The following is a 56,175-nucleotide window of genomic DNA, read 5'->3' as shown; positions in this document are numbered from 1 at the left end:
AGGATTGGACGCTGGTGCGCCGGGGGCAGCGCGGTATTCTGCGCGACTGGGGGCTGCATGCGCTGGGCACGGCGCTGGTCCTGTGGATCGTGTCGCTGTCGGCGCTGCCGGTGCTGGCCTATCTCTGCGCGGCCTACCTCGGCCTCTCGGTGCTGAAGATCCGCACCTATCTGGAGCACCGCGCCCATGAGGACATGCATGGCCGCACGGCAATTGTTGAGTCCCGTGGCCTGATGGGCGCAGTGCTGGGGTTTCTGTTCCTCAACAACAACCTGCACATTGTGCATCACCTCTACCCCGGCGTAGCCTGGCACCAGCTGCCGGCGCTCTACAAACGCCATCAGGCGCGATTTCAGGCGCGCAATGACGGCTATGTGCTGGCCAGCTATGCCAGCGTGTTCCGCCAGTTCGCCGTCCGCGCCAAGGATCCGGTGCCACATCCGCTCTGGAAATCCCCGGAGTAAGGGCACATAGGGTCGGTATGCGATAGTATACCTTAAAGGTCATTCAATGCCGCTCTGGATTCCCGTCACCCTCGCCGCCGCCACATTTCAGACCCTGCGCTTCATGCTGCAGAAGGTCCTGAGCGCGGTCACATTGAGCGCAGCGGGGGCGACGTTCTCGCGTTTTGTCTACTCCGCGCCGGTGATCCTGCTGCTGCTCTGGGCCTATGTTGCGGCCACAGATGCGGCGCTGCCGGCCCTCTCGCGGCCGTTCTGGGGCTTTGCCATCGTCGGCGGGCTGTCGCAGATCCTTGCCACCGTCTGCGTGGTGGCGCTGTTCAAGGCGCGCAACTTTGCCGTCGGCATCACTTTCAAGAAGACCGAAGTGATCCAGACCGCCATCGTCGGCCTGGTGGTGCTGGGCGATGAGGTCTCTACGCTGGGCTGGGTGGCGATCCTGATTGGCCTGGCGGCGGTTCTGGTGCTGTCCAAGACCAAGGATGGTCCCAAGGGCCTCTGGCGGCAGTTGACCGGACGGGCGCCGCTGCTGGGGCTCGGATCGGGCGTGCTGTTTGCCTTCTCCGCGGTCAGCTACCGGGGCGCGTCGTTGCAATTGCAGGAGCCCGACGCGGTGCTGCGCGCGGCCGTGACGCTGGCGGTGGTGGTCTGCTTGCAGACGGCGATGATGCTGGCCTGGCTAGGCGTCCGGGATCCCGGCGAGATCGCCCGGGTCTGGGCGGCACGCCGGGTGGCGGTCTGGGTGGGGCTGACCAGCATGGGCGGCTCGTTTTGCTGGTTTCTCGCCTTCACCCTGCAGAACGCGGCCTATGTGAAGGCCTTGGGACAGGTGGAGCTGCTGCTGTCCCTGCTGGCCTCGCTGGTGGTGTTCAAGGAGGTGGTGACCCGGCGTGAGATCTGCGGCATGGCGCTGCTGGTGCTGTCGATCCTGGCCTTGATCCTCGCGCTTTGATCCGGACACGAAGGTCCGGATACGACACGCCTCCGATGCGAAAGCCCGATCCCAACCAAGCAGACCCGATGGAGCATGGGGCAGGTGGGGTTCCCGCCCGTCGCCGCAGCCCCCTTTTTTGCAAAAGGGGCACAGCGCTCCCGTTGGGCATGGCACCGCGCAGGACGCGCGGTGACGCAGCCTGCCCCCTCAGGGGGCAGGCTGCCCGGCCCAAGGCCGATGGGCTGTGGTCCCTGCCAAGGGACCGCAGCGCCGGGGGCGGGAGCGCACCCGGTTTGACGAAAAAGGGCCGGTGGACAGGGGAAGCGGGGGGCCGGGGCGCGTGGTCGAGGCCTATTGAGCCTGCGACATCGGACGGCCATGCAGGCGCAGGAACAGGCTTTCCTCGTCGTCATTGCGAAAGAATGGCGTGCTGTCGGGGCGGGTGCCGCTGCGCAGGTTGGCGGTGACCTCGGCCAGAACCACTTCGGTGATGAAGGGCAGATCGAAGCTGCGCACCTGGCTGAGCGGAATCCACTGCAGATGTGACAGCTCGTCCGAGGCGCGGGAGAAATCATCCAGATCGCCCACCAACGCGTCGGCGTCCGCCAGAAAGAACCGCGCATCAAACCGGCGTGGGCGGCCCGGCGGTGTCAGAGCGCGAAAGACAAACGTCAGCCCGGAGGCATCTGGCACATGGCCGGTGGCAGCAAAGCTCTGCCAATCTGTCGGAACATTGTCCTGCCAGGAGCCGGGGCGCCCGAGGATCAGCCCGGTCTCCTCCCACAGCTCCCGAGTGGCGGCGACGCATAACGCCTGCCAGACGTCGTCCGCAGCATCCTCACCAAGACGATTGCGGCAGGGCTGCGAAATCTCTGCACCCAGTGCGATGTCCCGGTCGCCAGCATCGACAGCGCCGCCCGGAAAGACGAATTTGTTTGGCATGAACGCGGCTTTGGCACCGCGCTGCCCCATCAGGACACGCGGGTCGTCGCTGTCGCCGTCACGCACCACGATCACCGTGGCCGCATCGCGGATTGCGGTCTTGTCGCGTGTGGCAGTCGTGCCTGTCATCTCCGTCTCCTTCTTCTCGCGTCCCACGACCAATGCCGCCCACTCCGGCGCCATATGCGCACCGGTGGCAGTGTCACGTCTTTGCGCCAGAAAGGAAAGAGGAGACCCGGCGTCGCATCGGCCTGGGCGGGCTGGGGCGGTCTGAGGCAGACCGGGACCCGACTGGCCCGGGCGCTGGCTCAGCTGGCCTTGTCGAACCCGTGCATGCGCCGCGCCCATTGATAGGCGACGACAACGCCCTTCAGCCTCGGCAGCAGATAGAGCGAGGCGGTCAGGCAGCCCACCGAGAAAACGGTGGCCATCACCCAGGGGGATGGGCGCCATTCGAAGGCGGTGTAGTGCATCAGGGGCGCCATCACGTGGCCCACCACCAGAATGGTCAGATAGGCCGGACCGTCATCCGCCCGGTGATGGCTGAAATCCTCGCCGCAGGACGCGCACTGATCGTTCACCTTGAGATAGCTGTGCAGCAGTTTGCCTTCGCCACATTTCGGGCAGCGGCGGCGCCAGCCCTTCCACAACGCGGGCTTTGTCGGGCGGTCGTCAGCCAGCGCTTGTTGCTGGGCGAGGCTTTGCGTCTGTGTCATCTGATGCTCCGTCACTGCGAGGGGGCCGCTCTGAAATGCGTCTTTGGCAATGCCCATCTTCAATACTTAGCTCCAAATATGCAAATCAGAGGTTGATTTCGCTGTGACCCGGTGACGCGGCGCTGTTTTTTCGGGGGGATGGATTTTTTCTCCGCCCGTGGCGACGGAAACCCGGACCGCCGCCGTTTCATTTCTACATCGGGCAGCACAGTGCTGCTGAGGCTCACAAAAGGAACGATGTTATGACGAAACGGATTCTGATCGCCACACTCCTGTCGTTGACCACTGCAGCGGCAGGGACCCTTGCCGTCGCGAAGCCGGGTTTTGGTCCCGAGCGCCATAAGCCGACGTTCGAACAGCTCGACACGGATGGCAATGGCGCCTTGTCGAAGGCCGAAATCGCGGCGATGGGTCAGGCGCGTTTCGATGCGGCAGATACCAATGGCGATGGGCTGTTGAGCGCCGAAGAAATGACGGCCAAGGCGCAGCAAAGGATTGCCAAGCGGACCGCCGCCATGATCGAACGGTTTGACAAGGACGGCGATGGCGCCTTGAGCGCTGAGGAAATGCCGCAGCGCCGGGGCCCGCAGCAGCTTCTGGACAAGGCGGATACCGATGGCAACGGCTCGATTTCAAAGGCAGAGTTTGACACCGCGCAGGCCATTCTGGAGACCGTGATGAAGAAAAGACATCATCGCGGCGGCCCGGATCGGCAGGGCCACCAAATGGATGCGGAGTAAGTCGAATTCGCACTGAACACTGCATATGCCTGCGTTCGAACCTGCACCTCCCCATCCGGGGGAGGTGCCCGTGATCGGTCTGGGCCGCAGAGCCGCCGATGTGGCGGCTGTGCCGGAGGCGAGCGACGAAGCACTTCTGGTGTTGTTCGCCAATGGCGATCCGAGCGCCGCCGCCGAGCTGACACGCCGCCTTGGCCCGCGTGTGCTGGGGGTGGCGATGCGGGTGCTCGGCAATCCTGCCGAGGCCGAGGATGTCACACAGGACGCGATGATCCGGCTGTGGAAGATCGCGCCCGACTGGCGCAGAGGCGAAGCGGAGGTCTCCACATGGCTCTACCGGGTGACGATGAACCTCTGTATCGATGTCAAGCGCAAGGCGCGGGGCGGTCATGTGGATCTGGACGCGATTCCCGAACCGCCGGATCCGGCGGCAGGGGCCGCGGAGGGGTTGCAGGACAACGCCCGGCGCGATGCCTTGCAGGAGGCGTTGATGACCCTGCCGGAACGCCAGAGGCAGGCTGTGGTGCTGCGCCACATCGAGGAATTGAACAACCCGGAGATTGCCGGGATCATGGAGATCAGCGTGGAGGCAGTAGAAAGCCTGACCGCGCGGGGCAAACGGATGCTGGCCAAGGCTCTGGCCGGGCGTCGTGAGGAATTGGGGTATCAGGATGGCTGATCATCAGAAATATCAGAACGGCGATACCGACCTCGACGCGCTCTTTGCCGAGGCCCGGCAGGCGCGCCCGGATCTGCCCGACAAGCTGATGTCCACGATCACGGCAGCGGCTGCGACAGAACAGGCGCGCTGGTCCGCACCGGCACCCGCGCGCCGCCGTCCGCCCCTGGGCGTGCTGCTGGCCGCGCTTGGCGGCTGGCCCGCGGTGGGCGGGCTGGTGGCGGCGAGTTGTACCGGCCTCTGGATCGGTGTGGCGGGGCCGGAGACGGTCTTTACCGCGCCGGGGGTTAGCGCGCTTGCCGCGACACCCACGGTCAGTTCGGAGTATGCCGCTTATGAAACTTTCGATCTGGCCACTGTCATGGCCGAGGATATGCAATGACCCAGACATCTGACACCGGACGCTCCTCTCGCATGCCGCGCTGGCTGAAGGCGGTGTTTGCGCTGTCGCTTGCGGCGAATTTGGCGGTGGTAGGCCTGGTGGCCGGGGCTGCGCTGCGCGAGGATCGCTCAGGTCGGTCCCGCCACAAGGCCCCGCCGCCGCCCGCTGCGGCAGAGGCGATCGGCGCGGTGATGTACCGAAGCCTGGACCGCGACTCTCGTCGGGTCCTGCGGGATCTGGCGGACGGCCAATACGGCAATATCGTGGAGCGGCGCATCGCGGAGCTGAATGCGCTGCTGGAGGTCATCCGCAGCGAGCCGCTGGATGTGACGGTATTGCGCGCGCGCATCGATGCGCAAACGGCCGCGATCAATGAGTTTCGGGGAGCGATGCTGGAGGTCTGGATCGCGGAGTTGCAGCAGATGTCGCCGGCTGAGCGTGCGGCCTTTGCCGACAAGGTGGAACGCCATGTGGCCCGGTTTCGCAAACCACCCCCGCGTGAGGGGCACAAGGGCGGTGCGCGCGACTGAGACGGCGCAGGTGACGGATCGCGCGTCCACTTCAGCGTGAGCGCTATGCCGAACTGGGGTGAAACCGGGGGCAGGGGCGTCGATTGTGATGCACGGCTGCGCGCCGCAAAGCTCTGTCAGATCAGGCCGCCGCGCTGCGCTGAGGGCCTTTGACTAGCGCCTGGTTGCGTCCGGCATGTTTTGCATCATAGAGCGCGCGATCCGCGGCGGCGAACATTTCGTCACCGGATGCGACGTGTCCGTCAGGGGTGCTGACCACGGCGCCGACACTGACCGTGACCGCCAGCGGTGCGTCACATCCGGGGGCGTCAAACGGCGTCGTGCTGATGGCGTTGCACAGCCGGGTGGCCGTGGTTGCGGCCTCTGAGGGGTGAATGCCGGGCATCACGACCATGAATTCCTCGCCGCCGATACGGGCCAGCAGATCACAGCCGCGCAGCTGCGCTTTCAGGCGGCGGGCCGCCTCGACCAGTACTGCGTCCCCGACAGGATGGCCGTGTTGGTCGTTGATACGTTTGAAATGGTCCAGATCGGCGACCATGACCGCAAAGGTCTCGCCTGTGGTGCAGGCCTCGCGTGCCACCTGCTCTAGGAACGGGCGGGCATAGCGGCGATTGTAGAGCCCGGTCATCGGGTCTTCCATCGCGGCGCGATAGCCATTGCGCAGGTTTGCGCGGATCATTTCGGCCCGCTGTCTGTGGTGCAACTGGGTGCTGATCCGAAGCGCCAGCTCGTCCACCTGAAATCCGCAGTGCAGGACATCATGCGCGCCACGGTCCAGTGCCTCAGCGGCGATCGTGGCGTCTGCGGGGTTCGGTACCGCAATCACAACGCTGTCGCGGGTGCTGATGCGGGCACGCAGATCGGCCAGCAGACGCAGGGCCATGCCAGCGGATTGTTCGTTCAGCTCAATTACGATGACATCGGGGACCGGCGTGCGCATCAGGTCCTGAATGGCGTCCACGTTATAGGCGCGCAGGTTGTAGCCAACGCTGCCAGCCAGCCGGGATTTCCACTTCTGTGCGGTGGGCAGGTCGTGGCATACCAGCGCCACGCTGGTGTCGGGGCGCGGCGCTGCGGTCACGGTGGCGCCGGTCATGGGCATGACGAAAGAGGGTACGCCATCTTCCCGCATGTGCAGATCCTCATCCTGCATGCGCATGCGCAACAGGCTGCGAATCCGGGCCTGAAGGATCATGTCGTCCACCGGCTGCGGCAGGACCTCGTCGATGCCCGCCGACAGCGCCTTGATCCGCGTGCCGCGATCATTGGAGGTGCTGAGGGCGATCATTGGCACATCCGCCAGCTGCGGCATCCGCGACAGGGCTGCCTTGACCGCCCCGGCATCCCCGTCCGGCAGGGTCATCGCAGTGAGGATCAGATCGGGGCGATTGCCCGCCATCAGCTCTATCGCCGCCGACATGCTGTCCGCCTGCAGCACCTGAAAACAGGCGGCGGTCAATTGCACCTTCAAAACGATGCGATTGGTGGATACCCCATCTATGACTAGGATCGTGCCTTGCACGGTGAAACACCTTCATTTCCGGCTATTGCTTGGGTTTGAGTGTTGATGAGACTGGTTAACAAACCCTTTCGGGGTTAGTGCAAATTGACGTAAAAGTGTCGACAAGGGGGCTGATATGCCATTTTCCGCCGATCGCGCCGAGGTTCTGGGCTTAAAGGCGCTGAGCTGGCTGGCGAGCAACGATGACCTGTTGCCAGTGTTTCTCGGATCCAGTGGCGCGTCGATCTCGGACCTGCGGGATCGGGTGGGGGATCCCGACTTTCTCGGGGCCGTGCTGGACTTTCTGCTGATGGATGACGCCTGGGTCGTGGCATTCTGCGACAGCGAGGATGTGGCCTATGCGTCGCTGGTCGAAGCGCGGGCGATGCTGCCCGGGGGTGAACAGGTCCATTGGACGTGATAAGCGCCGCGCCGACGTCTCTTCCAACCGAGGACCTTCCATGACCATCTCTGCGCTTCTTTTCGACAAGGACGGTACGCTGTTCGATTTTGCCCGCACCTGGAATGGCTGGTCGATGTCGATGCTCACCAATCTCGCGCAGGGCGATACCGCGCGTTTGGCTGCCATGGCCGAGGCCGTCAGCTATGATCTCGAAGCGCGCGCCTTTCGCCCGGACAGCCTGGTGATTGCCGGGACCAACGACGAGGTGGCAGAGGTTCTGTCGCCCCATGTGCCCGATATGGATGTGGCAGAGCTGGCGCAGTACCTGATCCGGACCGCGGCAGAAGCAGATCTGGCACAGGCGGTGCCGCTGGCCCCCTATCTGGAGGCGTTGCGCGATGCGGGGATGAAGCTTGGTGTGATGACCAATGACGGCGAACATTCCGCCCGCCGTCACTTGACCCGCTCCGGTGTGCTGGATCACTTCGACATGGTGATTGGCGCAGACAGCGGCTTTGGCGCCAAACCGGATCCCGATCCGCTGCTGGCCTTCTGCACGGCGGTGGGCGTGGCCCCCGCGCAAACCGCGATGGTCGGTGACAGTCGCCATGACCTCATCGCCGGGCGCGCGGCGGGCATGCACACGGTGGGGGTGCTGACTGGCATGGCCACCAAAGAGGACCTCGCGCCGCTGGCGGATGTGGTGCTGCCGGATATCGGCCATATCCCGGCCTGGCTCGCCCGTTAACGCGGTCTTCATGCGCTGATGACCGGCATGTGCCGACCTGAATGCGACATGCTGTGTCGGTAATGGACAGGTGTGTCTGGTGCCTGCTGCGGCAGAGTGAATGGAGGGCGATATCCATTTCACCACAGGAGGCACCATGTCGGAGACAGTTGCGCGCAAACGTCGCGGTGGCGGCAGAGCAGGGGCCGCGGCCCGTCGCGGATCCGCCACGCTGGAGCAGATGCCGTGGAATCCTCCGACCAATATCGACCGCCCCACGGAGCCACTGACTGAGGAGGGCATTGCCGCCATTCATGATGGTGCGATGCGCATTCTCGAGGAGATCGGCGTGCAGTTCCTCAACAACGAGGCGCTGGAGATTTTCAAACAGGCCGGCGTCAAGGTCGAGGGCGAGCTGGTCCGCATGGACCGCGACTTTGTGATGGAGATGGTGGGTAAGGCTCCGCGCGAGTTCACCCTGACGCCGCGCAACCCGGATCGTGCCATCCGCGTCGGCGGCAATACCATGCTGTTCGGCAATGTCTCCTCGCCGCCGAACTACTGGGATGTGGAGCTGAACAAGAAGATCCCCGGCACCCGCGAACACTGCCGCAACCTTTTGAAGCTGACACAGTATTTCAACTGCATTCACTTTGCGGGCGGCTATCCGGTGGAACCTGTCGATCTGCATCCTTCGGTGCGCCACCTCGATGTGCTTTATGACAAGCTGACGCTCACCGACAAGGTGATGCATGCCTATTCGCTGGGCAAGGAGCGGGTCGAGGACGTGATGGAGATGGTGCGCATCGCTGGCGGTCTCAGCCATGCGGAGTTCGACGCCAAGCCGCATATGTACACCAACATCAACTCCACTTCGCCGCTGAAGCATGACGAGCCGATGATCGACGGCTCGCTGCGGCTGATCCGGCGCGGCCAGCCGGTGATCGTGTCGCCTTTCACGCTGGCGGGCGCGATGGCGCCGGTGACCATGGCGGGCGCGGTGGCGCAGTCACTGGCCGAATTGCTTTGTGCGATCGCCCTGTTCCAATACGTCGCCCCCGGCGTGCCCTGCGCCATCGGCACCTTTACCTCCAATGTGGACATGAAATCCGGCGCGCCCGCCTTTGGCACCCCGGAATACATGCGCGCCACCCAGATGACCGGGCAGATGGCACGATTCTACGGCCTGCCGATGCGCTCCTCCGGGGTCTGTGCTGCCAATGTGCCGGACGGCCAGGCAATGTGGGAGACCTCAAATTCGCTCTGGGCGGCGGTGCAGTCCGGCACCAATATGGTCTACCACGCCGCGGGCTGGCTGGAGGGCGGGCTGATCGCCAGCCCGGAGAAATTCATCATGGACTGCGAAGTACTGCAGATGATCCAGCGCTACATGGACCCGGCAATCAACGCCACCGGCCCGGATGAGATTGCGCTGGAGGCGATCCGCGAGGTGGGTAACAACGGCCATTTCTTCGGCACACAGCACACCCAGGACCGCTACGCCACGGCCTTTTATCAGCCCTTCCTGAGCGATTGGCGCAACTATGAGGCCTGGGAGGCCGCTGGCGGTGTCTGGACTGCCGAGCGGGCACATACGATGTTCAAGGAGATCATCGCAGAGTTCGAGGAACCACCGCTGGACCCCGCAATCCGCGAGGAGTTGGCGGCCTTTGTGGACCGTCGCAAGGCCGAGGGCGGTGCTCCGACCGATTTTTGACGGCCTGTCGCCGCCGGTTCGCGTTCAGCAACTTTAGCCGGTTTTCGGCCTCTCCTGGACAGTATTCCTTTGGAACGCCTGCGTGTTTTGGTATAATCAGCCATAACAAGCATGTTTTGGGATGGTCGAGGACGAGTTTAGAACGCGGTGTCGCGCATTGTTGCCAGGGCGAACCCAGAGTTCGAACACAGCACTACCGATGACAGCTAGAAGACCGTAGGCGAGACCCTGCGGGTTTTTTATTTTGCGTTAGCTTTGCTGTGTGTCGGGAGGTTTCAAAGCTGGGAAAACCCTTTATCAGAAAACAGCGATAGAAGAATATTCGGTCTTTCTTAAGCATGTAGGCGGTAGAAAAGGCTGAGGTGAATTAGGGAACGGCCGTATGCACGGTTTGATCAACAGGGCAGTTCAGGCTTTTGTCATCAGCACCTACGGTGATAAACGCTGGGGCGAAATCATGGACGACAGCGAGCTCGGATTTTCCGAGTTCGAGGCTATGCTTGTGTATCCCGAAGACCAATCCTCGCGCATGCTGCGCGCGCTTGAACGTAACCTGCAACGCCCGCTTGCTGAAATTCTGGAGGACGTCGGCACGTTTCTGGTGTCCAATCCGCAGGTGGAAGCGTTGAGACGTCTACTGCGCTTTGGCGGCGTGAATTATGTCGAGTTCCTGCATTCGCTCGATGATCTGCCGGACCGCGCTCGGCTGGCGGTGTCCGACCTGCATTTGCCGGGGTTGGAGTTGATTGAACAGGCGCCCGGCCAGTTCGATCTGCTGTGTCAGCCGGGGGTGCAGGGGTATGCGCAGGTGATGACCGGCGTATTGCGCGCCATGGCGGATGACTATGGGGCCTTGGTGATTCTCGACCAGTCCGGCACGCGGGATGGTGCGGATGTGATCTCCATCACGCTGATCGAAAGCGAGTTCGCCGAGGGGCGGGCCTTTGACCTGGGGGCGCATTCACTATGATGACCTTTGACGATCTGGCAGGGCTCGCCAGTCAGGTGTGCCCGATGCATGTGATGATCGATGCCGAGGGCACGGTGACCAGCCATGGCCCGACCTTGCTTAAACTGTGTGATGGCGACGACTGGAAAGGAAAGTCCTTCTTCGACGTTCTCGACCTGCAGCGCCCGCGCTGGGTCAAATCCATCTCCGACCTGCTCGAAACGGCTGGCTGCAAACTGCATTTCCAGCTGCGGGAGGCGCCGCACACCCGCATGAAGGGCGTATTGGTGCCGCTGCCAGACGGGCAGGGCGCATTTATCAACCTGTCATTCGGGATCTCGGTTCTGGATGCGGTGCGCGATTTCAACCTGACCAGCCAGGATTTCTCGCCCACCGATCTGACCATCGAGATGCTCTATCTGGTGGAGGCGAAATCCGCCGCGATGGAGGCCTCGCGCCAGCTGAACCTGCGCCTGCAGGGCGCCAAGATCGCGGCCGAGGAACAGGCCTTTACCGATACGCTGACGGGGCTGAAAAACCGCCGCGCCATGGATCACGTCTTGAACCGCCTGATCAGTGGCGGGCGCGATTTTGCGCTGATGCATGTGGATCTGGATTTCTTCAAGTCGGTGAACGACACCTTTGGTCACGCGGCTGGCGACACGGTGCTGCAGCGGGTCGCGGCCATCATGGTCGATTGCACCCGCAAGTTTGATACGGTCGCGCGGATTGGCGGCGATGAATTCGTCCTGGTGTTTGAAGGGCTTATGGATCGCAACCGCCTGCAAGATCTGGGACGCCGCCTGATCACGCGTCTCGAAGAACCGATCATGTATGGCGTGGACGAATGCCGGATCTCCGCATCCGCCGGAACGACCCTCTCCACCGAGCTTGCGAATCCCGATCCCGCGGCATTGCTGCATCAGGCGGATGTGGCACTCTATGCCGCCAAACGGGCCGGACGCGCGCAGCACATGTTCTATGCTCCGGGGCTTGAGGCTGAGATGGTCGAGCACGACACCAAATCGGCCTGAACAATCTACAGGCGTGACGCAGGAGACACCCCGGTTGCCGTCCCGGCACCAGTGGATCGGTTCTGTGTGTGCTGAGCCGTGAGAATTGGACTGGTCAAAGTGCCCTATATTGGAGCTTTTCTATGGGCTGCCATTCGGTAGGCTGTTGAAAACCCTCAGCCAATGCGGAGCACAGCCATGTCCAGCCAACATCCGGAAGCCGAAGCCTCGCGCATCCTGCCCAGCGTCTGCCCGCTGGATTGTCCCGACACCTGCAGCCTCAGCGTCGAGGTCACGGGCGATCAGATCACCGCCGTGCGGGGCTCCGAGGCCAATCCCTTTACCGCCGGGGTGGTCTGCAACAAGGTCACCCGCGCCTATCCGGATTTCGTGCACGGCCCCGCCCGTCTGACCCATCCGTTGCGCCGTGTTGGCCCGCGCGGATCGGACGAGTTCGAGCGCATCAGCTGGGACGCGGCGCTGGATCTGGTGGCAGAGGGCTTTACCGCCGCCATCAACGCGCATGGGCCCCAGTCGATCCTGCCGCTGAACTACGCCGGCCCGCATGGCGAGCTGGCCGGTGGCTCGCTGGACCGGCGGTTCTTTTATCGCCTTGGCGCCACACGCATGAACCGCGGCCCGCTCTGTGGCGGGGTGCGCAGCCTTGCCTATGAGAGCCTCTATGGTAACGCCCCCGGCATGCCGCCGGAACAGGCCGCACATTCGGACCTGATCGTGGTCTGGGGCAACAATGTCACCGTCTCCAACCTGCATCTGACCCGCGTGGTCAAAGCCGCCCGTGCCAAGGGCGCACGGCTGGTGGTGATCGACCCCAAGCGGATCAAGCTCGCACAGCAGGCGGATCTCTACCTGCAGGTCAAACCCGGCACCGATGTGGTTTTGGCCCATGGCATCGCCGCCGAACTGGAGCGGCGCGGCGCCTTCGACAACGGCTTTATCGCGCAGTGGGTGCAGGGCGCGGAGGCATATATGGCGGAGGCACGCAGATATACCATTGCCGAAACCGCCCGGATCTGCGGCCTTGACGAGGGCGACATCCTGCAACTGGCCGACTGGATGCAGGTGGCGGACCGCATGGCCACCTCCACCGGTAACGGCATGGAGCGTGGGCGCTCCGGCGGTTCCGGCCTGCGCGCGGCGATGGCGCTCAATGCGCTGCTGGGCCAGCACGGGCGGCTCGGGGCCGGGGTGGTGGCAAAGTCCGGTCTCGCCTCGCCCAAGACTCGGGCGCGGCTGCAGGGCGATCACCTGATCGATCCGGCGACACGGGTGGTCAACATCCTTGATGTGGCGCGGCTGATGCTGGACCGCGACCAGCCCACGCCGATCGACGCGGTGATGATCTACAATCACAACCCCATCGCCACCCATCCCGATCAGGCCCGCATGATCGCGGCGCTGAGCCAGCCGGAGATCTTCACCGTCGGCTGCGATGTGGTGATGACCGACAGCATGGCCTATTGCGACGTGATCCTGCCTGCCGCCACGCATTTCGAACATGACGAGATCTTTGCCGCCTATGGCCAGAACTACGTGCAACGCGCCGCGCCGGTGATCGCGCCGGTGGGCGAGAGCTTGCCCAACACCGAGATCTTCCGCCGTCTGGCGGCGCGCTTCGGCTACACCGAAGCCGCCCATCAGGCCAGTGACGCGCAGCTGATGGATGACGCGATGGACGCCAGCCATCCGCAGTTCGAGGGCCGCCCGCCAAGCCAGATGCCCACCGACCGCGCGCTGGAAATGCAGGCACAGGACGGCACTGCGCTGATCCTCTGCGATACAGTGCAGCCCGACACCCAAAGCGGCCGGATCGAGCTGTTCAGCGATGCCCTGCAGGCGGAGACCGGCTTTGGCGTGCCGCGCTTTGATCCGGTGCCGCAGGACCTGCCGCTGGTGCTCATCACCCCCAGCTCCGACAAGCGCATCAACGCCACCTTCGGCAGCGCGCCGCTCTCTGCCGGTCCCGAAAGCATCGAGGTGCACCCAGAGGATGCCGCCGCGCGCAGGCTGCAGGATGGCGACACGGTGGAGGTTTCGAACACCCGCGGCAGCGTCACCTTCCGCCTCAAGGTCTCGGACGCGATGCAACGCGGCGTGGTCTACGCGCCCAAGGGCACCTGGCGCATCAGCTCCGCCACGGGTCTCACGGCCAATGCGCTGATCCCGGTGGAGGTGCGCACGGATATCGGCGACGGCGCCTGTTACAATGAGACCTTCGTGGAACTGCGCGCCTTCGCCGGTTTGCAGGCCGCCGAGTAGGCGAAGGCACCTCACGACAGACAGGACAGGACCGGGCCTCGCGCCCGGTCTTTGCTTGTTGCGCCATTGGCAGGGCGTTACGCTCTCTTCCAGCACATACTCACCGGACCAATTGATGCCTAAACCCACGCCTGCCTTCATGCCGGACCGCGCCTCTGCAGTGCCGATGTTCGAGCAGATCTGCGTCTCCTTCCGCGCCCGCATCCGCTCCGGCGCGCTTGAAACCGGCGCGCGGCTGCCTGCAACCCGGGCCTTGGCGCAGGATCTGGGCGTGGCGCGCGCCACTGTGGTCACCGCCTATGAACAGCTGGTGGCGGAGGGCTATCTCGCCTCCCGTCGCGGCTCCGGCTACACGGTTTGCGCCATGGGTGAGGTCGAACTGTCCCCGGGCGCGCGCGCCACCGCGCCCCCGGAATTGACCGAGCGCGGAGATCTGCTGTTGGAGGCAGGCCAGCCCGACATGCGGCTGTTTCCGCACCGCGCTTGGGCCAAATGCGTCGCCCGCCTGTGCCGCACCCGGCCAGAGGACATGCTCAGCGGCTGTGGCCGCTTTGGCCACCCGGAGCTGCGGCAGGCCATCGCGACCCATGTGCGCGACTGGCGCGGCATCGCGGCGCGTCCGGACCAGGTGCTGGTGACCTCCGGCGCGACCGAGGCGCTGGACATCTGTCTGCATGCGCTGGCCACTGCCGAGGGCGCGGTGGGGGTGGAGGATCCGGGCTTTCCCCCGATCCGCCGCTTTGCCGAGGCGCAGGGCCGCTGCACCCGCGATCTGGCGCTGGACCCACAGGGGGCGGAGCTGCCGACTCCCGGCGATGGCACCGATGTGGTGGTGCTGACGCCCTCGCATCAATACCCGCTGGGCGGCGCGATGACAGCGGGGCGACGGCAGGACTTTGTGCGCTGGGCGGCGCAGTCGCAGGGCTGGATCATCGAGGATGATTACGATTCGGAATTCCGCTACGCGGGCCGCCCGATCCCGGCATTGGCGGGCGTCGACGGGCAGGGGCGCACGGTCTATATCGGAAGCTTTTCCAAGATATTCTCCAACAGCCTGCGCATGGGCTATATCGTGGCCCCCGATGGGCTGATCGACCGGCTGGCACAGGCGATGCGCGCCAAGGGGGCACGCGCCAGCGCCATGCCGCAGGCGGCCCTGGCGGAGTTCATGCAGCAGGGTGAGTTCTATCGGCATCTGCGCCGGGTGCGCCGGATCTACGCGGAGCGCCACCGCAACCTGATCGAGTCCCTGCGGGCCGGGTTTGGCGATGTGGGGCATGTGGTGGACCATCAGGCCGGCATGCAGGTGGTTTTGCATCTTCATGCCGCATTTGCGGACAGGCCAATCGTAGCCGCCGCCCGCGCCGAAGGGGTCGGGGCCGAGGCGCTTTCGGCCTACAGCCGCCGCGCGGGCGCCTGCAACGGCGTGGTTCTGGGCGCTTGCCTCAATGATCTGGACGAACAGGCAGAGGCCCTGATCCGCCTGCGACGGGCCATTTCCTCAACAGGATAATCCCCGTCGCGCCTGCGTATAGATCGTATGTGAGTGGTGGGATGCGCCAGCTTTTCGAAAAGGAAAAGTGGTACTCCGTAGGGGAATCGAACCCCTCTTTCCAGGTTGAAAACCTGGCGTCCTAACCGATAGACGAACGGAGCACTCTTGGTGTGAGCGGGTGTTTACTGAAGGTGGCCCAACCGCGCAAGAGGAAATCTGCCCAAAGTGCAAAGTTTTTACGACAGGGGGCAGGGCGTGAGATTCATAGTGAAACCAAGCGTTTAACGTGACGCGCGACATGTTTCACGCGGCATTGCATCGCGCAGTGTGCGGGATGTTTGCTCGATAACTACGGGGGAGAAAGTGGTACTCCGTAGGGGAATCGAACCCCTCTTTCCAGGTTGAAAACCTGGCGTCCTAACCGATAGACGAACGGAGCACTCTTGGTGTGAGCGGGTGTTTAGGGTTTTGCGTCGCAGGCCGCAAGCGAAAAAAACGCGGGCGGCGCAAAATTCTTATCCACAGGCGGCTGGAGGGCGCTGACCTCGCCCTTTGACGCCATGTCAGGCCTCGGCGGCGTCCTCCAACCGCAGTTGCGCGCTCTGGCGGCCACCCCAGGTGTTCACCTCCAGCCGTCCGGCCACATGAAACCGCGCGCCACCATGCTCCAGCAGGCGCGGCCCCAGCGCGGTGTCAAAGGCCCCAAAGGCGATGGCGTCGATATTGCCGCCCATGCCATCGGTAAAGCTGACCTTGAGATGCGATTCGCCCACCCGTTTGGCGAATCTCACCGCCATGTCGGGAAAGCCGTAGCGCGGGGCAGGGGCGCCAGCGCCAAAGGGTCCGGCCTTTTCGATCTGTTCGATCAGATCCACGGTGGCCGCGCCCGGCATCAGCATGCCGTCGAGCTTCAGATCGGAGGGCCCGAGGTCTCCCGCGCCCTGTTTCTCCAACAGCTCCGCCAGCCGCGCCATGGCTGGTTCCAACTGGTCGCGCGCCACGGTCAGCCCTGCCGCCATCTTGTGGCCGCCGCCCTTCAGCAACAGCCCTTCCATCGCCACCCGCTGGATCGAGGCGCCAAGGTCGATGCCGGACACCGAGCGGCCAGAGCCCTTGCCCTCATCGCCATCAAGGCCGATGACAATGGCGGGGCGACCTGTGGCCTCCTTCAGGCGCGAGGCGACGATGCCGACCACGCCCGGATGCCAGCCTTCGCCCGCCGCCCAGACCAGCGGCGCGTCAAAGCCACGCTCCTCGGCCTGTTCCAGGGCGGCAGCGCGCACGGCGTTTTCAATGTCGCGGCGCTCGGTGTTGAGCTGATCCAGCCGTTCGGCCAGCGCGGCGGCCTCATGCGGGTTCTCCGTCGACAACAGTCGCGCACCGAGATCCGCCTTGCCGATCCGTCCGCCGGCGTTGACGCGCGGGCCCAGCAGGAACCCGAGGTGATAGGTCGAGGGCGCCGAATCCATCCGGCTCACATCCGCCAGCGCCACCAGCCCGGGGCGCTGGCGCTGTCCCATTACCTTCAGCCCCTGACGTACCAACGCCCGGTTGGCGCCGATCAGCGGCGCCACATCAGCCACGGTCGCCAAGGCCACCAGATCCAACATCGCCATCAGGTCCGGCCCTGCGCCAAGACCCTTTTCGCGGGCCTGACGGCGCACCTCGACCAGCATCAGGAACACCACGCCGGCAGCGCAGAAATAGCCCAGATCGCCATCCTCGTCCTGCCGGTTCGGGTTCACCACCGCCACGCAGTCGGGCAGGGTCTCGCCGCCGAGGTGGTGGTCTAGCACCACCACATCCGCGCCCTTGGCCGCGGCGATCGGCCCGTGCGAGAGCGTGCCGCAGTCGACGCAGACAATCAGGTCGTGATCGCGCGCCAGACCGGCCATGGCGGCGTCATTGGGACCATAGCCCTCGTCGATCCGGTCTGGAATATACAGCGTCGCCTGCTGCCCCATCTGCCGCAGATAGACCATCAGCAGCGCCGCCGACGACCCGCCATCCACGTCATAATCGGCAAAGATCGCAATCCGCTCGCGCCGTTCCACCGCCTGCAGGAAACGTGCGGCAGCGGTCTCCATGTCCTTCATCCGACGTGGATCCGGCAGCAGCTCCTTCAGTTGCGGCGTCAGGAACCCGGTGGCCTCATGCGCGGGCACCCCGCGCCGTGCCAGCACCTGGCAGACGGCGGCGGGCAGGCCGGTTTCTTGCGCCAGATGCTCACCCGCGCGGGATTGATCGACGCCGGGGCCCAGCCAGCAGCGCCCGGTCAGAGAGGTCTCGACACCCAGAAAACTCAAATCCGCACTCCCGTTATGTGCAAAGGCCGGACCCGTGCGGGACCCGGCCTTTCATCTTTTCCCAAATACCTAAATCCCGACCCCAGCTGCAAGCGCTGAGGCCGAAGCGGGATTACTGATGCGCGCTTAGCGGCGTGCGGTAGGTCATGCGCCGCACCGATCCGGTCTTGGAGCGCATCAACAACGTGGTCGTCTCAACCCAGCCCGGCTGGCGCTTGATGCGCGGCAGCAGCGAACCGCCGGTCACCCCGGTGGCGGCAAAGATCACGTCCTGCGTCACCATCTCGTCAAGGGCATAGATGCGGTCCAGATCGGTGATGCCGGCCTTGGCGGCACGGCCACGCTCGTCATCGTTGCGGAACAGCAGCCGGCCAAAGATCTGCCCGCCCATGCATTTCAGTGCAGCCGCCGCAAGCACGCCCTCCGGTGCGCCGCCGGAGCCCATGTACATGTCGATGCCGGTGGTCTCGGCCTCGGCGCAATGCATCACGCCGGCCACGTCGCCATCGGTGATCAAGCGGATGGAGGCACCGGTTTCGCGCACCTCGGCGATCATCGGCTCGTGACGGGGGCGTTCCAGAATGCAGACGGTGATGTCGGAGGGGGCGCAGCCCTTGGCCTTGGCCAGCGCCTCGACCCGCTCGCGCGGCGACATGTCCAGTGACACCACGCCCTCGGGGTAGCCCGGGCCGATGGCCAGCTTGTCCATATAGGTGTCGGGCGCGTGCAGCATGGAGCCGCGCGGCCCCATTGCGATCACGGTGAGCGCGTTGGGCATGTCCTTGGCGGTCAGCGTGGTGCCTTCCAGCGGATCCAGCGCGATGTCGACGCCGGGACCATTGCCGGTGCCCACTTCCTCGCCGATGAACAGCATGGGCGCCTCGTCCCGCTCGCCTTCACCGATGACCACCACGCCGGCGATGTCCAGCAGGTTGAGCTGTTCGCGCATGGCGTTCACGGCGGCCTGGTCGGCGGCCTTTTCGTCGCCGCGCCCGATCAGCGGGGCAGAGGCCAGGGCGGCCTGTTCGGCAACCCGGGCGAGGCCCAGGGACAGCAGGCGGTCGTGAAACGGCGCGTCGGCGGTGGTCGAAGTCATTCCCAGTATTCCTATCTCAAACTAGCGCGATCCCATTTGGCATAGCCCGGCCGCCCCCATCGGGGCAAGGCGCGGGCGAAGCTGGTGTCGCTAACAGTTACGCATATGGTTCGGTCTTGCGCGGGCCGCCGCCGAGGCGATCAGGGCCCGCGCGCTTTGCCCCCTATAGAGGGGAAATGTCACAGCTCTTCGATGCGCAGCGCCACCGGTGCGCCCTCGACAACGCCGGTTGCAGCCAGCCCCTCCAGCGCCTGTTCCAGCATTGCGGAGGTGCATTTGTGGGTCACGATCAGCACCGGCGCGATGGTGGTAGCATGGTCGTACTGGCGCATGCGGTGGATCGACACGCCCGCATCACCAAGCGCCGAGGCCACCTTGGCCATGGCACCGGGCTTGTCCTGCAGCGCCATGCGCACGTAATGCGGCGCGGGCAGGCCGGTCTGTGCCGCCGGGGTCTCTTCCAGCGTTGCGGCAGGCTGGCCAAAGGTCGCGATGCGCAAGCCGCGCGCAATGTCCAGAACATCGCCCATCACCGCGCTGGCGGTGGGGCCTTCACCGGCACCGGGGCCGCGCAGCACCACCTGTTCGATGGCGTCGCCTTCGATCACCACCATATTGGTGCCGCCCTCCAGCTGGCCCAGCGGCGAATTCGCTGGCACCAGACAGGGGGTCATACGCTGCTCCAGCCCGCGGGCAGAGCGCTGCGCCACGCCCAAAAGCTTGATCCGGTAGCCCATGTCGGCGGCGTGGCGGATGTCCTCGATGGCGATGCGCTGGATGCCTTCCAGCTTCACATTGTCAAAGGCTGGTTTGGTGCCAAAGGCGATCGAGGCCAAGAGCGCCAGCTTGTGACCGGCGTCGATGCCGCCCACGTCCAGCGTCGGGTCGGCTTCGAGAAAGCCCAGGTCATCGGCCTCCTTGAACACGGTCGCATAGGGCAGGCCGGCGGTTTCCATCCGGGTCAGGATGTAGTTGCAGGTGCCGTTCATCACCCCCATGACGCGGGTGATCTCGTTTCCCGCAAGCCCCTCGGTGAGGGATTTGATCACTGGGATGCCACCGGCCACGGCAGCTTCAAAGCGGATCACGCGGCCATTGGCCTCGGCCTGTTCGGCCAGCGCCTGACCGTGAATGGCCAGCAGCGCCTTGTTTGCGGTGACCACATCCTTGCCCGCCGCCAATGCGGCCTCGGTGGCGCGTTTGGCGGCGCCCTCGTGGCCGCCCATCAGTTCGACAAACACATCCACGTCATCGCGGGTGGCCAGCGCCACCGGGTCGGTCTCCCAGGCGTAGTCTTTCAGCGAGACGCCGCGATCCTTGGTGGCGTCACGGGCGGAGACGGCGGTGATCACCACCGGGCGTCCCGTGCGGGCCTCCAACAGGGCAGCATGGCGGCGGATGATTTTCACCACGCCCATGCCGACCGTGCCCAAACCTGCAATCCCCAGTCGAAGCGGTTCAGTCATAGTGGAGGTCCTTATTGTATTGGCGGTCTATGGGTTCGCAGTCGCCTTAGCGGCTCTGGCCCGCTGGTGCAATGTTCAACGCGGCCAAACCCTGCCTCAGGGCTGACGGCGGCGTAATTCCTCGGCCCGGCGGCGCAAACGGGCCGCACGGGCATCAAGCGTATCCGACAGCTCGGCGCTTTCCTCTTCGGGCAGCGGCTGCTGTGCCAGGGCGGTGTCGAGCGGCAGCAACCTGGGGTAGGGCTGTTGGCGCAGATCCGCGGGCAAGCGGTCCTCAAGCTGCGGCACGCGCGAACAGCCCGCCGTCAGGGCCAGCAGTGCGCAGGCCGACAGAACCACACGGCGCGCCGCCACAGGTGCAGGCGCAGAGAGCATCAGGGTGGTCAGTTTGGCGGGGATGGACATACCAAGCTTTCTGTCTGGAGTTTCGCCCTTGATGCACAAATGCGCCTGTGGGTACAAGTTAATCTGCGCGGGCTGCCGTGCCGCTTTTATCTGAACAAATGTTCAGTTACCTTGAGCATATGGCACGTACTCAAGGTTCCCATTCAGACATCACCGGCCCCCGCATCCGTGCGGCCGCGCAGGAGCTGTTTGCCCGCCACGGCTATGCCGCCGTCTCCATGCGCCAGATTGCGGGCGCGGTGGGGGTGCAGGCAGGCGCGCTCTATAATTACACCGCCGACAAGCAGAGCCTGCTGTTCGATCTGATGCAGGCACATATGGAGGGGCTGTTGTCCGCATGGGCGACAGAGCAGGTGCCTGAGGATGTGATGGGGCAGTTGGAGGGCTTTGTGCGGTTTCACATCCGCTACAACCTCGAACGCCCGGATGCGGTGTTCATCGCCTATATGGAGCTTCGCAATCTCACCGAGGAGAATTTTGCCCATATCGAGGATCGCCGCCGCGCCTATGAGGATCAGCTTGAAGGCATCCTGAAGGCCGGCGTGGCGCAGGGGCTGTTCCGGGTGCCGGATACCAAGATCGCTGCCTTGGCGGTGATTGCGATGCTGAACGGGGTGCTGACCTGGTACCGCGACGGTGGGCGGCTGTCGCTGGTGGAGGTCGAGACGCTCTACTGGGACATGGTGCGCAAATCGGTGGGGGTGTAGGCCACATGGCACTGTTGGCCTTGCAGTCGGAACGGTTACGGGCGGTTTCCGTCGCGCGACTGTCGCCACAGGATCGCGAAGCGCTGTTCGAGCCCGAAGTGGTTACCTATCTGCCGAACGGTTTTCAGGGGCTGGAGACGGATGCCGCACGTTGTGCGCTGCTGGACGGGGTGCAGCAGGAGGCCGAGGTGGTGGCGCTGTCAACCCGGGCCGGCGAGGTGATCGGACTGTTGATCCTGTCGCATGGGGCTGCGGGAGATCGGCTGCGTCATCTCGGGTATCTCTTTGTCCGAGCGGCCTGGGGGCAGGGATACGCCAGCGAAATGCTGCGCGCGCTTCAGGACCTGTATCGTGGCCAGTCGGTGGTCCTGTCCGGTGGCGTGATGGCGGACAACGCCGCCTCTGCCCGGGTTCTGCAAAAGAACGGCTTCGTGCCGGGGGTGCCGAACGAGGCAGGTGAGGTCACCTATACCTGGGATGCGGAACGCGGTTGAGGGTGCCAAGCGGAGCGCTTCCGCGCGCTTTTATTCTGCAGGGGGCGCGGTGATGGCTGTTGGCGGGCGCAGAGCCTGGCGCTGGTGTTGCAAAGCAGGGCTGCTGAGACGGTCCTGAGGGGCAGGTCTGCCCTCAGGAGCCGCGTTCAAGTTTTTTTGAGGTTGGGCGCGTCAAGGGCACGCCGCCCGTGCCGGGCGGGGCCGTTGGCCCCCTTGACCCGATGCGCGGGTGTCGTGGGTGATTGCGACATAGAGAGTGAGCAGCGCTGGAGCGCCGCTCACAAGGAAAAGTGGGTACCGGTTTTCCCCGATCAGAGGGCGGGCCGCGCCGCTCACAGGGACAAGTGGATACCGGTTTTCCCGATCAGAGGGCGGGCCGCGCCGCTCACAGGGACAAGTGGATACCGGTTTTCCCGATCAGTGAGCGGGCCTAATAAACGTCCCGTTGCGCAGCTCGGCAAAGGCTTTTTGCAGCTCGGCCTGGGTGTTCATCACGATGGGGCCGTGCCAGGCCACCGGCTCCTCGATCGGGGCGCCGGAGATCAGCAGGAAGCGCACGCCCTCGGGGCCGGCTTGAACGGTGACCTCGTCACCGGTCCCAAAGCGCACCAGCGTGCGGTCGCCGGACATGTCGCGGATGTTGACTTCTTGTCCCGCGACTTCCTTTTCCAGCAGCACGCCGGTGGGGCGGGAGGCATCGGCAAAGGCCGCCTGACCGTCAAAGACATAGGCGAAGGCGCGGCGGTAGGTGTCGATCTTGAAGGTCTTTTTCACGCCTGCGGGGATATAGACATCGAGATATTGCGGGTCGGCGGCGATGCCATCGACCGGGCCGCGTTTGCCCCAGAACTCGCCCACGATCACCTTCACCCGGGTGCCGTCGTCGTCGATCACCTCGGGGATGTCCTTGCCCTGCACGTCCTGATAGCGCGGTGCGCACATCTTCTGGCTGCCGGGCAGGTTGCCCCAGAGCTGAAAGCCATGCATCTGGCCCTTGGTGTTCCCGCTCGGCATTTCTTGATGCAGGATGCCGGACCCGGCGGTCATCCACTGCACATCGCCCGCGCCAAGGCTGCCGGTATTGCCGAGGCTGTCGCCATGCTCGACAGCGCCTTCCAGCACATAGGTGATGGTCTCGATGCCGCGATGGGGATGCCACGGAAACCCTTGTTGGTAGAGCTCCGGGTGATCATTGCGAAAGTCGTCAAACAGCAGGAACGGGTCCAGCTCGCTGGGGTCCTGAAAGCCGAAGGCGCGGTGCAGATGCACGCCAGCGCCCTCCATCGTGGGTTGGGCGGCGCGTGTTTCCAGAATGGGGCGCAGTGACATTTGGATCTCCTGATGAGAGGTTTCATCACAAAAGATAGGCTGCGCGGGGCGATGGGAAAATCTGCGGTGGCTCACCGGGGCTGTGCGTATGCGCAGGGCTGGAGCGGCGCTTGGCGTCGCCGAAGCCATTGGGGCGCTGTTGATGCTCGGATCGGCGGCTGTGCTTGGCGATCGATGCTGTGGGCCGCGTCAGCAATCGCGGCTGGGTGGCCGCCCCCGACCTGAACCGGGAGCGACCAATGATGGGTGTCGTGAGGCTTACTCTGCCGGACGTTCTGCCGCGTCGCCGGTGGCGGGCAGATCAGCCGGATCCGCCTTGGGTGTGAACAGGCCGGTCCAAGCGTAGAAAATGCCAAACACCGGGGCCAGCCAGCAGGCGAAGGACAGCGGGATATAGAGCAGGTTCTCCAGGTTGCCCTCGGAGATGCCCAGCGCCAGCGCCGAGATCACGAATGCACCGCCTGCGTTCCACGGGATCAGCGGCGAGATGATGGTGCCGCCTTCTTCGGTGGCGCGTGCAAGGTTCAGGCGCGAATAGCCCATACGGTCATAGACCGGCTTGAACATGCGGCCCGGCAGTGCGATCGACAGATAGGGGTCGCCCGCGACGGTGTTGGTTGCCATCGACGACAGGATCGCCGAGGTCTGCAGGCCTGCGATGGTCTTCACCCGTCTGGTCAGGACCTCGATGATCGCCGCCAGACAGCCGGTGCGCTCCAGCGCGCCACCAAAACCAAGCGCGATCAGGATCAGCGAGATGGTCCACATCATCGACTGGATGCCGCCCCGGTTCATCAGCGCATCCATCGCCTCGACCCCGGTTTCGACGGAGTAGCCGTAGTTGGCGTAGGTAAAGATGTCATGCACCGATGCGCCCTGCACGAAGATCGCGATCAGCGAGGCCACCACCACGCCAATGAACAGGGTCGGGATTGCCGGCATTTTCATCATCGCCAGCGTCACCACCAGCAGCGCCGGAAGCAGCAACCATGGGGTGATGTCAAACGATCCGTCCAGCGCGCCCTTGAAGCTTTCGATGCGCTCGAAGGAGGGCTTGCCCTCACCGAGGCTGAAGCCGACGATCGTGTAGATCAACAGTGCGATCAGCATGGCCGGAACCGTGGTGGGCAGCATGTTGCGAATGTGGTCGAACAGATGCGTGTCGGTGACCGCAGGGGCCAGGTTGGTCGTGTCCGACAGCGGCGAGACCTTGTCGCCGAAGAACGCGCCGGAGACCACGGCAGCGGCGGTCCAATAGGCCGGGATATCAAACCCCTCGCCAATGCCCATCAGTGCCAGGCCAACGGTGCCGACGGTCCCCCAGGAGGTCCCAAGCGCCAGTGACACGATCGCACATAGGATCATGCCGGCGGCCAGGAACAGCTGTGGCGACAGGATCGACAGGCCATAGTAGATCAGGGTTGGAACCGTACCCGACGCAATCCAGGTGCCGACGATCATGCCGACAAGGATCAGCACCGACACCGCCGGAAAGGAGACCGCGATGACGTGGAACGCGCCTTTTTCGATCTCGTCCCAGGTCAGACCCTCGATGAGCCCGACAACCGCGGTCAGCGCGATGCCGATCGCCAGCGGAATATGCGGCGTGAAATCCCCGAAGTAGAAGATCTGAACCGCAAGTATGCCCAGCGTCAGAATGATCGGCACCAGCGCCAGCCCGATCGATGGGCGGATATCTGTTTTTTGTAATGGCATTAAGTATGTCCTCTCTGTTGTTGTCCGACCCGGTGTCATCCGAAGACAAGACCGGAGCGGGATTGCGCGTTCTTGGCGTCAGTTTGTCCGGGGCAAGGCCGGTGTGGTCACGGAAACATCTTCAAAGGCGTGGCCCGCACGGTTGGCCGGGCGAACGCCGCCCAATGATGCGGGCCCTGCCCATGGCCTGCCGTCGCGGCGCCCTAAAGGCATCGCGCGCAAGAGTGCAGCGGCGTGCCGCGGCACCATGCTGTCACCATGGACCCCACTGGCCGATGTGTCCAATGTGTCTATCCGCGTGTCTCTGCGCGCAGCAGGGTGCGGGGCGCTGCGGGGCTGGTGCTGGCCGAACATGTTCATCAGATCTTCCTCAGTCGTCGTGCCGGGTTAGGCGCTCTTGAGCCAGCTGGCTGTCTCGGAAACGTCGGATGGGGCAGGGCGCACGCCATCGACAAGGTCACACAGCACCTGCGCGGCCCCCGCCGCCATGGTCCAGCCAAGCTGCCCGTGCCCGGCGTTGAGCCAGACATTCGGCGTGTTGCGCAACTGGCCGATATAGGGACGCCCGCTCGGGGTGCTGGGGCGCAGCCCGGCCCAGTGGCGGGCCCCGTCAAGATCCACGGCGCCGGTGAAATGCCGGGCCACGTAACCGTCCAGATGTGCTGCGCGGTCGGCCCGTGGGCTGCTGTCATGGCCCGCAAACTCGGCAATCCCCGTCACCCGCAGCCGATCCCCAAGCCGGGTCACCGCCACGAGGTTGGTTTCGTCCACAAAGGGGCGCTGCGGGATGCGGCTGTCGTCAAGGATCGTATAGGTGGCGGAGTAGCCCTTCACCGGGTAGATCAGCGGCCGCACGCCAAGTGATGCCGTCAGCGCCGGGGTGCCGGTCCCGGCCGCGACCACCAGCTGATCGCAGGCAATCTCGCCGGATGGCGTCTGGACCGCCTGCACCCGCCCCTCTGCGCGCCGAAACCCGGTCACGGATGTGCCGTAGCAAAAGGTCACGGTGGTGTTCTGCTGCAACCATTCCGCCAGGGCCTGGGTGAAGCGATGGCAGTCGCCCTTGCTGTCGACGGATGACACCAGCCCGCCCCGCAAGGTGCCCTCAAAGGCGCGCAGGGCAGGGTCGCGCTGGGTCAGCTCTGACGCGCTCAGCGGCACAAACCCCTGATCCCCGTCCGACAGGCTCTTGACCCGCGCATGATAGGCCGCGCGATCCCCGTACAGATAATACGCCCCGTCATGATCCTGATCGAAGTCCAGACCCGTGGCCTGTTCGAGATCTTGCAGCATCCGACGCCCATGTCGCGATAGCCGTGCCATGGCATCGGAATGGGTCGCATGGGCGCGGGCGGTGCAATGGCGCAGGAAGGCCAGCCCCCAGCGCCAGAGGTCCGGGTCCAGCAGCTTGCTGATTTTCACACTGGGCGCGCGCCCCAGAACCGCACCAAGCATCTGGCGCGGCGCCGCAGGCCCGGCCCAGCTTTCCGCATGGCCGACAGCGATGATCCCGGCATTGGCATAGCTGCAACCGGACGCCGGTGCCTCCGCCTGATCTATGACAGTCACCTGATGGCCTCGCATGGCAAGGTGGTAGGCGGTGGTCAGCCCCACAACGCCCGCGCCAATCACGGCAAAACGCTGGCCACTGTCCTGTTGGTCATGCATACTTTCATCCAAATCGCTCAGAGCCGGTGCATATAGGCAGTTTTTGGTAAAATAAGAAAAATCATGTCTCAAACAACAAAAAAAGACTCATCTTCTCTTTCAACTGCATTGGCCCCCTTGCTCGACGACAGTGAAAAAGAGCGCATCCGCAGCGAACTCGGCAGGCGTGTCAAAGGTTTACGCAGCTCGGCAGGGATGACGTTGGAACAGGCCTCCGAACGCACCAGCCTTGCGGTTTCGACCATCTACAAGATCGAAAACGGCAAAGTGTCCCCCAGTTTCGAGAATCTCTTGCGACTCGCACGGGGCTACGGCGTCGGCTTGGAGAAGCTGATCGCAGAGCCGGAAGATGAGGTCAGCACCACCCGTCTGACCGTCACCCGCGCGGGGCAGGGCCGGTCTGTCGAAGGCAAGGTCTACGACTACGAGGTGCTCTGCAACGGGCTGACGGGCAAGAAGATCATTCCGCTGATCGGCACCATCAGCGCCGCCGGAGACACATCGCCCGCGCATCTGGACCGCCATGACGGCGAGGAGCTGCTGTTTGTGCTCTCGGGCGAGGTCGAACTGCTGGTGGAGCATTACGAGCCGGTCATTCTCACCGCCGGGGACTGCGCCTATTACGACAGCACCATGCGGCACGGTGTGCGCAGCACCGGGCCCGAGGAGGCCCGCGTGTTCTGGGCCTGCACCCATATCAACGGTCTGGACTAAGGCGCGGCCCGGAGGGAGGCCGGATCTGCGCGGGCGAACCGATGCGGGCGGCTGCCCTCCATACCATGATCGGGCCGCTGAACGCGTATCGTCCGTTCAGGCGCAAAAGGGCTGTTAGATCCGGCTGTTTTTCGCTAACCCTCCGTCATTGACCTGAGGGAGAGCAATCCATGACCAGCCTGCACGGCTCTGACGAGATTTTTGCCACGGTGGAGGCGTCACCGTCGCGCCGCGTGATCGGTGTGTCGCTGCTGGGCGGATTGGGGTTGATGACCCTCTATGTCGCCATGTCGAGCACGCCGGGTCTGGCTTGGCAGGCGTTCCTGCTGGCGGTTTCCGGTGGGTCGCTGTGGATGGGCTATCGCATGTGGCAGGCCACTGCCCACCGGATTGAGCTGACCGCCCAAGGGCTGCGCTGCTCTGACGGGACCGAGATCATCCGGATCAAGGATCTCGATGTGCTGGATCGCGGTTTCTTCGCGTTCAAACCCTCCAACGGGTTTCTGATGCGCAGCAAGATCACCGGCGAGCGCTGCTGGTATCCCGGCCTCTGGTGGCGCATGGGGCGGCGCATTGGTATCGGCGGTGTAACACCGGGCTCGCAGACCAAAACCATGACCGAAATCCTCGCCGCGATGATGGTAGAACGCGACGCTGGCTGAGGGGCTGGTCGTTGCTGGCAGACCTGTCGGGTTATCCGGCCAAGCTGCGTTCCGTGCGCGCCTTGACCAGCTCCAGGATCACGTCGTGGAAATCGTCAAAGAAAAAGTTGTGCCAGAATTCGGCGTAAGCTCCCATGCCTGATCCATCATAGGTCCAGGTGGTCAAGGAAAGCCGCGTTTTGCCGCCGTGGTCTTCGAGGACATATGCGCCGCGCAAGACATCAAAATGCTGGCCGCCCACCTTTACATGCGGGTCTTCGATATCCTCGGGGGCCCAACCGTCTGGAAACTCAAAATCCCATGCAATGCGCCGATTAGGTTCATATGCGGTGATCCGCTCCAGAAAATGAATGTCGTCTCCCCAGTGGGAATGCCGCACGGCACCGTCTGATCTCTCCTCCCAAACGGCCGCCGTGGGTTTCGGTACCCCAAGCAGATGTGAGCTGCGCGTGGGGATCTCGTCTGGCGAAATATCCGGAATGGATTTGAGCATCTGAAACACCACCGCAGGCGGCGCGTCGATCAGGATCGAGTCCGAGATCTCATATACAGTTGGACCCGTTGGCAGCATATCCAGCAGAACGATGGCCAAAACCGGCAGGCTTGCGGCGCTCAGGGTGCTCTTTGAGAATGTCTTCCAGCGGTCATAGCTGAGATATAAAACGCCCCCGAGCAACGTGCCAAACAGGATCGGGATCAGGGCCATTGTGATGCAGATCAGCCCCTCAAGACCGCTCACCAAAGAGCCGAGCAGGGACAGGAGCATGACGAACAACAGCCATGCGATCGACTTGCCAAACGTCTTGAGCGAATTCTTGGGGCGGAACCACATGATGATGAAGCCCGCCAGGGCGGGAAACCCCAAAAGATACGTAAAACCGACAGGGTCGATCATGACCACGGTAATGGCGGCAAGGCCCAATATACCCGCGGCCAGCGCAATGGCGGGTGCCAGTATCCGGAGTGTATTTGACAGCATCTCTAGTGCGAACTTTCTCTGACCTGCTGAAAACAGGCATAAATTCATACGGTTCAATATACGTCCAACGCCCGAAATCAGCCCGGACTGAACGCGGCGGCCACCGGTCATGCATGTGTTAAACCAAAATCCATGAGGAGGGAACGCGACCTTTGGTGCGATCATCGGGACTTGACGCACGCCCGGACACAGCCTAAGCGAGGCTTCAGGGGCGCAGACCCCCGCCGCCCGCTGGCCTTTGGCCTTGGTGAAGTTCTGCAGACATCTCTGTCTATCGATCATCCTCCACGCATTTCGCGCGGGTGGTAATGCGGGTCCCATCCTGTTCTTGCGCGACACCTGCAAGAGGAGATCGGGGATATGACATCTTCCCCCACCAACCATTTTCTGACCGGACGATTGGGTCCGATCTATGCCAAGACCGCTCTGCCCATCATTTTTGTGATGGGGATGAACGGCTGCCTGACCGTGGCAGATGCCTTGTTTCTGGGGCATTTCGTCGGGCCGGAGGCGCTGGCCGCCGTGACCCTGATGTTTCCCGCCTACATGCTGGTCGTGGCGCTGGCGACGTTGGTGGCCAGCGGCATGTCCAGCCGCCTTGCCCGGCACCTCGGCGCGGATGAGACCGCGGCGGCGCAGGCGGATTATGCCGGCGCGCACGGTTTGGCGCTGGCGGTCTCGGTCGCGCTGATGCTGGCCTTTGTGCTCTGCGGCAATGCGGTGACGCAGGCCGCCGCCGGGGGCGATGCGGCGCTGGCCGCCATGGGCCACACCTACCTGCGCATCACCGTGGGCTGCACGCCGTTGTTGTTTGTGCTGTCGGTCAATTCCGACGCGCTGCGCAACGAGGGGCGCGCGGGGCTAATGGCGCTGATGAGCCTTGTGGTCTCGCTTTCCAACATCGCCTTCAACTACCTGCTGATTGCCGAGGCGGGGCTGGGCGTTGCGGGCTCGGCGCTGGGCACCGCCCTGGCGCAGGCCTTGGCGCTCGCCTTGATCTTGGTGTTTCGCCTGCGCGGCAAGACCGTATTGACCCCCGCCGTGTTGCGACAGCAGAGCCTTCTGGCAGGCTGGGGGCGGATGCTGGCCCTTGGCGCGCCACAAAGCCTCAATTTCATCGGCATCGCCTTGGGGGCGGCGGCGATCATGGCGGCACTGCAATGGGTTGCGACGCCGGATTACGCCCAGATCGTCACCGCCTATGGGGTGATTACCCGGCTGCTGACCTTCAGCTTCCTGCCGCTTTTGGGGCTGTCCTATGCGATGCAAAGCATCACGGGCAATCTTTATGGCGCAGGCGCGCACGGGCGGGTGCGTCAGAGCCTCAGGCTCGCCTGCATGATGGCGCTGCTCTATTGCGCCACCATGCAGGCCACGCTCAGCCTCGGGGCGGCGCATATCGCGGGCTGGTTTGTCACTGACCCCGGCGTCATCGCGCAGGTTGCGCGCATCCTGCCCATTCTTGGCGGCTTGTTCACCCTCGCGGGGCCGCTGATGATGGTGGCGATGCATTTCCAGGCCATCGGGGACGCGGCGCGTGCGGCGCTGTTGGGACTGGCGAAACCCTATCTCTTCTCGATCCCGCTGACGTTTGCTCTGGCGGCACACTGGGGGGAACTGGGCATCTGGCTGGCCGCACCGATGGGGGAGGCGGCGCTGTTGCTGCTGACGCTTCTGGTGGTGCTGGACCTGCGCCGTCGTGGCAGAGTGCTGCCCATCAATCAAGCGCCGGAGGGCACCCCATGAGACAGGACTTGCCAACCCTTGCCCAAGCCAAGGCAACGGCGCGCGAATGGCGCCAAGAACGGGCGCAGCAGGGCGAAGCCCACAGCCACAGCGCGGCGCTTGAACATATCGCACAACAGTTGGGGTTTCGCGACTGGAATGCCTGCGTTGCCACATTGACCCAAGCGGATGCGCGCCAGTTTGCTCCGGGGGAGCGCGTCTCGGGCCGGTATCTGTCGCAGCCTTTCACCGCCCGGATCCTGCGCGCCACCCCGGCGCCGGGGCACCCCGGCTGGCTGCGGCTGGAGCTGCATCTGGACGTGGCGGTGGATGTGGTGACCTCGACGCGGTTCTCGAACCTGCGCCGTCGGGTCACCGGCGTGATTGGCCCTCAGGGCTTCAGCCAGGAAAAGACGTCAGACGGGCAACCGCATCTGGTGATCGACGCAAAAAGGCCTCAGCCCGACCCGTGATGATCACGGCCGGGCTGAGGCCGGACAGACCGCCGTTGCAGCAACAACGGCGGTCTGCTCTTAACTCTCTGCGTTGTCGACCACCTCGTCGTCATGGATGGTGCCATCGCTGACCACAGATCCCTCAAAGGCGATCTGCGAGGCAAAGCGCGGGCGGGAGAAGACGAGATTGTAGATATTGCGTGTGCCAAGACCCACATTGAACGCCGGTTCCACGTCATTCCAGGTTTCGACAACGATGATCCGTTCCTCATCCGGCATCGTCGGCAGCTTGTCCTCGATGTCGACCACCGTCGCGTCGGTCCAGATGTCCATCTGAGCGCCGCGTTCCACGGACCAGTCCACATAATAGCGCGCATCATCCGCGTCCCAGCGGATCACCGAGACCCGCATCGACATGCCAGAGTTGGCGCGCGCCATCATCCGCCCCAGCGTGTAGATGCTGTTGATGTATTCGTCGTTCAGCGCGGTGGTTTCACGCGAGATGAGGTCGGAGACCGTATAGGCGGCCTTGGTGTTCACGGTTTCCTGCCGGAACAGGTCGAACAGGGTAAAGGTGACTGCAAAGACGCCCAGCAGGAAGGGCAGGTAAATTGCGGTTTCGATCGCGATATTGCCGTCTTCGCGGTGCCGAAATCGACGCAGGGTATCTGAAAGCATCTTGAACATGGCTTACTTTGGCTCCTGAACAAAGGCGCTGGAGGCAAACAGGCGGACCCGCCCGTCATCATCTTTCTGCATGCTGCCGCCCAGGCCCCAGAGCGGGAACAGCGGATCAAAGCTCATGCAGGCGCGCAGGAACATCAGATCGTTGGATGCGCCATTGACGAAGGTGTTGACCGGGTCGACCTGCTCGATCGAGTCCACGCAATCCGGGACCGACGTGACACCGGACCAATTGAACGGGTCCAGCTGGACCATCTCCAGCTTCAGCGACGCCGCGCAATCGTCGATCATGCCGGTGCGGTCGCAGATGCGGTCACGAATGTCGTCGTGTTGCATGTTTCCACCCGTTCCGAGGCGAATATCGCGCACCGTCATATCCATGGCGCGGTCCAGCATGACCTGACGCAGGGTGATCATGCCCAGTTCGACCGTGGCAAACAGGATCATCAGCATCAGTGGAAACAACACGGCAAACTCGACCGTTGCGTTGCCGTCCTCGTTGCGGCGGAAGGCCCGCAGGGTTTTTATGGGATTTGGCCAGTTCATCATTCCGTCAACCTCAGCTGGCGGATGGCGGTGGCGATGGACGCAAAGGCATCCGAGATCTCCAACCCATCCACGTCATAGTAATGCGAGGCGGAGCTTGCGCATTGCTGCAAGACCTGCTGGCCGCGCCAGGGTGCCTCGAAACCGATCGTGAAGACGACGATACCCTCGTCCTTGGCCGCGTCGCATACCGCCAACGTACGGGAATCTTTGCTGTTCGAGCCGACGTAGGAATAGATGCGGTCATACCAGTAGTATCTGGCGTTGTTCATCCAGTCGCCGAAGAGCCTGTTGTAGACATACTTCAGCGAGGTGTCGGCGAAGAGCTCGTTATACGTCAGCTCTTCTGCCTGGCCCGGCTCTTCTACGGTCCTGGTCTGCCAGGACCCGTAATAGCAATTGCCGTAGTAAATGGTGCCGGTGCAGGTGGTCTCCTCATAGGTTCCGTTCCCATAGGCGTGATCTTCCCATGTTCTGGTGTGGTCCCAAAAGAACCTGTCGTAGCTGCGGTTCGGATTATATGTGGAGTAGACGTCGGCGTCTTCATTATACCAGACCGTCGACAGGCCATCGCGATAGCTGTTGTTGACGTAGTATTGCGAGGTGTTCTGCCCGTCGGTCATCATCACGATCACCTTCAGCGTTTCGGTGTCCGAGTATGCCACCGGGCGGTCGGCGTAGATCGAGTCGATCGACTGGTTCGGGTTCTCACTGTCGGCAAGCTGCGCGATGATCGGCTGCACGGATGGATCCAGCAGCGCGGTGCCCCATTTCATGCCCAGGTCGATGGATGTGTTCTCGGAGGGGCTGAAGCGATCAATGTAGGTCTGCAACTGCGCGACATTGTCCGAAATCAAAAGCGCCGTGCGCTCCGGGTTGTCATCATGCGAGGCGCAGGTGGGTTGGCGCACATGCTGGTTTCTGTCGCGATAATCACCGCTGTTCCAGATCGTGAAATGCATCGCGCGCTGATAGGTCTGCTGCAGATCAAGGTTCGCGGAGTTGAAGTCGGACTGGCCGAAGTTCAGGCAATGGGAATAGCGGTTCTCACCGCTGACCTGCATCCGGTCGAGAAAGGCCTCGGGCATCGACACCTGCGTCGAATAGGGCACGATGGAGATCGTCATATTGCCGTCTTCGGTGTTCTCGTCCATGGTCTGGACGAACTCCTTGGCGGCCCGTTTCAGGTTCACCAGACGGGAATTGTTGCGCATCGAGCCGGACACGTCGAGCACCAGTGAGATTTCCACATTGCCGATGCTCTCGATTGCAGTGGCGGCGGCGTTCAGCGGCAGGACGCTCTCGTAGCCGGCGAATTTCATCCAATAGGGATCAAAATCCGCGTCCACGCTTGCGGAAACGCGTCGGGACGAGACCGAGACCTCGGCGTCCACGGCGGTGGTATATTCGCCGAGACCGGATTTGGTCATGTAGTCGATCACCACCTCTTTGGCATCCAGCGGCTGATCCAGGTCGGCCGCCGCCAGCACGGAGCGGTCAAGCGTATATTGCAATTCGGTGCGATCGCGTTCCAGGCGCACGACATCCATGCCGATCCCGGCCACAGCAAGCATGAGCAACAGCGTCGCGACCATCGGCTTTGCCAGCACACCGCTTTCGTCTTCGCGAAAGCGCTTCAGTCGGCACATCAGACCCGACCGCGATTGCGGTCCGGTCAGAGCAGATGAATTCCAGAAGTTTACCTTCATAGTTCATTCGTTCCTTCGGTCCGATGCGCGCAGACTCAAACCTGAGGGGCCTGGGCACTTGTGGACATGAATATTCTCTTAATTTTTGTTGAGGAAGATGGCCGAACTTGGGCGGAACCACGCCTAACTTGGTGCTTCTTATGAAATTTTGATCTTAATCCGCGCCCGGCTATCTCGGTTGTTCCGCGCTTGGAAACAATCGCTGTTCGGACCATGCGCAGGCCCGCTCTGAACGATTCGTGATCGCTAACGTTCTTAAACTGCCAGTTTTTTGTGCAATTTCCGGGGATAAACGGTCGCAGTCGGTAACGTTCTCTGCATAGATGGGGAGCATACTCACTTGAGTCGTTTCAGAAGGACGGGGATTATCCCATGAGCAATCTCAAAGAACCCAGCTTCCGCGAAAGTGTGGATCTCATGTTCAACCGCGCGGTGGCGCTGATGGACCTGCCGCCCGGGCTGGAGGAGAAAATCCGCGTCTGTAACGCCACCTACACGGTGCGTTTCGGGGTCCGCCTGCGCGGCCAGATGCACACGTTCACCGGCTATCGTTCGGTGCACTCCGAACATATGGAACCGGTCAAAGGCGGCATCCGCTACGCCATGGGCGTGAACCAGGACGAGGTTGAGGCGCTGGCGGCGCTGATGACCTACAAATGTGCCCTGGTCGAAGCACCCTTTGGTGGGTCCAAGGGCGGTCTGCGCATCGACCCCCGCCAGTACGAAGAACACGAGCTGGAGCTGATCACCCGCCGCTTTGCCTATGAGCTGGCCAAGCGCGACCTGATCAACCCCTCGCAGAACGTGCCCGCCCCCGACATGGGCACCGGCGAGCGCGAGATGGCGTGGATTGCGGACCAATACGCCCGCATGAACACCACCGACATCAACTCCCGCGCTTGTGTGACCGGCAAGCCGCTCAACGCGGGCGGCATCGCTGGTCGGGTCGAGGCCACGGGCCGCGGCGTGCAATACGCGCTGCAGGAATTCTTCCGCTACGAGGAAGACAAGGCCAAAGCCGGTCTCTCCGGCACCCTCGATGGCAAACGCGTCATCGTGCAGGGTCTCGGTAACGTGGGCTATCACGCGGCCAAGTTCCTCTCTGAGGAGGACGGCTGCAAGATCGTCGGCGTGATCGAGCGTGATGGCGGGCTGTTTGATGAAAACGGTCTCGATATCGAGGATCTGCGCGCCTGGATCGCCAAGCACGGCGGCGTCGATGGCTACCCCTCGGGGCAATATATCAAGGACGGTGCAAAGTACCTTGAGGAAGAATGCGACATCCTGATCCCGGCGGCGCTGGAAGGGGTGATCAACCTCTCCAACGCGGCCAATGTGAAGGCCAAGCTGATCATCGAGGCCGCAAACGGCCCGGTGACCGCCGGTGCGGACGAGATCCTGCGCAAGAAGGGCGTCGTGATCATCCCCGACATGTATGCCAACGCCGGCGGTGTGACGGTCTCCTACTTCGAGTGGGTCAAGAACCTGTCGCACATCCGCTTTGGCCGCATGCAGCGCCGTCAGGAAGAGGCGCGCCACCAGCTGGTGGTCGATCAGTTGGAAATGCTGTCGGAAAGCATGGGCAAGGCCTGGTCGCTCGATCCCAAGTTCAAGGAGAAATACCTCCGCGGCGCGGGCGAGCTGGAGCTGGTGCGCTCCGGTCTCGATGACACCATGCGCATTGCTTACCAGTCCATGCGGGAGGTCTGGCACGAGCGTGATGATGTCTCCGACCTGCGCACCGCCGCCTATCTGGTCTCCATCGACAAGGTGGCCTCCAGCTACCGCGCCAAGGGCCTCTGACGCGCCCGCACAGCAATCAACAAAAACGGCGGGTCTCCACCCGCCGTTTTTTGTTTTGTCTCCCGAGGGAGATGTGCCTTTGTCCCGGAATGGCGATGTCCCCTCAACCCGGGCTCGCTCGGCTAAGCAAAACCCACGTCGGGCGCGATGACCTGACTGATCCGGCCACCAGTGTTTACCGCGCTGTAGATGGATCTTGGCGGGCGGGCGGCGCTATCGACGCTGCGGCAGACCCAGTCCCGGGCTTCCATTGATTTCAACGACTGCGACAGCGCCCGATCTGTAATCGTCGGCAACTGTTGCTTGATCTCCGTGAAATGGCTCGGCCGGTGCAGCGATGTCAGAACCGGCAACGTCCATGACCTGCGCAGCAGGGGCCAGTCTTCCTCTGTGGCAACATCGCGGATTCTATCGGCAAGGGCTGCGACTGTCTTTCCCAGAGGTGTCAGCCGGAATTCTGGACGCAGCGGATGACCGTGGCCCGGGTTTCGCTCCAGCAGACCTAGGTCGATCAGGTGATCCATGCTTTGCGCGAAGGCGGTCCTGCTGGCCCCAGTGGCAGCCAGCAGGACCGCCTGCCGCCCGGCGACACCCGAATGCAGGCTCGACAATATCGGCAGTGCCCAGGCCCGCGAGGTGATGTTGACAAACAGATTAATGTCCATAAAGTATAGTTAGTATATTTTGAATCATAAGGAAAGCCCATGTCACTCATTTCCGTCGATCAGACCATCACCCTCGCCATGTCCGTCACGGACCGTCATGCCAGCGCCAAATGGTACCAAAGCATGCTTGGGTTCGAGCTGCTCTATCATGCCGATGGCGCGGGCTGGTCCGAGATCCGGACAAACACGCCCGGTGTTGTCATCGGGTTTGGCGAGCACACCAAGCCCGCTCCCGGCAACTGTGTGCCGGTCTTCGGGATCGCGGATCTGGACGCGGCGCGGCAGAAGCTGGAACAGGCCGAGGTGACATTTGATGGCGAGACGGATGTCGTCGAGGGCATGGTCAAGACCGCGACCTTCTACGACCCTGATGGCAATGCGCTGATGCTGGCGCAGGATCTGACCGCTGGGAATGGGTAACACGCTGATGCTGTGTGGCATCCCTGCTGTGCCTTGGCCTTGCAGGCCCGGCTTCATTTTCACCTGACGCGTGGCGCGGCACCTTCGGGTGTCACGCCCTTCTCTATTGCCAGCGTCGGCAGGGGCGCGATGGTTTTGCTCTGAAATTGCACTGGACATAAGTGCCCAGTTCGTGGCCATCTGCGCAAGAGACTGCCGCGGTGCTGGAGGCGGGGCTATGACCGGGCGCGCAAACCCGCTAGCACTAGGGCGACAGGGCGTGCCATCGGGCGTGGTGCGGCGTGAAACACCGTTTGGGAGTGGGCCATGGGGATTTCGGATCGATTTTCGGGCTGGCGGGTGCTGAAGGAAGGGCTGACCGGCAACAAGGGCTGGACCCCGCATTGGCGCGACCCGGAACCGAAGCGCGACTATGATGTGGTTATCGTGGGCGGCGGCGGTCACGGGCTGGCCACCGCCTATTACCTCGCCAAGGAACACGGCCTGCGCAATATCGCGGTGCTGGAAAAGGGCTACCTCGGCGGTGGCAACGTCGGGCGCAACACCACCATCGTGCGGGCCAACTACTACCTGCCGGGCAATTCGGAGTTCTATTCCCACTCGCTGAAGCTCTGGGAAGGGATGGAGCAGGACCTCAATTACAATGCGATGATGTCCCAGCGTGGCATTCTCAATGTGTTCCATAACGACGGCCAGCGTGACGCCGCGGTGCGCCGCGCCAACTCCATCATCAATCAGGGCGACGATGCGGAGATCCTCTACCGCGACGAGCTGAAAAAGCTGGTGCCTTTCCTCAACTACGACAACAACCGCTTTCCGATCATGGGCGCGCTGTTGCAGCGCCGGGCGGGCACCGCGCGCCATGATGCGGTGGCCTGGGGCTATGCGCGCGGGGCGGACCAGTTCGGCGTTGATCTGATCCAAAACTGCGAGGTCACCGGCATCGATGTCGAGGGCGGCAAGGTGGTGGGCGTGCAGACCGCGCGCGGCCCCATCCGGGCCAAAAAGGTGGCGCTGGCGGCGGCGGGCCGGTCGAGCCAGGTGGCGGCGATGGCGGGGCTGACCCTGCCCATCGAGAGCCACGTGTTGCAGGCCTTTGTCTCCGAAGGGCTTAAGCCGGTGATCGACCATGTGATCACCTTCGCCGAGGGGCATCTCTACATCAGCCAGTCCGACAAGGGCGGGCTGGTGTTTGGCAGCTATCTGGATTTCTACAGTTCTTATGCAGCGCGCGGCAACCTGCCGATGCAGGAACACACGATGGAGGCGATTGCGGCCATGGTGCCCGCCGTCACCAAGGCGCGGCTGCTGCGCAGCTGGGGCGGCATCATGGACATGACGCCGGATGGATCGCCCATTATCGACCACACGCCTATCGAGGGTCTCTATCTCAATGCGGGCTGGTGTTACGGCGGCTTCAAGGCGACGCCGGCCTCGGGGGATTGTTTTGCGCATCTGATCGCCACCGACCGCCCGCATGCGGCGGCCACGGGGTTCAAGCTGGACCGGTTCCGCAGCGGCTATGGTCTGATGGATGAGGAGGGCACCGGTGCGCAACATAATCTGCACTAAGCGCCTGTCGCGCAGATGGGGAGCCTCCGGCGGAGGTATTTTTGAAAAGATGAAGGGGCGGTTGTCATGAGGATCACCTGTCCGCTGTGCGGCGCGCGGGATCGGCGCGAATTCACCTACAAGGGCGCGGCCTTGCCGGTACCTGCGCTGGACGCAGGCCTGGAGGTCTGGGACGCGCATGTGCATCTGCGCGACAACCCGGCCGGGCCCTTGGACGAGCTGTGGCAGCATGACATGGGCTGTGGGGCCTGGCTGAAGGTTACGCGGAACACCGCCACCCATGAGATGCTGGGCGTGGCGCTGGCGCAAGACGCGGGCCTTGCCATCAAGGAGGGCCAGTCATGAGGATTTCCGGCAAGGGGCTGGTGTCCGGCAATCGGACCGTCAATTTTTCGTTTAATGGCAAGGATTACATGGGGCTGGAAGGCGACACGCTGGCCTCGGCCCTCTTGGCCAATGACGTGCATCTGGTGGGGCGTTCGTTCAAATATCACCGTCCGCGTGGCATCCTGACCGCAGGTTCCGAGGAGCCCAACGCGCTGGTCAGCACCGGCAATGGCGCGGCGCGAGATCCCAATATTCGGGCCACCCAGCAGGAGCTGTTCGAGGGGCTGGCGGCGCAGAGCCAGAACTGCTGGCCCTCGGTCGAGCGCGATGTCATGGCGGTGAACGATCTGGCCGCGCCCTTTCTTGGGGCGGGGTTTTATTACAAGACCTTCATGTGGCCCGCGCCCCTGTGGGAGAAGCTCTACGAGCCGATCATTCGCCGTGCGGCGGGGCTTGGGGCCTTGTCCGGGGCGGCCAACAAGGACCCTTACGAGAAGGCCTTTGCCTTTTGCGATCTGCTGGTGATCGGGTCTGGCCCGGCCGGGCTGATGGCCGCACTGACGGCGGGGCGTGCGGGGGCGGATGTGATCCTGGCCGAGGACGACAGCCGCATGGGCGGGCGTCTTCTGGCAGAGGTTGAGGAAATCGACGGCAAGCCTGCGCATGTCTGGGTGGCAGAGGGCTTGGCGGAGCTGGAGCCCATGGACAACGTGCGCCTGATGCCGCGCACTGCGGTCACCGGCGTCTATGACCAGGGCACCTATTCGGCGCTGGAGCGGGTTTCGCACCACCTGCCGCCGAGCCAGTCCCTGAAGACCGCGCATCGCCCGCGCGAGTGTTTCTGGCGCATCGCCGCCAAAGCCTCGGTGCTGGCGGCGGGGGCGATCGAGCGTCCCATCGCCTTTCGCAACAACGACCGTCCCGGCATCATGATGGCGGGGGCGGTGCGGGCCTACCTTAATCGCTGGGGCGTGGCCCCGGGCGAGCGGATCACCGTCTTTGCCAACAACGATGACGCCCATCGCACCGCGCGGGATCTGGTGGCGGAAGGCGTGCATGTCACCGCCGTGGTCGACAGCCGCCATGATGCGCCCGACAGTGGCGAATTCCCCGTCATCAAGGGCGCGATGATTTGCGACAGCGCCGGGCGGCAGCGGCTGGAGAGCGTCACCATCCGCAGCGTCAATGGCGAGGAAAAACTGCAGACTGACTGTCTGGCCGTATCTGGCGGCTGGAACCCCTCGGTGCATCTGACCTCCCACATGGGCACGCGCCCGGAGTGGAACCGGGAACTGGCGGCGTTCCTGCCAAAACCGGATGCGGTGCCGGGCATGGTGGTCGCAGGGGCCGCCAATGGGGTGTTTTCCACCCATGGTGCCTTGCAGGACGGCGCGCAGGCGGCGATCACAGCATTGGCCGGCATTGGCACATCGGTTGACGCTGCGCCTTTGCCAGAGGCCAGCGATGCGCCCTACCGGATCAGCCCCTTGTGGGCGGTGCCGGGCAAGGGACGGGCGTGGCTGGATTTCCAGAACGACGTCACCGTCAAGGATGTGGCGCAGGCGGCGCGGGAGAACTTCCGCTCGGTCGAACATATGAAGCGCTACACCACCCAAGGCATGGCCACCGATCAGGGCAAGAACTCCAACGTGGCCGCCTTGGCGGTGCTGGCCGATGCCACCGGGCGCAGCATTGCGGAAACCGGTGTCACCACTTTCCGCCCGCCCTTTGTGCCCACGTCCATCGCCGCGATGGGGGCCGGGGCCGAGGATCAGGGCTTCAAGCCGCAGCGCTATCTGACCTCGCATAAGGCATCGCTGCAGCGCGGTGCCGCCAATATCGAGGTCGGCCTGTGGTATCGCGCCAGCTATTTCGCCAAGGACGGCGAGAGCACCTGGCGGCAATCCTGCGACCGCGAGGTCACCATGGTGCGCAATGCCGTGGGCGTCTGCGATGTCTCGACGCTGGGCAAGATCGACATTCAGGGACCGGACGCGGCAGAGCTGCTGGATCTGGTCTATACCAATCTGTTCTCCACGCTAAAGCTCGGGCGCGTGCGCTATGGTCTGATGCTGCGCGAGGATGGCTTTGTCATGGATGACGGCACCACCGCGCGGCTGGGGGAAAACCACTATGTGATGACCACCACCACCGCGGCGGCGGGGCAGGTGATGGCGCACCTGGAGTACCTCACGCAGGTGGTGCGCCCGGATCTTGATGTGCGGTTCACCTCTGTGACCGATCAATGGGCGCAGTTCTCGGTGGCCGGTCCCAAGGCGCGCGATCTGATCGACGCGCTGGTGGACGAGGACGTCAATGGCGAGACCTTCCCCTTCATGGCCTGCGGGGCGATCACCGTGTCGGGCGTGGCCGGGCGGCTGTTCCGGATCTCGTTCTCGGGCGAGCACGCCTATGAGATCACGGTGCCCGCGCGCTATGGCGACGCACTCTATCGCCTGCTGCTGGAGCGGGCTGAACCCTTCGGCGGTGGTCCATACGGGATGGAGGCGCTGAATGTGCTTCGGATCGAGAAGGGCTTTATCACCCATGCGGAGATCAACGGCACCGTCACTGCCTTTGACCTCGGCATGCAGGGGCTGGTCTCGAAAAAGAAATCCTGCTGGGGCAAGGTTTTGTCGGAACGGGACGGGCTGATGGATGACGACCGGATGCGGCTTGTGGGCCTCAAACCCGTGGGCGCGATGCAGGCGCTCAGCGCCGGGGCGCATCTGTTTGACCCCGATGACACCGTGGAGCGGGTCAATGACCTTGGCTATGTGACCTCGGTGGGGTTCTCGCCGACGCTGGGGCATATGATCGGGTTGGCGATGCTGTCGGGCGGGCCGGACCGGATGGGCGATACCATCCGGCTGGTGGATCACACGCGGGGCATCGACACCCTGTGCGAAGTGGTGAACCCTGTGTTCTTTGACCCTGAGGGAGGGCGCGTTCGTGGCTGAGACTGAGATGCAACTTGCTGCACACTCCCCCTGCGCGGGGCTGTTGCCGCTGACCATTGGTGATGTGACCCTCACAGAGGACATGCCCGCCGCCATGACCCTGATCGCGCCCTACAAGGGGCAGGAAAAACCGCTGAGCGATGCGTTGAACGCCGCGCATGGCATGGGGTTTCCCGCGCCCAACCGCGCCACTGGCAAGGCGGAGGCTCGCGCGATCTGGTTCGGCCGGGCGCAGGCGCTGCTGGTCGGCCCCGTGGCCGATCCTAACCTCGCGGCACATGCAGCGCTCACCGACCTCAGCGATGGCTGGGCGGTGGTGCGGCTGGAGGGCGCGCGCGCCGAGGAGGTGATGGCCCGTCTGGTGCCCATTGATCTGCGGCCACAGGTGTTCAAACGCGGCCACACCGCGCGCACGGAGCTGAAACACATGATGGCGTCTATCACGCGGGTCGGGCCAAAAGCCTTGCAAATCATGGTGTTCCGCTCTTTTTCGGCGACGCTTGTTCACGATCTGAAAAGAGCCATGGAAGCCGTGGCAGCACGGGGCTAGATTGACAGGGATCACGAAACTGATTCCGGAGCTGATCCATGATCCGCAACATCTTCGCAGCCGCACTTGTGGCCGCGCCCCTCTTCGCCACCCCCGCGTTCTCTGCCGCAGACCTCGGTAAGGAGGAAAGCTGCAAATATCAGGGGCAGGTGATGGCCGCCGTGCAAGCCGCGCGTCTGGACCGGGTGCCCGAGGGCAAGGTCGAAGAGACCATCCGCGCCGCCGAACCGGAGTGGCCGGAGAACTTCTCCAACGCCATCCCTCAGCTGACGCAACACGTCTACCAGATGAAGCGTCGCGACCTGAAGAACATCGACCTGGGCGAGATCTTCGAGACCCAATGTGTGGAAAACTGGGATCAGATCCAGGAAATGAAAAAGAACCTCTCCGGTAGCTGAACCAGCACCTGATGCGCCCCCTGACTGGAGAGATGTGAATGTCGTTGCCGCCCGGATTCCTGGATGAATTGCGCACCCGCGTCAGCCTGTCTGACGTGGTCGGGCGCAAGGTCATGTGGGACCAGCGCAAGAGCCAGCCGGGCAAGGGCGACCTGTGGTCCCCTTGTCCCTTTCACCATGAAAAAACCGCGTCTTTTCATGTGGATGACCGAAAGGGGTTCTACTACTGCTTTGGCTGTCACGCCAAGGGGGATGCGCTGAAGTTCGTGCAGGAGACAGAGAATGTCTCCTTCATGGAGGCGGTGGAGATCCTCGCGGGCGAGGCCGGGCTGGAAATGCCCAAGCGCGACCCGAAGGCGGCCGAGAAACAGGACCGCCGCACCCAATTGGCCGAGGTGATGGAGCAGGCGGTGAACTACTTCCGCCTGCAGCTGAAGACTCAAGGCGCCAGCGAGGCGCGCGCCTATCTGGCACGCCGTGGGCTGGACCAGGCTGCACTGGACCGCTGGGAGATCGGCTTTGCCCCGGATGGCTGGCAGAACCTCTGGGACGCGCTGAAGGGCAAGGATGTCGCCGACGATCTGATCCTGGGCGCGGGGCTGGCCAAACCTTCGAACAAGGGCAAGCGGCCCTATGACGTGTTCCGCAACCGGATCATGTTTCCGATCCGCGATGCGCGGGGCCGGGCGATCGCCTTTGGCGGCCGGGCGATGGATCCCAATGACAACGCCAAATACCTGAATTCGCCGGAAACCGAGCTGTTTGATAAGGGGCGCAACCTCTACAATCACGGCCCCGCGCGGGCGGCCTCGGGGCGCGGCAGTACGCTGATCGTGGCCGAAGGCTACATGGATGTGATCGCGCTGGCGGAGGCCGGCTTTGCCTCCTCCGTGGCGCCCTTGGGAACTGCGGTGACCGACAATCAGCTGCAGTTGTTGTGGCGGATGTCCGACGAGCCGGTGATCGCGCTGGATGGCGACACCGCTGGTCTGCGCGCGGCGATGCGGCTGATCGATATGGCGCTGCCGCTCTTGGAGGCGGGCAAATCCCTGCGCTTTGCCATCATGCCGGAAGGCAAGGACCCGGACGACCTGTTGCGCGCCGAGGGCGTCGAGGCGGTGCAGGCGGTGCTGGATCAGGCGATCCCGATGGTGCGGCTGCTGTGGCGGCGCGAGACCGAAGGCCGGGTGTTCGACAGCCCCGAACGCAAGGCAGCGCTGGACAAATCCCTGCGCGAGAAGATCAAGCTGATCCGCGATCCCTCGATCCGCCAGCACTATGCCGAGGACCTGAAAGAACTGCGTTTTCAGCTCTTTCGCGGCAATCGCGACGGCGGTGGTCGCGGCGGGCAGGGGGGCACAGGCTATGGCCAGCGTCCCGGAGGCTACCAGCCGCGCTCCCGTGCCCAGGGCGGGTTTCGCGATGGCCAGCGGGCGCCATGGGGAGCCCCGCCAGCGCCGCGCAGCACCACACGCGCCTCGATTGTCGCCTCCGCCGAAGAACATGATTTCGCCCGGGTGCGCGAGGCGGTGATTCTGGCCACCGCCATCACCACGCCGACGGTGATCCCGGAATTCGAGGTCAACCTGGAACGCATGCAGTGCCTGGACATGGATCACGCCCATCTGCGCGACCTGTTGCTGCGCTTCGGGATCGATGCACCAGAGCGACTGCGCGATGAAATTGCCTATGCTCTGGGGCCGGATGCTCTTGAAAACCTGCTGTCGCTGCGCCATGTGGCACTTAGCCCCTGCGTGCGAAAACCCGGCGATCTGGACATGGCCAGTCTGACACTGGCCGAAGAATTCGCAAAACTCGAGAGCATCGCGGGGCTCAATGCCGAACTGGCGGAGGCCGAAGAGGATCTGGATGGCTTGGCGGATGAGGCCCTGACCTGGCGATTGCGTCAGGCGGCAGAGGCCCGCAACCGGGCTGTGCGCAGCGAGAATGAGGACAAGGCAACTTATGACGTGGGTGAAAACGGGGCGCGGCTCAATCGGGATGAGCGCGATGCCTTCGGGGACCTGCTCAAGCGAATCGGCTTCACGGCAGAATGACGAATCACCGGTATTTTGCGTGGTAAACTGTGGCCACGACGCCGCGGTGTGACGTTTTGCTAAAGAAGCTTGGAGAAAAATTGGGTAAACGGGGTGACGAATCAGATGACCGCTCTACAGATTCGCATCAGCCGAATCGCCCGCAGCCCCTTAGAGGAGCATTGAATGGCCGCCAAAGATACCGACGACCGCAAGCCTGACGACCAGGAGCCGGAAATTTCGCTCGACATGAGCCAGGCCCAAGTCAAGAAGATGATCGCTGAAGCTCGTGAGAAGGGCTACATCACCTACGATCAGCTGAACCAGGTTCTGCCGCCGGATCAGGTCTCCTCCGAACAGATCGAGGACGTCATGTCCATGCTGTCGGAGATGGGCATCAACATCATCGAGGACGAAGAGGCCGAGGAGGAGGAGAACAAAGGCTCCACCGAACTGGTCTCCACCGAAGCCAACCGCGAAGTTGCGGTGGCCGGCGCCGGGTCCGAGAAGCTGGACCGTACCGATGACCCGGTGCGCATGTATCTGCGCGAGATGGGCTCGGTCGAGCTGCTGTCCCGCGAGGGCGAGATCGCGATTGCCAAGCGCATCGAGGCTGGTCGCAACACGATGATCCTCGGGCTGTGCGAAAGCCCGCTGACCTTCCAGGCGATCACCATCTGGCACGACGAACTTCTGTCCGAGGATATTCTCCTTCGCGACGTCATCGATCTGGAAACCACCTTTGGCGACCAGATGGACGAAGAGGGCGGCGTGGGCGAGCCGGTGGTGGATACCTCTGCCGTGGCGAGTGCGGCCAAGCCGGAAAAAGACAAGGACTCCGGCCCGGAGCTGGATGCCGACGGCAACCCGATCCTCAACAACGACGACGATGACGACGACGATGACGAACAGGCCAACATGTCCCTCGCGGCCATGGAAGCGGCGCTGAAGGATCGTGTGCTGGAAACGCTGGAGCGGATCTCCAACGATTTCGCCATGTTGTCGGAAATGCAGGATTTGCGGATCTCGGCCACCCTCAACGAGGACGGCTCCTTCTCGCAGAGCGATGAGGCGAAATATCAGCAGCTGCGCTCCGAGATCGTCGAACTGGTGAACGGTCTGCACCTGCACAACAACCGCATCGAGGCGCTGATCGACCAGCTCTATGGCATCAACCGTCGCGTCATGCAGATCGACAGTGCCATGGTGAAGCTGGCCGACCAGGCCCGCATCAACCGCAAGGAATTCGTCGAGGCCTATCGTGGCCGCGAGCTGGATCCGAACTGGTTGTCGGAAATGGGCGACAAACCCGGTCGCGGCTGGAAAATGTTCATCGAACGCTCCACCGATAAGGTCGAAGAGCTGCGCGCCGACATGGCGCAGGTGGGCCAGTATGTCGGTCTCGACATCTCGGAATTCCGCCGCATCGTGCAGCAGGTCCAGAAGGGCGAAAAAGAGGCCCGTCAGGCCAAGAAGGAAATGGTCGAGGCCAACCTGCGCCTCGTGATCTCCATCGCCAAGAAGTACACCAACCGTGGCTTGCAGTTCCTTGATCTCATTCAGGAAGGCAACATCGGCCTGATGAAGGCCGTGGACAAGTTCGAATACCGTCGGGGTTACAAGTTCTCGACCTACGCCACCTGGTGGATCCGTCAGGCCATCACCCGCTCGATCGCAGATCAGGCGCGCACCATCCGTATTCCGGTGCATATGATCGAGACGATCAACAAACTGGTCCGGACCGGCCGTCAGATGCTGCACGAGATCGGCCGCGAGCCGACCCCGGAAGAGCTGGCTGAAAAGCTGCAGATGCCGCTGGAGAAGGTCCGCAAGGTGATGAAGATCGCCAAAGAACCGATCTCCCTCGAAACCCCGATCGGGGACGAGGAAGACAGCCAGCTTGGCGATTTCATCGAGGACAAGAATGCCGTGCTGCCGCTGGACAGCGCCATTCAGGAAAACCTCAAGGAAACCACCACCCGCGTGCTGGCGTCGCTGACGCCGCGTGAGGAACGGGTTCTGCGCATGCGGTTCGGCATCGGCATGAACACCGACCACACTCTGGAAGAGGTCGGCCAGCAGTTCTCGGTGACCCGCGAACGGATCCGCCAGATCGAGGCCAAGGCGCTGCGCAAGCTCAAGCACCCGAGCCGCTCGCGCAAACTGCGCAGCTTCCTCGATCAGTAAGCACAGTCTGTTGTCATGATTTTGAGGGCGTCCCACGCGGGGCGCCCTTTTTCGTTGGTGATTTGCGCGCGGGTGCGCCTGGTGGCGCCCTCATGTGATGCCATGTGAGGACTGCGCGCCTCAGGTCGGGGCGGGGCGAGCAGCGCGCGGCGCGTTAACCAATCCGGCCTTCTGCATATTGATTAAATCTTTCGATAAATTAACTTCTGTTCGTGGGAGCAATCGATACACTTGCGCCAAGCACCGGGGGGTGAACATGAGTAGCAGCACTGAATTGACGCGCGCCGTGGAGGCGCTCGATGAAAAACTTGATGCGCTGGACACGATGACGGAGGTGAATTCCTTCCTCGTGGCAGCTTTGCGTGACCATGAGCAGGACCTGAAGCGGATGAGCCCGCAGGAAACCCGCGCGCTGTTGCGCCGCAAGGCGCGCGAAAAATACCGCGCGGACGGAGGCGAGGCGCCAAATCCGGCAGCTCTCGACCTGCTGGAGGAGACCCTTGGCACCGGCCATACCGCAGATGTGATTCCCTTCCCGCAGTCGCGCTGACCTGATTTCGGCGCGTTTGTGTCGCGGTGCGGCGCTGCGGCTTGTCCCTCCGGGAGAGCTACACTACATTTTGGGCAACCGGCTTCGGCTACAAGGATATTCCCAATGCCCATTCGTCCTCGCACCTTTTCTCGTGTCTTCGCCCTGCCGTTGATTGCCGCGACAGCTGTCCTCGCGGGATGCAGCGTGCCGCAAGGCTTGGGCCCGCAAGCAGATTACTTCTCCTCGCGCGCGATGGCCCGCATCTACGCGCTTGAGGATGGCAGCTTTGAGGTGGTGCCGGAAATCGGCGCGGAGGGCGCCGCTTACTGGTGTGCCGCCTCGGAATACGCCCGCCGTGCGCTTGGGGCAGGGTGGTCGCAGGACATCTATGTCGCCAAAGGACGCGCGCCCAGCACGGTCAGTGGACGCATCGACAGTGTGACCTTCACGCTCTCCCCCGTGGCGCGAGAGGGCGGCCCGCGCCCGTTCATCAGTACCTTTGGCTTCAAACCGGGCGATAACTTCAGCGTCTCCAGTGGTGACAGCTTCTGCCGCGATATCGAACCGCTGCCGTTCTTCTGAGATTGGCCCGGTGATGCAGCAAGAGGAGCTTGAGGTCGCGACGCGCGGGCAGGGGCTGTATGAGGTAACCCGTGACGTGCAGCGCTTCGTGGCGCACAGCGGCGCCGCGCAGGGCCTGCTGACGCTCTTTGTGCGGCATACCTCCTGTTCGCTGCTGATCCAGGAAAACGCCGACCCGGAGGTGCAAACGGACCTTCTGGCCTATTTCGCGCGATTGGTGCCGCCCTCCAGCCACCCCGACATGGGCTATCTGCGTCACACCTACGAGGGGCCGGATGACATGCCCGCCCACATCAAGGCGGCGATGATGCCGGTCAGCTTGTCGATCCCGGTGTCGGAGGGGCAGATGGTGCTGGGCACCTGGCAGGGCATTTACCTGTTCGAGCATCGCGATGCACCGCACAACCGCCGGATCTTTGCCCATCTGTCGTGATAAAGAGGGCGTTCGCGCTCCGGATCGCGCCAAGGTCTTGCGGTTGAATTTCCCCTCTACCCAAACCCTAGCTGCTCCCCTATAGTTGTGGATAACTGCGCAAGCTTGCGCACTAGAACGATTTATCTCGAGGGAAGGGAGCCGGCGGATGCGCTGCCCATTTTGCGGAAATGTCGACACGCAAGTGAAGGATTCGCGCCCGGCGGAGGATCACGTCTCGATCCGGCGGCGTCGGTATTGCCCGGCCTGTGACGGGCGCTTCACCACCTATGAACGGGTGCAGCTGCGCGATCTCGTGGTGATCAAGACCAACGGCAAGCGCGAGGATTTTGACCGCGACAAGCTGGAACGCTCGATCCGCATCTCGATGCAGAAACGCCCGGTTGATCCCGAGCGCATCGACCAGATGATCTCCGGCATCGTGCGTCGGCTTGAGAGCATGGGCGAGACGGATATCGGCTCCAAGAAGATCGGTGAAATCGTGATGGAGGCGCTAGCCCGCATCGACACCGTGGCCTATGTTCGCTTTGCAAGCGTCTACAAGAATTTCCAGGCGGCCGATGACTTTGAGGACTTTGTCCACGAGCTGCGTCCACCGATCCAGCCCGAGACGTAACGCCCGGCCCCGCGGCCTGCCAACAGCCTGGGGAAAGGTCTGATCCAGTGAGCACTCGCGACCATCGTTTCATGGGACTGGCCCTGTCGCTCGGGCGGCGTGGGCAGGGTCGAACATGGCCAAATCCTGCGGTGGGCTGTGTCATCGTGAAGGATGGCCGTGTCGTGGGCCGGGGCTGGACCCAACCCGGCGGGCGCCCCCATGCCGAAGCCATGGCTCTGGCACAGGCGGGCGAGGGCGCGCGCGGCGCCACGGCCTATGTCAGCCTTGAACCCTGCTCCCACCACGGCAAGACGCCGCCCTGCGCCCAGGCGCTGATCGATGCGGGCATTGCCCGCGTGGTCGCCGCCATCGAGGATAGCGACCCCCGGGTCAGCGGTCAGGGCTTTGAAATGTTGCGCGCCGCCGGCGTCACCGTGACCAGTGGCATCCGCGCAGATGAGGCCGGCTTTGATCACGAGGGCTTCTTTCTCAAGACAGAACAGGGCCGCCCCTTTGTGACGCTGAAGCTGGCCTCCAGCTTCGATGGGCGCATCGCCACTGGATCCGGTCAGAGCCAATGGATCACCGGCCCGGAGGCCCGCCGCGTCGTGCATGCGATGCGCGCCCGCCATGATGCGGTGATGGTCGGGGCCGGGACGGCGCGGGCGGATGATCCCTCGCTCACCGTGCGCGATCTCGGCATCGACGATCAGCCAGCCCGAGTGGTGGTCTCGCGCCATCTTGACCTTCCCTTGATGAGCAAACTCGCCCGCAGCGCCAGGGAGGTCCCGCTCTACCTTTGCCATGGCACTGGTGCCGATGTGGAGCGGCTGCGCGCCTGGGAGGGACTGGGCGCGACACTCCTGTCCTGCAGCGCGCTTGGCACCCAGATCGACCCGCATGACCTGCTGCAACAACTGGGCAGCGCCGGTTTGACCCGGGTGTTCTGCGAGGGCGGCAGCGCGCTGGCCGCGACGCTCCTGGCGCATGATCTGGTAGATGAGCTGGTCGGCTTTACTGCCGGCCTCAGCATCGGCGCCGAAGGCCTGCCCTCGATCGGTGCGCTTGGCATTGGCCGCCTCGCCGAGGCCCCGAGGTTTGAGCTGGTGGAGACCCGCCCCATCGGCGCTGACATCCTGCACCGCTGGCGCCGCCCCCAAAGCTAACGTCATAGCGCCCCCGGCGCCCTCTTCATCTTTTTGAAAATACCTCGGAGCGCGAGGCAGAGCCTCGCATCCTGCGCTCAGCGCCAGAGCGGCGCAAAGGAGGCCAGAAGCCCCTGCAGTTTCGACAAGCTGCGGTTCACGCTACCCGGCGCGGGCAGATCCCCGGCGATCAACCGATCCACCGCAACCTCCGGCGAACACGGCAGGTTGGACAGGGGGTCGAAGTAGCGCGGATAATCTATCAGCGCCGCATGGGCGAGGCTCAGGATGCCGGGGCGCACATCGCGCCAGTGCGGCGCTTCCAGCCGGTCCCGGGTCAGCCCCCAACCCGCATAGAACGGCAGGCCGACGCAGGTCACCGGCACCCGGCGCAACAGCGCCTCGAACCCCAGGAGCGAGGTCATGGTCCAGACCTCATCCACGCTGTCAATCAGCGCCGCCGGATTGGCCTGTTCGGCCACCACATCGGCCCAACTCTCAGCGGACTTGATGCCCCCCTTGCGCAGGCCCGCCTCTACATCGGGGTGCGGTTTGTAGATCACCACTGCGTTGGGCCGCGCCGCGCGCACCGCTTGTAGCAGCTTCATATTGGTGTTGATTTTGCCGGCGCCAAGCCGGATTGAGGCGTCATCCTCCACCTGACCGGGCACCAGCACCCGGTGGCCCTTGGGCAGATCCGGCAGGTCGCCGTCGAGGTTGTATTTCGTCACCTCATGTTTGATCAGCCGCATCACCAGTGTTTCCACTCGCCGCTCCTGCTGCGGCGTCAGGCTCACGCGCTCGCGGATCAGATCGTCCAGATCACTCTGCCGGGTGGGGTCGTAGTAGATGCCCTGCCGGTCCAGTACCAGCGATAGCGGCGGCACCAGCTCCGCCCCCAGCCCGCGTGAGCGCAAAAAGCCGTCCTCCAGGTGATGCGCGCCAGCGTGGTCCTTGGTGGCCTTGCTGGCCCAGACCATCCAGTTCTTGCCGCTCTTCCTTGCGGTCTTGGTCTTTTCGGTGAAGGTCATGCGCTTGTGCTGACCAAAGAAGCGCTGCAACGGCGCACGTTTCCACAGCCGCATCTCGGAGGCCGCCCAGCCCGCACGATCCTCGCGCCAGGCGCGCACCTGCGCCTCCAGCGAGTTGATCACCAGCTCCAGCGGGCAGAGCCGGTCGTGATGGGGATCATACCATGTGGGGTAGAGGATCATTGCGGCGGCAAACATCTGCGCGCGTGTCAGGCGGCGGTTCCGGCCGGGCGGGGGAAACTCGTCCTGCGTCAGCCCCCAGCCCGCATAGAACGGCTGGCCAAAGATGCGCGGCCGATGCCCCGAAAGGATCGCCTCGAACCCCAGCTGCGACGACACGGTGTAAACGCCCACCGCGCCCTCCAGCAGCAGATGGGGCGAGACCGGCGCGTCGAACAGCTCCACCCGGTCATTGGTATGGCGGGCATCGAAATAGCCCGCGCGGTGGCCCTGCGAGGTCTCCGGATGGGTTTTGATGAGGATACGCGCACCGGGGTTTTCCTCCTGCGCGAAGGCCAGCATTTCCTGAAACCGCCCCTGATCGGCGCCGGGAAAGGGGATCGAGGCCCTGACCGAGGCATCCTCGCGCAGCTGATCGACCACCAGCACATAGCCGGGTTCGGGCGGCGGTACATCCGGGTGAAAGGCGTTGTATTTGCTCAGGTGGGCGTCCTGCAGGCGGGCCATGCAATCCCGCGCCCGTTTCATCAGGGCGCTGTCATCAAGCGGATGATCTTTCAGCAGCGTGACCAGATCGCTCGACAGTGAGGGGTCAAAATGCACGCCGGTGCGGTCGATCAACAGGCCCAGCGGCGGCTCGCCCCTGCGGCCCGGATAGACCGAGCGCAAAAAGGCGTCCTCGATCCGCACCAGCGGCGCGCCATGCTCTTCGGCGATCTTGCGGCCCCGGTGGGCGGTGGGGCTGTCGCCCCAGATGCCGACCTGATCGCCCTCCTTGGGCAGGCCAAGGCTGATGTCGTACCCGGCGAGATCAAGGATACGCCGGACACGCTTTTGGGTCAGAAAGCCGCCGTTATAGACGAACAACCGGGAGCGTTGGCTCCCGGTTTCTGTGGTGTCTGGATGCGGCGAAGGCGCGTGCATCATGCTGGCTTAGCTGCCGCCGAACAGGGTCTCGACACTGGCGGCGGTGGACAGCGGGCTGGTCAGCAGCGACAGCGTCTTGGTCCACTGCGCATAGGGCGCTTCGGTCACATAGATGGTGTCGCCATCGCGGATCACGAAGTCCCGCGCGATGAACAGACCGTTCGGCTGGGTGAGGTTCAGCACATAGACCATCCGCTGCGCGCCGATCAGATCGTCGCGGCCCAGCACCTGGTTGGAGATCTCTGGCGCCTCGTTGCGGAACACAAACACGCCGGTGGGATCGGAGGCGGTGGCAATGAGCCCGCCAACCTGTGCGATGGCCTCGAGTGCGGAGAGGTTCTGGCTGTCGAAGGGCACACGCGCCTGTGCGGCGGTGGCGCCAAGTGCTGTGAAGGAGCGGGTATCGCCCTCAACCAGGATCTTGTCACCGTTGCGCAGCGCGATATCGAGTTCCGGGTGATCGTAGAGATCCTCGAACCAGATGGTGCCGGTATGGCCGCCGCGAATGACGGAGACCTGCGCAATCTCGGGTTCGATCGCCACACCACCGGCCTGCGCCAGCATTGTGGCCAATGTGCGGGTGGGCCGTTCGATCGGGTAGACGCCCTGTGCGCCAACGGCGCCGGTCAGGCTGACAGTGGCGCCATCACCGGCGAGGCGACGAACCTGCACCTGCGGGTCTGGGGTCTGATCCTCGAGCTTCTTGGTGATCGCTTCACGCAACTGTTCCGGGGTGTTGCCGGAGGCGCGTACACGGCCTGCGTAGGGCACAAAGATATTGCCCGCGCCATCGACCTGAACTTCTTCGAGCAGGGTGGCGTTGGCGCCGGTGCTGGCCAGAAGGCCGTCATCGACGTTTTCCCAGATCGTCAGGCCGAGGATATCGCCGGGACGAATGATATCGGAGGTCAGCACCGATGCATTGGTGAACTGATTGGAAAATCCAAGCGCCGGCACAACGGCGGTTGCACGGGCGACGCGGTCATTCACGGCGACGACAAAGGCGTCGCCCTGTTTTTGCACGGAGCCTGCAAAGATCTGGCGTTTGCTGGGGCCTACCTTGGGCAGGCCGCATGATGCTGCGAGGGCAACCGCAGCCAGCAAGGCCACGGGGCGCGCCCATCGAAAATGCATGGGTTTCACTGCTCGGTCTCCTCGACCTATTTTTATTTTGCCTCAAGTTTTGAGTGTAAGGTAGCCGAGTGTCACGCGAAAATCCAGCACGACCTGTAGCCGAGGTCAGGTCACGAGGCGCAAGTGTTGCCGTGGCGCTGCTGTGCCGGTGAGGAACGCGTCATAGGGGTCCTCGGACGAGAGCATCATATCGACCACCTGCCGCAACAGCTGTCGCCGTCCGGAGCGCGAGTAGAAGCCGCCGGGAAACTGTGAGGTTTCCAACAAATAGCGGCGATACTGCTGGTAGGCTGGGCCGTCCGGGCGTTTCGGCGTGCGAAAAAACTCCGGCAGAGGCTGGGTGGAGACGAAGTCCGGCTTGTCATAGACCGCGCGGCCAAACACCTTCAGCGGCAATCCACGCCAGAGCACCTGCTGCCCGGCAGTGGAATTCACCGTGACAGCGGTGCGGGCCTCGTTCAGGAGCGCGGCGAGTTTGCCACCGCGCACATAGTGGACCCGCCCCTTGATCCCGTGCTGCGCGGCAAGGCGGCGAAGCTCGCGGCGGATCGGGGTGCGGCCATCTTCCAGCGGATGCGCCTTGATCACGAGGTGATGATGCTGCGGCGCGCCTTCGGCAAACCCCGATATCACCAGGTCCAGAAACTCGGTCATGGTGGAGAAGGGCGAATGGGCCTGAAAGGCGCTGTCATGCTCCAGCTGCAGAAGGGCCAGGTGATAGGGAAAGCCACCGCCGGTGATGCGGGCCGTCGCGATCCGACGGTCCAGCGCATGCAGGGGCATCAGCAGCAACCGTTTCAGGTAGAGCTGAAATTCCTTGGTCACCGACAGGGCACGATGGGGGCGGAAGTTCCGGTATCCCCGGTTCCAGAACATCACGAACCAGTGGTAGAGCGCGCCATACATCACATGCTGGCGGGTATCCCCCCAGCGGGCGGGGGGCAGGGGCGTGTCCATCGCGCTTTGGGCCAGCGCCTGTTCCATCTGCGCCACCGGCATCTCCATCAGGCGCGAGTTGCCGTTGGAGCCGTCACGCTCATAGGTGACCCAATAGGGGCGCAGATAGCCTTCCTCGAACACATGCAGGGTAATGCCGTGGGCGCGCGCGATCTTCGCCGCCTCGGCGTGCACGGGGCGGGTGTCGCCATAGAGCACGATATCAGTGACCGCATGCGTCTGCAGCAGCTCGGAGAGCCGCGCGGGCCAGTCGGTCAGCGGATCAGTATAGGCGATGTAGCTCTTGCGGTCCGGCCAGAATACCCGGTCGCCAGCGTTGAAGCCGACCCGCTGCACGCTGCAGCCGGCGGATTGCAACATGCGGCCAAGCGCGCCGAAGAAGGGCCCATGCGGGCCTTGCAGGAACAGGAAGCTGCGTGTTGGGCGCGGGTCTTGCGGCATATGTGCTCGATCTGGCCTCTTGACGGGCTGTGGGCGCTGCTGAATTTGGCAGCATGGTTAGGGCGGTTTTAACCGCAATCTAGGGTGAAAGTATGACCATATGCTTTCCTTGGGCAAGCAGGCTCTTGAGCCGGGGGCGGGCAGGGGCTAGCTACTTTGCAAGAAGCGCCCGAGGATGGGCGCGCGACGTTGAAGGAGACCGCCCATGTTCACCGGGATCATCACCGATGTGGGAACCATCACCGAGCTGGAGCAGGAAGGCGACCTGCGCGCCCGCATCCGCACCGCCTATGACACCAGCGGCATTGACATGGGCGCCTCGATTGCCTCGGACGGGGTCTGCCTGACCGTGGTGGCGCTCGGGGCGGACTGGTACGATGTGCAGATCTCGGCCGAGACCACCTCCAAGACCAATATCGACGCGGCGGGCAACCACAAGGGCTGGTATGTCGGCAAGCGGGTCAATCTGGAACGCGCCCTCAAGGTGGGCGACGAGCTGGGTGGCCATATCGTCTCCGGCCATGTGGATGGCGTGGCGGAGGTCGTGGGGCTGCGCGACGAGGGCGACAGCACCCGGGTGACCCTGCGCGCGCCCAAGGAACTGGCCCGGTTCATCGCGCCCAAGGGCTCGGTTGCGCTCAATGGCACCTCGCTGACGGTGAATGAGGTGGAGGGCTGCGATTTCGGCATCAACTTCATCCCGCACACCAAGGAAGTGACCACCTGGGGCGATGTCAGCCTGGGTGATCTGGTCAACCTGGAGATCGACACGCTGGCGCGCTACGTGGCGCGGCTGCAGGAGAGCCTCTGATGGCGTCTGGCTCAGACGTGGGCACAGGATCGGTGCCGGGGCTGGGGCATAATGGCGGCCCGAGCATGGAGCCGGGCATGATCTGGCGCACCCATGCCTGGCGGTCGGCGCAGAAGAAGCTGATGCCCAACACCATTCCCAAGCTGGTGCTGCAGATGCGCCTGAAGCGCGCCGCCGAGCTGGGCATGGATTACAAGACCTATGCCAAGGTGCGTCAGACCTCTGGGCAGGATGTGCTGGGGCTGTTGTTCTCCTCCAACGCGCTGGGCCTTCTGCGGGATCCGCATCTGCCCGAGGGCAAGGGCGCGGCGCTGGCGCGGGTGGCGCATGCCGGGCGTCTGGCGCTGGTTTAC

53 protein-coding genes and 2 tRNA genes (2 of these 55 only partly in view) are annotated in these 56,175 nt (G+C 63.6%); 35 read left to right on the top strand and 20 right to left on the bottom strand.

The window, feature by feature from the left end:
* On the top strand, nt 1-464 hold the final stretch of the coding sequence (locus R1T40_RS10450) for a fatty acid desaturase (protein ID WP_317386880.1). It extends 562 nt beyond the left edge of the window; the window shows 464 of its 1,026 coding nt (coding positions 563-1,026); the start codon falls outside the window, past its left edge; the stop codon is at nt 462-464.
* Between the two features lie 46 nt (nt 465-510).
* Nucleotides 511-1,413 carry a DMT family transporter gene (locus R1T40_RS10445; RefSeq protein ID WP_317386879.1) on the top strand — a complete coding sequence of 301 codons (903 nt, stop codon included), beginning with the start codon at nt 511-513 and terminating at the stop codon, nt 1,411-1,413.
* 333 nt (nt 1,414-1,746) lie between these two features.
* On the opposite strand, the gene R1T40_RS10440 is transcribed toward R1T40_RS10445, so the two are convergent.
* The gene (locus R1T40_RS10440) at nt 1,747-2,466 is read right to left on the bottom strand and encodes an NUDIX hydrolase (RefSeq protein WP_317386878.1); all 720 of its coding nucleotides are present in this window, start codon (nt 2,464-2,466) and stop codon (nt 1,747-1,749) included.
* 179 nt (nt 2,467-2,645) lie between these two features.
* Complete coding sequence (locus R1T40_RS10435) at nt 2,646-3,053, bottom strand: DUF983 domain-containing protein (RefSeq protein WP_317386877.1); 408 nt, start codon at nt 3,051-3,053, stop codon at nt 2,646-2,648.
* 242 nt (nt 3,054-3,295) lie between these two features.
* Here R1T40_RS10435 and R1T40_RS10430 point away from each other — a divergent pair, with 242 nt between their 5' ends.
* From R1T40_RS10430 to R1T40_RS10415, 4 genes are read left to right on the top strand one after another with little or no spacing between them, the layout of a single operon-like run.
* Nucleotides 3,296-3,793 carry an EF-hand domain-containing protein gene (locus R1T40_RS10430; protein WP_317386876.1) on the top strand — a complete coding sequence of 166 codons (498 nt, stop codon included), beginning with the start codon at nt 3,296-3,298 and terminating at the stop codon, nt 3,791-3,793.
* A gap of 25 nt (nt 3,794-3,818) precedes the next feature.
* Nucleotides 3,819-4,472 (top strand): RNA polymerase sigma factor, encoded by a 654-nt coding sequence (locus tag R1T40_RS10425; protein ID WP_317386875.1) that lies wholly within the window; start codon nt 3,819-3,821, stop codon nt 4,470-4,472.
* Complete coding sequence (locus R1T40_RS10420) at nt 4,465-4,854, top strand: hypothetical protein (RefSeq protein ID WP_317386874.1); 390 nt, start codon at nt 4,465-4,467, stop codon at nt 4,852-4,854. The genes R1T40_RS10425 and R1T40_RS10420 overlap by 8 nt, the downstream gene beginning before the upstream one ends.
* The gene (locus R1T40_RS10415; protein ID WP_317386873.1) at nt 4,851-5,384 is read left to right on the top strand and encodes a periplasmic heavy metal sensor; all 534 of its coding nucleotides are present in this window, start codon (nt 4,851-4,853) and stop codon (nt 5,382-5,384) included. The genes R1T40_RS10420 and R1T40_RS10415 overlap by 4 nt, the downstream gene beginning before the upstream one ends.
* Before the next feature lie 121 nt (nt 5,385-5,505).
* On the opposite strand, the gene R1T40_RS10410 is transcribed toward R1T40_RS10415, so the two are convergent.
* Nucleotides 5,506-6,909 carry a diguanylate cyclase gene (locus tag R1T40_RS10410; protein WP_317386872.1) on the bottom strand — a complete coding sequence of 468 codons (1,404 nt, stop codon included), beginning with the start codon at nt 6,907-6,909 and terminating at the stop codon, nt 5,506-5,508.
* A 115-nt stretch (nt 6,910-7,024) separates the two neighbouring features.
* Between R1T40_RS10410 and R1T40_RS10405 the strand changes: the two genes are divergently transcribed.
* The 7 genes from R1T40_RS10405 (at nt 7,025) to pdxR (ending at nt 15,490) form a co-directional block, all read left to right on the top strand.
* Nucleotides 7,025-7,309, top strand: a complete 285-nt coding sequence (locus R1T40_RS10405) for a DUF3572 domain-containing protein (protein ID WP_106162204.1) — start codon at nt 7,025-7,027, stop codon at nt 7,307-7,309.
* Nucleotides 7,310-7,349: 40 nt separating this feature from the next.
* A complete protein-coding gene (locus R1T40_RS10400; protein ID WP_317386871.1) occupies nt 7,350-8,039 on the top strand; it encodes an HAD family hydrolase in 690 nt (229 codons plus the stop codon).
* 136 nt (nt 8,040-8,175) lie between these two features.
* Nucleotides 8,176-9,735, top strand: coding sequence for a trimethylamine methyltransferase family protein (locus R1T40_RS10395; protein ID WP_317386870.1), 1,560 nt, complete (start codon nt 8,176-8,178; stop codon nt 9,733-9,735).
* A 382-nt stretch (nt 9,736-10,117) separates the two neighbouring features.
* Nucleotides 10,118-10,705, top strand: coding sequence for a heme NO-binding domain-containing protein (locus R1T40_RS10390; RefSeq protein ID WP_106162206.1), 588 nt, complete (start codon nt 10,118-10,120; stop codon nt 10,703-10,705).
* Nucleotides 10,702-11,718, top strand: coding sequence for a GGDEF domain-containing protein (locus R1T40_RS10385; protein ID WP_317386869.1), 1,017 nt, complete (start codon nt 10,702-10,704; stop codon nt 11,716-11,718). Before R1T40_RS10390 ends, R1T40_RS10385 begins: the two co-directional genes overlap by 4 nt.
* Before the next feature lie 177 nt (nt 11,719-11,895).
* Nucleotides 11,896-13,977: a molybdopterin-containing oxidoreductase family protein gene (locus tag R1T40_RS10380; RefSeq protein ID WP_317386868.1), complete on the top strand. Its 2,082-nt coding sequence runs from the start codon at nt 11,896-11,898 to the stop codon at nt 13,975-13,977.
* 115 nt (nt 13,978-14,092) lie between these two features.
* Nucleotides 14,093-15,490, top strand: a complete 1,398-nt coding sequence (pdxR, locus tag R1T40_RS10375) for a MocR-like pyridoxine biosynthesis transcription factor PdxR (RefSeq protein WP_317386867.1) — start codon at nt 14,093-14,095, stop codon at nt 15,488-15,490.
* A gap of 68 nt (nt 15,491-15,558) precedes the next feature.
* On the opposite strand, the gene R1T40_RS10370 is transcribed toward pdxR, so the two are convergent.
* From R1T40_RS10370 to R1T40_RS10345, 6 genes are all read right to left on the bottom strand, one after another.
* Nucleotides 15,559-15,633: transfer RNA gene (locus tag R1T40_RS10370), tRNA-Glu, on the bottom strand.
* 203 nt (nt 15,634-15,836) lie between these two features.
* Nucleotides 15,837-15,911 (bottom strand) — tRNA-Glu (locus tag R1T40_RS10365).
* A 124-nt stretch (nt 15,912-16,035) separates the two neighbouring features.
* The gene (gene recJ / locus R1T40_RS10360; protein ID WP_317386866.1) at nt 16,036-17,778 is read right to left on the bottom strand and encodes a single-stranded-DNA-specific exonuclease RecJ; all 1,743 of its coding nucleotides are present in this window, start codon (nt 17,776-17,778) and stop codon (nt 16,036-16,038) included.
* A 112-nt stretch (nt 17,779-17,890) separates the two neighbouring features.
* Nucleotides 17,891-18,874: a class II fructose-bisphosphatase gene (glpX, locus tag R1T40_RS10355; RefSeq protein WP_106162211.1), complete on the bottom strand. Its 984-nt coding sequence runs from the start codon at nt 18,872-18,874 to the stop codon at nt 17,891-17,893.
* 179 nt (nt 18,875-19,053) lie between these two features.
* Complete coding sequence (locus tag R1T40_RS10350) at nt 19,054-20,340, bottom strand: homoserine dehydrogenase (protein WP_106162212.1); 1,287 nt, start codon at nt 20,338-20,340, stop codon at nt 19,054-19,056.
* A 96-nt stretch (nt 20,341-20,436) separates the two neighbouring features.
* On the bottom strand, nt 20,437-20,745 hold the full coding sequence (locus R1T40_RS10345; protein WP_317386865.1) for a hypothetical protein: 309 nt from the start codon (nt 20,743-20,745) through the stop codon (nt 20,437-20,439).
* Nucleotides 20,746-20,864: 119 nt separating this feature from the next.
* Between R1T40_RS10345 and R1T40_RS10340 the strand changes: the two genes are divergently transcribed.
* Both R1T40_RS10340 and R1T40_RS10335 read left to right on the top strand, forming a co-directional pair.
* Nucleotides 20,865-21,452, top strand: a complete 588-nt coding sequence (locus tag R1T40_RS10340) for a TetR/AcrR family transcriptional regulator (RefSeq protein WP_165798083.1) — start codon at nt 20,865-20,867, stop codon at nt 21,450-21,452.
* Nucleotides 21,453-21,457: 5 nt separating this feature from the next.
* Nucleotides 21,458-21,946 carry a GNAT family N-acetyltransferase gene (locus R1T40_RS10335; protein ID WP_317386864.1) on the top strand — a complete coding sequence of 163 codons (489 nt, stop codon included), beginning with the start codon at nt 21,458-21,460 and terminating at the stop codon, nt 21,944-21,946.
* 417 nt (nt 21,947-22,363) lie between these two features.
* Here R1T40_RS10335 and R1T40_RS10330 read toward each other — a convergent pair whose 3' ends face one another.
* The 3 genes from R1T40_RS10330 to R1T40_RS10320 form a co-directional block, all read right to left on the bottom strand.
* Nucleotides 22,364-23,275, bottom strand: coding sequence for a pirin family protein (locus R1T40_RS10330; RefSeq protein ID WP_317386863.1), 912 nt, complete (start codon nt 23,273-23,275; stop codon nt 22,364-22,366).
* A gap of 258 nt (nt 23,276-23,533) precedes the next feature.
* Complete coding sequence (gene nhaC, locus R1T40_RS10325; RefSeq protein ID WP_106162216.1) at nt 23,534-24,991, bottom strand: Na+/H+ antiporter NhaC; 1,458 nt, start codon at nt 24,989-24,991, stop codon at nt 23,534-23,536.
* A gap of 387 nt (nt 24,992-25,378) precedes the next feature.
* Nucleotides 25,379-26,659: an FAD-dependent oxidoreductase gene (locus tag R1T40_RS10320; protein ID WP_317386862.1), complete on the bottom strand. Its 1,281-nt coding sequence runs from the start codon at nt 26,657-26,659 to the stop codon at nt 25,379-25,381.
* Nucleotides 26,660-26,767: 108 nt separating this feature from the next.
* Here R1T40_RS10320 and R1T40_RS10315 point away from each other — a divergent pair, with 108 nt between their 5' ends.
* Both R1T40_RS10315 and R1T40_RS10310 read left to right on the top strand, forming a co-directional pair.
* Nucleotides 26,768-27,373, top strand: coding sequence for a helix-turn-helix domain-containing protein (locus R1T40_RS10315; RefSeq protein ID WP_394805038.1), 606 nt, complete (start codon nt 26,768-26,770; stop codon nt 27,371-27,373).
* Between the two features lie 170 nt (nt 27,374-27,543).
* Nucleotides 27,544-28,035 carry a hypothetical protein gene (locus tag R1T40_RS10310; protein WP_317386861.1) on the top strand — a complete coding sequence of 164 codons (492 nt, stop codon included), beginning with the start codon at nt 27,544-27,546 and terminating at the stop codon, nt 28,033-28,035.
* Between the two features lie 31 nt (nt 28,036-28,066).
* On the opposite strand, the gene R1T40_RS10305 is transcribed toward R1T40_RS10310, so the two are convergent.
* Nucleotides 28,067-29,014, bottom strand: coding sequence for an SRPBCC family protein (locus tag R1T40_RS10305; RefSeq protein WP_317386860.1), 948 nt, complete (start codon nt 29,012-29,014; stop codon nt 28,067-28,069).
* Nucleotides 29,015-29,374: 360 nt separating this feature from the next.
* Between R1T40_RS10305 and R1T40_RS10300 the strand changes: the two genes are divergently transcribed.
* Both R1T40_RS10300 and R1T40_RS10295 read left to right on the top strand, forming a co-directional pair.
* On the top strand, nt 29,375-30,760 hold the full coding sequence (locus R1T40_RS10300; RefSeq protein ID WP_317386859.1) for an MATE family efflux transporter: 1,386 nt from the start codon (nt 29,375-29,377) through the stop codon (nt 30,758-30,760).
* On the top strand, nt 30,757-31,212 hold the full coding sequence (locus tag R1T40_RS10295) for a glyoxalase superfamily protein (RefSeq protein ID WP_317386858.1): 456 nt from the start codon (nt 30,757-30,759) through the stop codon (nt 31,210-31,212). Before R1T40_RS10300 ends, R1T40_RS10295 begins: the two co-directional genes overlap by 4 nt.
* 60 nt (nt 31,213-31,272) lie before the next feature.
* On the opposite strand, the gene R1T40_RS10290 is transcribed toward R1T40_RS10295, so the two are convergent.
* From R1T40_RS10290 to R1T40_RS10280, 3 genes are read right to left on the bottom strand one after another with little or no spacing between them, the layout of a single operon-like run.
* Nucleotides 31,273-31,881, bottom strand: a complete 609-nt coding sequence (locus tag R1T40_RS10290) for a TadE/TadG family type IV pilus assembly protein (protein ID WP_317386857.1) — start codon at nt 31,879-31,881, stop codon at nt 31,273-31,275.
* Between the two features lie 3 nt (nt 31,882-31,884).
* Nucleotides 31,885-32,427 (bottom strand): TadE/TadG family type IV pilus assembly protein, encoded by a 543-nt coding sequence (locus R1T40_RS10285; RefSeq protein ID WP_317386856.1) that lies wholly within the window; start codon nt 32,425-32,427, stop codon nt 31,885-31,887.
* Nucleotides 32,424-34,133, bottom strand: a complete 1,710-nt coding sequence (locus R1T40_RS10280) for a pilus assembly protein TadG-related protein (protein ID WP_317386855.1) — start codon at nt 34,131-34,133, stop codon at nt 32,424-32,426. Before R1T40_RS10280 ends, R1T40_RS10285 begins: the two co-directional genes overlap by 4 nt.
* Before the next feature lie 372 nt (nt 34,134-34,505).
* Between R1T40_RS10280 and R1T40_RS10275 the strand changes: the two genes are divergently transcribed.
* On the top strand, nt 34,506-35,936 hold the full coding sequence (locus R1T40_RS10275) for a Glu/Leu/Phe/Val family dehydrogenase (RefSeq protein ID WP_317386854.1): 1,431 nt from the start codon (nt 34,506-34,508) through the stop codon (nt 35,934-35,936).
* A 122-nt stretch (nt 35,937-36,058) separates the two neighbouring features.
* Here R1T40_RS10275 and R1T40_RS10270 read toward each other — a convergent pair whose 3' ends face one another.
* On the bottom strand, nt 36,059-36,601 hold the full coding sequence (locus R1T40_RS10270; RefSeq protein ID WP_317386853.1) for a winged helix-turn-helix transcriptional regulator: 543 nt from the start codon (nt 36,599-36,601) through the stop codon (nt 36,059-36,061).
* A 39-nt stretch (nt 36,602-36,640) separates the two neighbouring features.
* Here R1T40_RS10270 and R1T40_RS10265 point away from each other — a divergent pair, with 39 nt between their 5' ends.
* From R1T40_RS10265 to ribD, 13 genes are all read left to right on the top strand, one after another.
* Nucleotides 36,641-37,021: a VOC family protein gene (locus tag R1T40_RS10265; RefSeq protein ID WP_317386852.1), complete on the top strand. Its 381-nt coding sequence runs from the start codon at nt 36,641-36,643 to the stop codon at nt 37,019-37,021.
* 306 nt (nt 37,022-37,327) lie between these two features.
* Nucleotides 37,328-38,593, top strand: coding sequence for a sarcosine oxidase subunit beta family protein (locus R1T40_RS10260; protein ID WP_317386851.1), 1,266 nt, complete (start codon nt 37,328-37,330; stop codon nt 38,591-38,593).
* Between the two features lie 66 nt (nt 38,594-38,659).
* Nucleotides 38,660-38,938, top strand: coding sequence for a sarcosine oxidase subunit delta (locus R1T40_RS10255; protein WP_317386850.1), 279 nt, complete (start codon nt 38,660-38,662; stop codon nt 38,936-38,938).
* Nucleotides 38,935-41,880, top strand: a complete 2,946-nt coding sequence (locus R1T40_RS10250; protein ID WP_317386849.1) for a sarcosine oxidase subunit alpha family protein — start codon at nt 38,935-38,937, stop codon at nt 41,878-41,880. Before R1T40_RS10255 ends, R1T40_RS10250 begins: the two co-directional genes overlap by 4 nt.
* On the top strand, nt 41,873-42,430 hold the full coding sequence (locus R1T40_RS10245) for a sarcosine oxidase subunit gamma (protein WP_317386848.1): 558 nt from the start codon (nt 41,873-41,875) through the stop codon (nt 42,428-42,430). Before R1T40_RS10250 ends, R1T40_RS10245 begins: the two co-directional genes overlap by 8 nt.
* Nucleotides 42,431-42,468: 38 nt before the next feature.
* Entirely contained in the window at nt 42,469-42,828 is a 360-nt protein-coding gene (locus R1T40_RS10240) for a hypothetical protein (RefSeq protein ID WP_106162233.1), read from the top strand.
* 38 nt (nt 42,829-42,866) lie between these two features.
* On the top strand, nt 42,867-44,885 hold the full coding sequence (gene dnaG, locus R1T40_RS10235; protein ID WP_317386847.1) for a DNA primase: 2,019 nt from the start codon (nt 42,867-42,869) through the stop codon (nt 44,883-44,885).
* Nucleotides 44,886-45,050: 165 nt separating this feature from the next.
* Nucleotides 45,051-47,051 carry an RNA polymerase sigma factor RpoD gene (gene rpoD, locus R1T40_RS10230; RefSeq protein WP_317386846.1) on the top strand — a complete coding sequence of 667 codons (2,001 nt, stop codon included), beginning with the start codon at nt 45,051-45,053 and terminating at the stop codon, nt 47,049-47,051.
* Between the two features lie 256 nt (nt 47,052-47,307).
* Entirely contained in the window at nt 47,308-47,601 is a 294-nt protein-coding gene (locus R1T40_RS10225; RefSeq protein WP_243394920.1) for a hypothetical protein, read from the top strand.
* 105 nt (nt 47,602-47,706) lie between these two features.
* Nucleotides 47,707-48,165, top strand: coding sequence for a hypothetical protein (locus tag R1T40_RS10220; protein ID WP_317386845.1), 459 nt, complete (start codon nt 47,707-47,709; stop codon nt 48,163-48,165).
* 13 nt (nt 48,166-48,178) lie between these two features.
* On the top strand, nt 48,179-48,598 hold the full coding sequence (locus R1T40_RS10215; protein ID WP_317386974.1) for a secondary thiamine-phosphate synthase enzyme YjbQ: 420 nt from the start codon (nt 48,179-48,181) through the stop codon (nt 48,596-48,598).
* Between the two features lie 148 nt (nt 48,599-48,746).
* Entirely contained in the window at nt 48,747-49,214 is a 468-nt protein-coding gene (gene nrdR / locus R1T40_RS10210; protein WP_106162239.1) for a transcriptional regulator NrdR, read from the top strand.
* 47 nt (nt 49,215-49,261) lie between these two features.
* Nucleotides 49,262-50,362 (top strand): bifunctional diaminohydroxyphosphoribosylaminopyrimidine deaminase/5-amino-6-(5-phosphoribosylamino)uracil reductase RibD, encoded by a 1,101-nt coding sequence (gene ribD, locus R1T40_RS10205; protein ID WP_317386844.1) that lies wholly within the window; start codon nt 49,262-49,264, stop codon nt 50,360-50,362.
* 77 nt (nt 50,363-50,439) lie between these two features.
* On the opposite strand, the gene R1T40_RS10200 is transcribed toward ribD, so the two are convergent.
* The 3 genes from R1T40_RS10200 to R1T40_RS10190 all read right to left on the bottom strand — a co-directional run bounded on the left by R1T40_RS10200 (nt 50,440) and on the right by R1T40_RS10190 (nt 55,011).
* Nucleotides 50,440-52,479, bottom strand: a complete 2,040-nt coding sequence (locus tag R1T40_RS10200; RefSeq protein WP_317386843.1) for a capsular polysaccharide biosynthesis protein — start codon at nt 52,477-52,479, stop codon at nt 50,440-50,442.
* 6 nt (nt 52,480-52,485) lie between these two features.
* The gene (locus R1T40_RS10195; RefSeq protein ID WP_106162242.1) at nt 52,486-53,613 is read right to left on the bottom strand and encodes a polysaccharide biosynthesis/export family protein; all 1,128 of its coding nucleotides are present in this window, start codon (nt 53,611-53,613) and stop codon (nt 52,486-52,488) included.
* Nucleotides 53,614-53,718: 105 nt separating this feature from the next.
* Entirely contained in the window at nt 53,719-55,011 is a 1,293-nt protein-coding gene (locus R1T40_RS10190) for a capsule biosynthesis protein (RefSeq protein WP_317386842.1), read from the bottom strand.
* A 205-nt stretch (nt 55,012-55,216) separates the two neighbouring features.
* Between R1T40_RS10190 and R1T40_RS10185 the strand changes: the two genes are divergently transcribed.
* Together R1T40_RS10185 and R1T40_RS10180 are read left to right on the top strand one after the other, a co-directional pair.
* On the top strand, nt 55,217-55,822 hold the full coding sequence (locus R1T40_RS10185) for a riboflavin synthase (protein ID WP_106162244.1): 606 nt from the start codon (nt 55,217-55,219) through the stop codon (nt 55,820-55,822).
* On the top strand, nt 55,822-56,175 hold the 5' portion of the coding sequence (locus tag R1T40_RS10180) for a hypothetical protein (protein WP_317386841.1). Its footprint extends 243 nt past the window's final position; the window shows 354 of its 597 coding nt (coding positions 1-354); it begins with the start codon at nt 55,822-55,824; its stop codon lies off the right edge, out of view. Before R1T40_RS10185 ends, R1T40_RS10180 begins: the two co-directional genes overlap by 1 nt.

The sequence above is a fragment of the Tritonibacter scottomollicae genome (genome assembly GCF_032924845.1).
Lineage (GTDB): Bacteria > Pseudomonadota > Alphaproteobacteria > Rhodobacterales > Rhodobacteraceae > Epibacterium > Epibacterium scottomollicae.
The sequence above is the reverse complement of the archived record's forward strand: the minus strand, read 5'-3'. Positions and strand labels throughout refer to the sequence as shown.

Excerpts from the sequence above, each read along its gene's own strand:
- R1T40_RS10445 (WP_317386879.1), top strand. The coding sequence starts at position 511 with ATGCCGCTCTGGATTCCCGTCACCCTCGCCGCCGCCACATTTCAGACC.
- R1T40_RS10440 (WP_317386878.1), bottom strand. The coding sequence starts at position 2,466 with ATGACAGGCACGACTGCCACACGCGACAAGACCGCAATCCGCGATGCG.
- R1T40_RS10435 (WP_317386877.1), bottom strand. The coding sequence starts at position 3,053 with ATGACACAGACGCAAAGCCTCGCCCAGCAACAAGCGCTGGCTGACGAC.
- R1T40_RS10430 (WP_317386876.1), top strand. The coding sequence starts at position 3,296 with ATGACGAAACGGATTCTGATCGCCACACTCCTGTCGTTGACCACTGCA.
- R1T40_RS10425 (WP_317386875.1), top strand. The coding sequence starts at position 3,819 with ATGCCTGCGTTCGAACCTGCACCTCCCCATCCGGGGGAGGTGCCCGTG.
- R1T40_RS10420 (WP_317386874.1), top strand. The coding sequence starts at position 4,465 with ATGGCTGATCATCAGAAATATCAGAACGGCGATACCGACCTCGACGCG.
- R1T40_RS10415 (WP_317386873.1), top strand. The coding sequence starts at position 4,851 with ATGACCCAGACATCTGACACCGGACGCTCCTCTCGCATGCCGCGCTGG.
- R1T40_RS10405 (WP_106162204.1), top strand. The coding sequence starts at position 7,025 with ATGCCATTTTCCGCCGATCGCGCCGAGGTTCTGGGCTTAAAGGCGCTG.
- R1T40_RS10400 (WP_317386871.1), top strand. The coding sequence starts at position 7,350 with ATGACCATCTCTGCGCTTCTTTTCGACAAGGACGGTACGCTGTTCGAT.
- R1T40_RS10395 (WP_317386870.1), top strand. The coding sequence starts at position 8,176 with ATGTCGGAGACAGTTGCGCGCAAACGTCGCGGTGGCGGCAGAGCAGGG.
- R1T40_RS10390 (WP_106162206.1), top strand. The coding sequence starts at position 10,118 with ATGCACGGTTTGATCAACAGGGCAGTTCAGGCTTTTGTCATCAGCACC.
- R1T40_RS10385 (WP_317386869.1), top strand. The coding sequence starts at position 10,702 with ATGATGACCTTTGACGATCTGGCAGGGCTCGCCAGTCAGGTGTGCCCG.
- R1T40_RS10380 (WP_317386868.1), top strand. The coding sequence starts at position 11,896 with ATGTCCAGCCAACATCCGGAAGCCGAAGCCTCGCGCATCCTGCCCAGC.
- pdxR (WP_317386867.1), top strand. The coding sequence starts at position 14,093 with ATGCCTAAACCCACGCCTGCCTTCATGCCGGACCGCGCCTCTGCAGTG.
- glpX (WP_106162211.1), bottom strand. The coding sequence starts at position 18,874 with ATGACTTCGACCACCGCCGACGCGCCGTTTCACGACCGCCTGCTGTCC.
- R1T40_RS10350 (WP_106162212.1), bottom strand. The coding sequence starts at position 20,340 with ATGACTGAACCGCTTCGACTGGGGATTGCAGGTTTGGGCACGGTCGGC.
- R1T40_RS10345 (WP_317386865.1), bottom strand. The coding sequence starts at position 20,745 with ATGTCCATCCCCGCCAAACTGACCACCCTGATGCTCTCTGCGCCTGCA.
- R1T40_RS10340 (WP_165798083.1), top strand. The coding sequence starts at position 20,865 with ATGGCACGTACTCAAGGTTCCCATTCAGACATCACCGGCCCCCGCATC.
- R1T40_RS10335 (WP_317386864.1), top strand. The coding sequence starts at position 21,458 with ATGGCACTGTTGGCCTTGCAGTCGGAACGGTTACGGGCGGTTTCCGTC.
- R1T40_RS10330 (WP_317386863.1), bottom strand. The coding sequence starts at position 23,275 with ATGTCACTGCGCCCCATTCTGGAAACACGCGCCGCCCAACCCACGATG.
- nhaC (WP_106162216.1), bottom strand. The coding sequence starts at position 24,991 with ATGCCATTACAAAAAACAGATATCCGCCCATCGATCGGGCTGGCGCTG.
- R1T40_RS10320 (WP_317386862.1), bottom strand. The coding sequence starts at position 26,659 with ATGCATGACCAACAGGACAGTGGCCAGCGTTTTGCCGTGATTGGCGCG.
- R1T40_RS10310 (WP_317386861.1), top strand. The coding sequence starts at position 27,544 with ATGACCAGCCTGCACGGCTCTGACGAGATTTTTGCCACGGTGGAGGCG.
- R1T40_RS10305 (WP_317386860.1), bottom strand. The coding sequence starts at position 29,014 with ATGCTGTCAAATACACTCCGGATACTGGCACCCGCCATTGCGCTGGCC.
- R1T40_RS10300 (WP_317386859.1), top strand. The coding sequence starts at position 29,375 with ATGACATCTTCCCCCACCAACCATTTTCTGACCGGACGATTGGGTCCG.
- R1T40_RS10295 (WP_317386858.1), top strand. The coding sequence starts at position 30,757 with ATGAGACAGGACTTGCCAACCCTTGCCCAAGCCAAGGCAACGGCGCGC.
- R1T40_RS10290 (WP_317386857.1), bottom strand. The coding sequence starts at position 31,881 with ATGTTCAAGATGCTTTCAGATACCCTGCGTCGATTTCGGCACCGCGAA.
- R1T40_RS10285 (WP_317386856.1), bottom strand. The coding sequence starts at position 32,427 with ATGATGAACTGGCCAAATCCCATAAAAACCCTGCGGGCCTTCCGCCGC.
- R1T40_RS10280 (WP_317386855.1), bottom strand. The coding sequence starts at position 34,133 with ATGAAGGTAAACTTCTGGAATTCATCTGCTCTGACCGGACCGCAATCG.
- R1T40_RS10275 (WP_317386854.1), top strand. The coding sequence starts at position 34,506 with ATGAGCAATCTCAAAGAACCCAGCTTCCGCGAAAGTGTGGATCTCATG.
- R1T40_RS10270 (WP_317386853.1), bottom strand. The coding sequence starts at position 36,601 with ATGGACATTAATCTGTTTGTCAACATCACCTCGCGGGCCTGGGCACTG.
- R1T40_RS10265 (WP_317386852.1), top strand. The coding sequence starts at position 36,641 with ATGTCACTCATTTCCGTCGATCAGACCATCACCCTCGCCATGTCCGTC.
- R1T40_RS10260 (WP_317386851.1), top strand. The coding sequence starts at position 37,328 with ATGGGGATTTCGGATCGATTTTCGGGCTGGCGGGTGCTGAAGGAAGGG.
- R1T40_RS10255 (WP_317386850.1), top strand. The coding sequence starts at position 38,660 with ATGAGGATCACCTGTCCGCTGTGCGGCGCGCGGGATCGGCGCGAATTC.
- R1T40_RS10250 (WP_317386849.1), top strand. The coding sequence starts at position 38,935 with ATGAGGATTTCCGGCAAGGGGCTGGTGTCCGGCAATCGGACCGTCAAT.
- R1T40_RS10240 (WP_106162233.1), top strand. The coding sequence starts at position 42,469 with ATGATCCGCAACATCTTCGCAGCCGCACTTGTGGCCGCGCCCCTCTTC.
- dnaG (WP_317386847.1), top strand. The coding sequence starts at position 42,867 with ATGTCGTTGCCGCCCGGATTCCTGGATGAATTGCGCACCCGCGTCAGC.
- rpoD (WP_317386846.1), top strand. The coding sequence starts at position 45,051 with ATGGCCGCCAAAGATACCGACGACCGCAAGCCTGACGACCAGGAGCCG.
- R1T40_RS10225 (WP_243394920.1), top strand. The coding sequence starts at position 47,308 with ATGAGTAGCAGCACTGAATTGACGCGCGCCGTGGAGGCGCTCGATGAA.
- R1T40_RS10220 (WP_317386845.1), top strand. The coding sequence starts at position 47,707 with ATGCCCATTCGTCCTCGCACCTTTTCTCGTGTCTTCGCCCTGCCGTTG.
- R1T40_RS10215 (WP_317386974.1), top strand. The coding sequence starts at position 48,179 with ATGCAGCAAGAGGAGCTTGAGGTCGCGACGCGCGGGCAGGGGCTGTAT.
- nrdR (WP_106162239.1), top strand. The coding sequence starts at position 48,747 with ATGCGCTGCCCATTTTGCGGAAATGTCGACACGCAAGTGAAGGATTCG.
- R1T40_RS10200 (WP_317386843.1), bottom strand. The coding sequence starts at position 52,479 with ATGATGCACGCGCCTTCGCCGCATCCAGACACCACAGAAACCGGGAGC.
- R1T40_RS10195 (WP_106162242.1), bottom strand. The coding sequence starts at position 53,613 with ATGCATTTTCGATGGGCGCGCCCCGTGGCCTTGCTGGCTGCGGTTGCC.
- R1T40_RS10190 (WP_317386842.1), bottom strand. The coding sequence starts at position 55,011 with ATGCCGCAAGACCCGCGCCCAACACGCAGCTTCCTGTTCCTGCAAGGC.
- R1T40_RS10185 (WP_106162244.1), top strand. The coding sequence starts at position 55,217 with ATGTTCACCGGGATCATCACCGATGTGGGAACCATCACCGAGCTGGAG.